Below are 56,494 nucleotides of genomic sequence, written 5' to 3' on the forward strand. Positions count from 1 at the left end.
CTAAACTTAAAGTTGTATTTTTAGTGAATTGAGGTTTTTACAGGTGCCACCTTCTGTCATGGCGAAGAAAAGATCTTTTGCTGCAATGGTTTGCTGTTGCCGGCCGTGCGGCTTTGTTGATTTCTCGCAACAGTGACGGGCGGTGCACGCAAGAATGATTGTAGGTTGCTTTCTGGCGTCAGAAATGAGCGAGGGGAGACCGGAGATCATCTACGATCTTCATCAGATCTTTCTGCCGGGAGGCGCCCGTCTTGGCGAAAATATTCTGCAGATGCGTCTTCACGGTGTTGACGGAGAGTGACAGCGCCGCCGCCGCCTCCGTAACTGAGCACCCTTTCGCGAAGTGTTCGAGCGCCCGCGCCTCGGCCTTGGTCAGACCGTAGCATTGCGTAACGACTGGCAGGGCGCTATTGCTCTGCGCGGGGTAAGTGGCTATGTGGATCGCCACCATAGGCCGACCATCGAGTTGTGCGTCGAGTGGACGGATCATGGCAATGGCGATGGCGCCTCGATTGAGAGGCGACGAGAGGGACAACTCTCGATCGAACGGCTTTTCGCTCGCCCGTGATGCCGCCTGCGCCGCTTCGAAAATCGCCCTCAACAGCAGCGCGGTGCGCGCGGCGTCCTCCGCGCGCAAGCGACCGTTTTCGATCCGAATAGGCCAGCCCGCGTCGGCCATGGAACGCGCAGCCGCGTTCGCATGGACGACTTCGCCATTGGCGAGCGAAGCGGCGAACCCTGCGTTAAACTGGTCGAGGGCGGACCCCAAAAGGGAATCGAGAGAGACATCAATCAAAGGATCAAACACCGTTAGTGCTGAAGCATGCAACCTAGGCACTTAGGTTGAAACTGCCGGGAAACAAGTTACAAAAATGGCGCGAGACAATTGATCACGGCCATCAATGATAAAAAAAGAAAACACTCTCAAGCGCAAGCTTCAAAAAACCGAGCAGCGTTGCGAATAAGGGCAGGTTTCGCAAAACCGCCCGGTCGCGAAACTTTTCACCAAAATTTAGCATCTCGCATAAAACCGAACTGCCTCGCATGCGCGGGCATGCGAGGCAGCGAAGATATCGAGAGTGACTGCGATTGCGCGAGCGCGGACCGCTGGCGATCAGTGCCGGAAGTGTCGCACGCCCGTAAACACCATGGCGAGGCCGCGTTCATCGGCGGCGCGGATCACTTCCTCGTCGCGCATGGAGCCGCCCGGCTGAATGATCGACGTCGCGCCCGCGTCGGCAGCGGCGAGCAGACCGTCGGCGAAGGGGAAGAAAGCGTCCGAAGCGACGGCGGTGTCTTTCAACGCCTCGTCGGGATTTTTTCCGGCGTGCTCGGCCGCTTCGCGCGCCTTCCACACGGCGAGGCGAACGCTGTCCACCCGGCTCATCTGGCCTGCGCCGATGCCGATCGTCGCGCCGTCCTTCGCAAACACGATGGCGTTCGACTTCACATGCTTCGTGACGCGCATGGCGAAAACCATGTTGGCGCGCTCGACTTCGGACGGTTCACGTTTCGTGACGGTCCGCAGCGTCTTGCCCTCGAAGCCGCCGACATCCGCATCCTGCACGAGGAAACCGCCGGCGACCGAGCGGAAATAGGGCTGACGCGCCACCGGTAACAAGCCGCCCGTCACCAGAAGCCGCACGTTCGGCTTTGCGGCGAATGCCGCGCGCGCCGCGTCGGACGCCTCCGGCACGATCACGACTTCGGTGAAGATCTTGAGGATTTCGCGGGCAGCATCTTCTTCGAGACGTCCGTTCAACGCGACGATGCCACCGAATGCGCTGACCGGATCGCAGGCCAGCGCCTTCCTGTACGCTTCGACGAGTGACGAGCCCAGCGCCACGCCGCACGGATTGGCATGCTTGACGATGGCCACCGCAGGCTCGCCGCTCGGAAACTCCGAAATCAGTTCGAAGGCCGCGTCGGCGTCGGTGAGATTGTTGTAGGAGAGTTCCTTGCCCTGCACCTGCTCGGCGCCGACGATGCCCGGCCCGTTCCGCTCGGTCGATTCGTAAAGAGCGGCCTTCTGGTGCGGGTTCTCGCCATAACGCAGGCTCTGCTTCAGCGTGCCCGTGATGGTGTGGGACGATGCCGCGGAGCCGGTCTGCCCGGCGAACCAGGTCGCAATTGCGGTGTCGTAGGCGGCGGTGCGCGCGAAAGCCTTGGCCGCGAGGCGGCGGCGCGTTGCGTCGCTCGTGCCGCGCGTTTCGCCGGAAAGTTCGGCTGCGACCGCCTCGTAATCGGCCGGGTCCGTGACGACCGTCACGCAATTATGGTTCTTCGCCGCCGCGCGCAGCATGGCCGGACCGCCGACGTCGATGTTCTCGATCATCGTGTCGAAGTCGGCCGCGTGTTTCTTGAGCGTCTCCTCGAAAGGATAGAGGTTGATGACCACGAGACCGATTGGAGCGATGTTATGCTGTGCCAGCGCCTCGCGCGCGCTCGACTGTTCGAGATTGGCGAGGATGCCGCCGTGGATGGCGGGGTGCAGCGTCTTCACGCGGCCTTCGAGGATCTCGGGAAATTTCGTGACATCGGACACCGACACGACGGCGATGCCATTATCGCGCAGGAAGGCGGCAGTGCCACCCGTGGAGACGATCTCGATGCCGAGTGCATCGAGCTTCCTGGCGAATTCCGCAAGGTTCGACTTGTCGGAAACGGAAATGAGTGCGCGGCGCACCGGAAAAACTTGCGGTTTCGTGGATTGTGCGGACATGGCTCGTAAGTGTGATGCTGCGAGAGAAGATCAAGATCAGACGAGACGGCGGGGATGGGCGCCCTGAATGACGGGCTTCTGCTGCTGCGCCACCTTCTCGAATTTCCAATGGACGGACGTTGCCGCCGAGCACGGTCCCTTGAGGACGATCTGAAGAGAGCGTCTAAGGCAGATCGGATCTGCGAAGAAAATGCTCTCCTCGATGTCGAGGTCGGCGCCTTCCGCCACCATGCGCCACGTCGCGCCCGAGGGCAAGGTGAGCGTGACGGCATTCGTATTGCGCGAAAGCTGCGCCGCGACACGCGGATGCAGATGGAAGCGGATCGCGAAGCGGGCATCCGCCTCGATGGCGGTCTGGTTGGCGGGCACAAGCTGGTCGTGGCCGGCAAATTCATGGCCCGATTTGTGGAGCGCGAGCTGCCTGCGGTGGTTCATGCCGAAGCGCTCGCGGTAGCCGTCATGGCCGATGCGCACCCCGATGGAGGCCGCGTTTTCGATGATCTCGTGCTGGACGCTGCGCGGACCCGACAGCCAGAACAGTTCGCGCCCCGCGAAACTTTCCTGCGCCTTGATGAGCCGCGAAGACGACAGATCGTCGATGCTGAGCGTCGAATGCGCTGCCGTGGATCGCGAAACGACATACCAGTCGCCCGTTTCGTCCTGCGGTGCTCCGCAATTGGCGATCAGCGGCTCTGTTCCGACGCTCATTTCGAATGCGCCGCAACCGGCATGCGCCCGCGCCGAGAGATGCAGGGGCGGCGGCGCGCCCGCATCCGCGATCACGACGACGTCGCCCGCCGCAAGCCGGGCGTAACCCGAATTCGGCGCGTGGAGGTCGGGAAAGGTGGCACCCATATCGTCATAGGCGAGAACGGCGGAAACCTGATCGAGGAAGGTCGGTCCCATGCCGTTGAACCGCGCGAGGCTGCCGTCGCCGAGGCGCAGGAAGCGCACCATGGCCTGCATGCGTTTCAGGGCGGAGTAGAGCTTTTCCGGCGGCTCGAGCTGGCGCGCGACGAAGCACTGCTTCAGCGGCAAAAGTTCGAGCAGGATCTCGATGAGTTCGCCCGGGTCGCGGGAGACGTGGCCGCCGTCTTCGAGGATCTGCCGGTCGAGTTCCGCCGAGAACGCGGGCAGATAGGACGTGAGGTAGGTTTCGTGTTCCGCGATGCAAAGCCCGGCGAGGAGGATCGCGGTCAGCGCCCTGAGCTTCGGCACGCCTGAGCCATCGCCATAAACGACGGTCAGATCGTGCAGGTCGCGCGACAGCATGCGCATCACGGCGTCGTAGAAGTCCGGCTCGGCGCCGTCGAGCAGGAAGGCCGCGTGCGAGAGGAGCGCGATCACACGCCGCGCCGTGATGTCCCGGTCGCGGCCGAGCGGTGGCGCGCTGTTTGCGAAGGCGATCCAGTCGAGCGTGAGCTTGCGGGCTTTTTCACGGGCGATCTGGTCCTCGGCGGCGTGCAGGTGGCGAAGCCAGCCGAAGCCGTAAAGTTCTTTCTGCCATGGAACCGACGGCGGCATGACGCGGAACGGCGATTCGGACCCGATGGGCGCGGTCGCTCCGGCCAGCCCGAAATAGCCGTCGTAAAGCTCGACCGCGAAGCTTGGGTCGCCCGTGCGCAAATCGTGCGGCAGGATGAGAAGGTGATAGGCGGCGGGAACACCGGACATCCAGCGCGAGAAAGGCGATTTCAACGCGAGCCGGATCGCGGACCGACCCGCCCTGTTCACGGCGAGCGCGGCAAGTCGCGCCTGATCTGACATCTGAGGTGGCATCATTAACTTTTTAGGCGATCCGCCCTCGCGTAAGCAAGGCTTGATTATACCAAGCCTGCAAACAACCAGCGCGTTTTTCAAGCATCAGCTAAACGGATGCACGATTCGTCTGTCGAAGCGGACGACATTCTCCCGTTGTCCACCTGATTTGAATCTTCACCCGCACTTTCATTGCAGATCGGAGCCGCTTCAACGCGGGCTGATCTAACGTCTTGGGAAGGCTATCAGGAGCGTATTCATCGCGGAAGGCTCCGTATCGCCGAAGCGATGGCCCGCCAGGCCGTATGCGAACTGCGCGAAGAGCGCCAGCCCGAAGATGACCAGAACCACGCCCGACGCCTGATTGATGCGCTTCAGGCGGCTTTCGGTCAGCTTGTGGCGCACGCGGCTGATAAGGCGTGAAAGCCCCATCCACCACAACAGGCTTCCCGTCATGATGGATGTGACCGCCGTTACGGCCTGCACCCAGGTGTCGATGCCGCCCATGATCGAGGTGGCGCCGCCGAACAGCGCGAACAGACCGAGGATCGCACCGGGGTTGGTGATGGTGAGGAAGAATGTCTGCGGCACGATGTTGAGATGCGGAACGATCCGCCAGATGCGAAAGCGAAGCGCAGGCCGGAAAAAGGGCGGGATCGTATTCGAAAGCCGTCTCAGGCGCGCGATATTGGTTGTCGCTGTGGCCACGATCGTCGGTTGCGCGCGATAAATGCTGAGGCCGAAGGCGATGAGGATGACCCCGCCGACCAACTCGATCTTGAGTTGGTGCTCGCGCATGAAGCCGGAAATCGCGGTTGCACCATAGGCTGCCACCGACGCAATGAGCCCGTCGGCAAGCACCGCCCCGAGGCCCGCGGCGAAACCGCCCCAGAAACCTCGCTCCAGCGTCCGCTGGATGCACACGATATTCACCGGCCCGACGGGAGCCGCGATCAGCACGCCGATGACAAGGCCGATGATGGCAAATCGTGTCGGATCGATGATCGACTCTGCCCACATAGGCCCGCTTCTAGCTCTAGATAAGACCCGTGTCACGAGAAGGAGCGTTTCCGCCATTCTCGCGCCCAAAAACGCCCGCGAGGTCACACCGGATTCGCCGCGCCCGCAAGCACACATGCATGCCGTGAAACGGGGACGTCATGCAACAGGAGACGAACGTGAAAGCATCGCCGAAAACAATTTTCTTTAGGATGAGAGGGCGCTTATGTCCGCTGCCGGGGACGTTCGCGGTGGCGCTCGCGGTTTTGCTGATGCCATTTGCCGCTCTGCCCGCGCTTTCGCAGACTGCCGGCGCGGCCTCTGCGGCTCAACCAGCCGCCGAGGTGCAATTCGGCCGTGACGCGACAAGGCTGCCTCAGCCGGTGCAGCGCATGCGGCAGGCGATCATGCAGGCAGCGACCAGCGGCGACATCGAGGCGTTGCGCCTGCCGATCGACATGAACGAACTGCCCCCGGTGTTCGCGAAGGAGCGCACGCCGGACCGGATCGCCTATCTGAAAGGGGCTTCGGCTGATGGCAATGGCCGCGAAATGCTCGCGATCCTATACAGCCTTCTGACGACAGGCTACGCGATCAAGAACCCGGGCACGAAGGACGAGATGATCGTGTGGCCCTATCACGCCGCGCTTTCGCTCGACAAGCTGACGCCGAGCCAGGAGGTGGAGATCTACCGCTTCCTCTCGCCCGCCCGCGTGAAGGAGATGGCGGCGGCCGGAAAATATGCCTGGTATCGGGTCGAGATCAGCCCGGATGGCGTCTGGCATACGTTCTCGAAGGAGGATTGAAGGTTGAACGCGAGCGGGTTTCCGCATCCGCTCGCTTCGTCTGGCTCGAAATGCCTACCGCACGCGCTCTACGGGTCGACGTTCGTCGCGGCGCTCATCCCGCCGCTTGGCGGTATCGCTGCGCATCTCGCCAGCATCGGCGCGAGCCGTTGCCGTCGCCTCAAGGAACTTGAACGGCGCTGTGTCCTTGAATTCGCCCGCCGTCTCGCCCGCATAGACTTCGCCGTTCGCCAGCGCGAGCTTCTTGACGGGCGCGCCGCGCTTCAGGTCGAGCTTGTCGAGCGAGACCCAGAACGTGTTCGGCCGCGTGGCGGAGTCGAAGAAGTAAACGCGGTCCTTCTGGTCCGACACCGTGCGCCAGATCGTGGAGGCGATGTTCGGCTCATCCTTGCTCGCGGCAAGGCCGAGCGGCACGCTGACGCTGCGCACCGTGCTCAGCACGCTGGCCGCGGCCTGATTTTCGAAGCTCTGATCCGGCACGCTCTTGATGTAGTTCGGGTCGATCTTCTTCGGCAGGCGGTTCAGGAAGAACGAGGCGCGCGCGAAACGATCGGAAGCGCGGCTGGTGCCTGGCAGAAAGGCATAGCCGCCGACATCCTCCCAATATTCGTTGATTGCAAGCTGCTTGTCGTAGGTCGGCGAGTTCGTCATCACCGTGTACTGCTTGCCGTGATGAATGAGGAGCTTGCCGCCGACATACTCGAAGATCGCGGAATCGCCCGAGGCGTCGGACAGCGAGAGATGCAAGGTCGACGCCGAGCCGTTCGGGAAGGTCGGCGCGAGAAGGGTGAACGGCTCCTTGCGGAATGCCTCGACGGCTTCCGAGACCGTCGCGAAATTGTCGAGCGCATATTGCGCCCAGGCGACGTTGGAAAGAAGCGGCTTCTGGCCGTCCGCCGATCCGTAATCCGCCTCAGCGAGATAGAGCAGGTTCGCGACGAGACCCTTTTCGTTCAAGCCGTCGCCGCTGCCCGCATTGTAGCTCGCGGTGACGACACTGCCATATTTCGAGGTCCATTTCAGCGAGCGCGGTCCGGCGGCGCCGTCGCGTTCGAGCCCTGCCGGGAAAGCCCAAAGGTCGGACGCCATGTCCTCCATCCAGTCGAGCGTGCGGCCCGTAAGAACGGTCTTGTCTTCGCCGGTGAACAGGATGCGTGTGCAGGGAGACGCCGTTCCCGCCGAAGTCAGCGCGAACGCGGCGGCGAGCAGGGCAAGGGCGCGAGGTTTCATGAGACACACTCCGATTTCTGCGGAACGACGGAGCGTAGTGCCGATGACTTAATGCTCCCGCCTGTGCCGGAGCGTCGCTTTTAATAAGATTCGACGAGCTATTTGCCGAGCGCCATCAGGCTTGCATTGCCGCCCGCCGCCGCCGTGTTGGTCGAAACGGTCTTCTCACGAACCAGCATTGTGAGAGGGTAGGGCGGACCAGGCAGCACGGGCACGATTGCCCCTTCGCGCTCGGAAGCCGCGCGCGCCGCTTCTGCCCCCCTTTCATCGATGGCGAGAACCGCCGCAATATCAAACCCCCGGATCGAGGGCGCCATTGAACACCGCGAAGTAAGCGCTGCCGGTAGCTTATCGCAGAGCGCGTGAGCCGCCTTGATGTCGAGGGATGCGAAATCGTTGCCGGTGACGAGTGCGGCGCCGAACTGGTGAAGCAACTCGACAACCGTCTCGGCCACGCCAAGCACGCGCCCGCGCGGCTGGAAGAGCAGCCGGTTTTCCTCGCCGACAGGGCCGGGGAGGGTCACTTCACGCGCGAACGGCGTCGCATCGCGATAGACGCTGAACACTCTGGAGAGAAGCGCGCGGTCCGACGTGCCGAGGAGGCCGCCCGCGCCGGACCGGACCCATGTGGCGAGGGCATCGAATGCCGCAAGCTTCTCCTCGTCGCGTGCGCCTTCAAGCCGGGGCGGTGCCGCGTCCCTCGCGAGCCTGCGCAGATAAAGCGGCCCGCCCGCTTTCGGCCCGGTGCCGGACAGCCCCTCGCCGCCGAAGGGTTGCGAACCCACCACCGCGCCGATCATGTTCCGGTTCACATAGATGTTGCCCGCTTGGGCGCGCGCCGCAACGAAGCCTTGCGTCTCGTCGATGCGCGAATGGACCCCGAACGTGAGGCCGTAGCCGGTCGCATTCACCGCGTCGAGCGTCGCGGCCATGTCCTCGCGGCGGAAGCGCAACACGTGCAGCACCGGACCGAACACCTCGCGTTTCAGCTCCGCGATGCGGTCGAGGCGAATGAGCGTCGGCGCGATGAAGGTGCCCTTTGCTTCGGCGGGAACCGGCGTCTGGCAGAGCACGCGGTCGCGCTTCTTTTCGATGTAGTTCGCCAGAGCATCGCGCGCCTCCGCGTCGATCACCGGGCCGATGTCCGTTTCGATTTTCGCCGGGTCGCCCACGCGAAGCTCGGCCATGGCGCCTTGCAGCATGGCGAGAATGTCGTCGGCGATTTCGTCCTGAAGGCACAGCACGCGAAGCGCGGAGCAGCGCTGCCCGGCGGAGTCGAAGGCGGAAGCGAGCACGTCCGCCACCACCTGCTCGGGCAGTGCCGACGAGTCGACGATCATGGCGTTCTGCCCGCCCGTCTCGGCGATGAGCGGCACTGGCCCGCGCTTGGCGAGCGTGCGTTCGATGGACTTCGCCACCGATGTCGAGCCGGTGAAGACGACGCCCCTCACGCGCGCGTCCGAAACGAGCGCCGCGCCGACATCGCCAACGCCGGGCAAGAGGTGCAGCACATCCTGCGGAATGCCCGCTTCGTGGAGAATGCGCAACGTTTCGGCGGCGACGAGCGGGGTTTGCTCTGCGGGCTTGGCGAGCACGGTGTTGCCCGCCGCGAGCGCCGCCGCGATCTGGCCGGTGAAGATGGCGAGCGGGAAATTCCAGGGGCTGATGCATGCAATCGGGCCGAGCGGTGCCGCTGCGAGGTTCCTCGCGTCGGCGGCGTAGTAACGGCAGAAATCGGCTGCCTCGCGTATTTCCGGGACGGCGTTGGGCATGGTGCGGCCCGCCTCGCGAACGATGAGCGCGCCGAGCCGGAGGCGAGCGTTTTCGATCAGGTCGGCGGCGCGCTCCAGCATGGAAGCGCGGTCTGCTGCGGGCGTCGCGGCCCAGCGTGGGGCCGCATCGGCGGCTTGCGCGAGTGCGGCCTCGATGTCGGCGGCGGTCGCGTCGGCGGCATGACCCACGATGTCGGCGGGGTCGGCCGGATTGACGATGGCGCGCGGCGGGCCCGCGTCTTTCGCCGCGTCGGCCGAAATGGGGGCGGCGCGGAATGTCGTGGGCGCGGCGCGGAGCGTCATGGCCCGGCTTGCCTCGATAGCGCGCGCGAAGGCTTCCCGCTCCCCGGCGTCCGCAAGATCGAGCCCTCGTGAGTTCCGGCGTGGCGCGAACAGATCGGCGGGCGCGGCGATTTCGGGATGAGGAGCGCCGCCAAGCCGGGCGGCTTCCTCCACGGGGTCGGCAATGAGGTCGTCGACGCTCACGCGCTCGTCGACGAGTTGATGGACGAAAGAGGAGTTCGCGCCATTTTCGAGAAGCCGCCGCACGAGATAGGCGAGCAGCGTTTCATGCGTGCCGACCGGCGCGTAGATGCGGCACGGGCGATCAAGTCCCCCCGCGCCGACGACGCGGCTGTAAAGCGCCTCGCCCATCCCGTGCAGGCACTGAAATTCATAGTCGCCGACGCGGAAATCGGGCGCCGCGAGGTGGTAGATCGCCGACAGCGTATGCGCGTTGTGTGTGGCGAATTGCGGGAAGACACGTTCGCCTGCCGCAAGCAGCCGCTTGGCGCAGGCGAGATAGCTCACGTCGGTATAGGCTTTGCGCGTGAAGACCGGAAAGCCCCCCAGCCCGTCCGCCTGCGCGCGCTTGATCTCGCTATCCCAATATGCGCCCTTCACCAGCCGCACCATGATGCGGCGGCGTGAACGCTCCGCGAGGTCTATCGCCCAGTCGATCACCGGCGCGGCGCGTTTCTGGTAAGCCTGCACCACGAAGCCGAGGCCCTGCCATTCGCGAAGCGCCGGCTCGAACGCGAGCCGTTCCAGAAGATCCAGCGACGGTTCCAGCCGGTCGGTTTCCTCCGCGTCGATGTTGAAGCCGATGTGGCGCTCCGCCGCCATCGTCGCCAGACGCAGAAGGCGGGGGTAAAGTTCAGCCCCGACGCGGTCCATCTGCGCGCAGGTGTAGCGCGGATGCAGCGCCGACAGCTTCACCGATATGCCCGGCGCCGCATAAATGCTCCGCCCGCGCCGCCGCTCGCCGATGATGCGGATGGCGTGTTCGTAAGATGCGAGATAGGCGAGCGCGTCCGCGTCGGTCATCGCCGCTTCGCCCAGCATGTCGAAGGAATAGCTGAAGCCTTTCGCCTCGAAAGGCGCGGCATGATCGAGCGCTTCCTCGATCGTCTGCCCGGTGACGAACTGGCGGCCGACGAGGCGCATCGCGAGATCCAGCGCCTTGCGGATCACGGGTTCGCCGCCCTTCGCCATCGCACGCGTGAGCGCGGCGCCGAAGCCCTCCGCTTCACGCGCGGAGACGAGCCGCCCGGTGACGAGCAGCCCCCACGCCGACGCATTCACGAAGAACGACGAGCTTTTGCCCGCATGCGCTCCCCAGTCGCCCTTTGCGAGCTTGTCGCGGATGATGTGATCGCGCGTCCGGGCGTCGGGGATGCGAAGCAGCGACTCGGCAAGGCACATCAGCGCCACGCCCTCGCGGGTCGACAGCGCGAATTGCTGCATCAGCGCCTCGACGCCGAAGCCGTCCTTCTTCTCCGCGCGAAGCTCGGCAACGAGGCGGCGCGCCAGAGCGGCAACCCTCTCCGCCGTGGGGGAATCAAGCCGTGCCCGGCTGACGAGTGGCGGAACAATTTCCGGCTCCGGCAAGCGGGTGACCTTGCGGATTTCCTCACGAAGAGCGGCCCCAGACCCGGAATCGAAAACCTGGTTCATGATGTTCATGCCGACCTCCGCGCTCGCGATCTTCGCCCGCGAAGCTGCACAAGGCGCGCTGCGGCAAAGCACCGCTTCGGATATTTGATGTTTTGTCGCAGGCAACAAGACCGGCGAGGCGAGAAAGCCATTTGCTTGCACCCTGAATGACGATAATATGACTGAACAGTCAGTCACATTGAGCGTTGCCATGGCACAGGACGAACCCCCCGAAGACACGGCCTCCCCGTCAGAAGGGGACAAGTCCGCGCCGGAGCGAAAAAGGCCATCGGCCGACGCGCGCCGCGCGGCCATTCTCGCCGCCGCCTTCGAGATCTTCTCCGATAAAGGTTTCGCCGCAGCCCGCCTCGACGATGTGGCCCGCAAGGCGGGTGTGGCGAAGGGCACGCTCTACCTCTATTTCCCCGACAAGGAAGCGCTGTTCGAGCAGCTTCTGCTGAGCTTCGCCGGTCCCTTGCTTTCGCGGATCAACGCCATCGCGATGCTGCCCGATGTGCCCGCGCCGATCATTCTGGAGCGCATCCTTTTACTGTTTCAGAGCGAAATTCTCGGGACGGAACGCGAGAAGATGCTGCAACTCCTCATCTCGGAAGGCCCGCGCTTTCCGCGCATCGCCGAGTTCCATCATCGCGAGGTGGTTTCGCACGGGCTCGCGGCAATTCGCGCCGTAGCCGCGCGCGGCTTCGAGCGCGGGGAACTTGGTAGCGACGCGCTGGCAAAATGCCCCCAGCTGTTTTTCTGGCCACTGCTGGGCGTTGTCATCTGGCGGTCGCTATTCGGACGTTTCGATCCGATCGACGTCTCGACGGCGATCGACGCTCACCGCGATCTGCTCGGTCTGGTGGAGCGAAACAAACCGCTTGTCGTGAAGGAGAAGCCGGAATGAAACGCATCCTTCTCATCGTCCTTGCCGTCGTCGCGGCGGGCGCCGGTTACTGGTGGTACACGGAGAGCCATCGCGACACCGGCGAATTGCGCCTCCACGGCAATGTCGAGGTCCGGCAGGTCAACCTCGGCTTCAAGGTTGCCGGACGCATCGAAACGCTCGCGGTCGATGAGGGCGACAGGGTCCGCACCGGACAGACGCTCGCGTCGCTCGAAAAGATCTACTTCCGCGAAACGCTGGCGCAGATGCGCGCCCAGGCCGATCAGGCGGCGGCGAACTACGCGAAGCTCAAGGCGGGCTACCGGGTCGAGGAAATCGCGCAGGCGCGCGCGGCGGTGGCCGAGCGCGAGGCGACGCTTGAGAATGCCACCATCACGCGCAAGCGCGCCGAGTCGCTGCTCAAGACGCCCGCAGGGTCTCAGAAAGTGTTCGACGACACGCAGGCGGCGGAGCGTCAGGCCGAGGCGCTGCTCAATTCCGCGCGCGAGGCGCTCCGGCTTCAGGAAGCGGGCTACCGCAAGGAGGACATCGTCTATGCGAAGGCGCAGCTCGACGAGCGCAACGCCGTCATCGCCACCATCGAGCGGCAGCTCGCCGACGCGGACCTGATCGCGCCCGGCGATGGCACAGTGCTTTCGCGCGTTCGCGAGGTCGGCGCGATCGTGCAGGCGGGCGAGACCGTCTTCGTGGTGAGCCTGACCAATCCCGTCTGGGTTCGCACCTATGTAACCGAGCCGGACCTCGGCCGCATCAGGCCGGGCATGCCGGTCACGGTTCACACCGACACGCCGGGTGGAAAGGTCTATCGGGGAAAGATCGGCTTCATATCGACGGCGGCCGAGTTCACGCCGAAAACGGTCCAGACCGACGAGCTTCGCACTTCGCTCGTCTATCGTCTGCGCGTCGTGGTTGACGGCAACGATGAAGAACTGCGCCAGGGCATGCCGGTCACGGTGGAGCTTGCGCCCGCCTCCGAGGCGACGCCTCTTGCGAGCACCACGCCATGACGACCGGGCGCGTCATCACTGAAGCGGAAGGGCCTGATATCCCGCCGATGGCGATTGCGCGCGACCTCGTCAAACGCTTCATGCCCGACGGACCGCCCGCGCTCGACACACTTTCATTCGCCATCAAGCCCGGGCAGGTGACGGGCGTCGCCGGGCCGGATGGCGCGGGCAAGACCACACTGATGCGGCTCATGGCAGGGCTTTTGACGCCCACGTCGGGCTCGCTCACAGTTTGCGGGTTCGACACGATCCGCGACTCGATCGCGCTGCACCAGTCCATCGGCTACATGCCGCAGCGCTTCGGCCTCTATGAAGATCTGACAGTCCTCGAAAATCTCACGCTTTATGCAGACCTTCGCGGCGTGGTCGGCATGGAGCGCGAGGACACGTTCAAGCGCCTTCTCGCCTTCACCGATCTTGCGCGCTTTACCGACCGGCTCGCGGGCGCGCTTTCGGGCGGCATGAAGCAGAAGCTCGGGCTTGCCTGCGCCATGCTGAAGGCGCCGCGCATCCTGCTTCTCGACGAGCCGGGCGTGGGCGTCGACCCGATTTCGCGGCGCGAGCTTTGGCAGATGGTTCACGAACTGACGGGCGAGGGCGTCGCGGTCGTCTGGACGACGGCCTATCTCGACGAGGCGGAGAACTGCGCAGAGGTCATCGTGCTGAACGAGGGCAAGCTGCTCTATCAGGGCGAGCCGAAGGCGATGACCGCGCGCATCGGCGACCGCGTGTTCCTGCTCGAAGGGGCGGGCGCGGAGCGGCGCGTCGTGCTCGAACGCGCGCTGGCGCGGCCCGACATCATCGACGGCGTGTTACAGGGCGCCGCCGTGCGCCTTGTTACCAAGGAAGGCGCGCCGCCGCCTGAGCCCGAGGAGATCGAGACGGCGGCGCCGATCACCATCGCGCCCGCGAAACCGCGCTTCGAGGATGCGTTCGTCGTCATGCTCGGCGGCCAGCCGAAACGCACGCGCGACATGAAGTCCGCCGGACGGATCGGCCACCGCGAGGGGCCTGCCGTCGAAGCGCTGGACCTGACACGCAAGTTTGGCAGCTTCACCGCCGCGGACAACATTTCCTTCTCTATCCGGCGCGGCGAGATTTTCGGGCTGCTCGGTCCCAATGGGGCGGGCAAGTCCACCACCTTCAAGATGATGTGCGGGCTTCTGCGCCCAACGTCCGGCACCGCCCGCGTCGATGGCTATGACCTCTACCGCGCCCCGGCGGCTGCGCGCTCCCGCCTCGGCTACATGGCGCAGAAATTCTCGCTCTATGGCGATCTGACCGTGCGACAGAACCTCGACTTCTTCGGCGGCGCCTACGGGCTTACGGGACAGGGAAAGCGAGAGGCCATCGAGCGCGCGATCGCCGCGTTCGACCTCGGCCCGCATCTTGCCGCCAATGCGGGACAACTGCCGCTCGGCTTCAAGCAGCGCCTCGCGCTCGCGGCGGCGATCCTGCACAACCCGCCTGTTCTCTTCCTCGACGAGCCTACCTCCGGCGTGGACCCGATCACGCGCCGCGAGTTCTGGGGCACGATCAACGCCATGGTTTCGGGCGGCGTGACCGTGATGGTGACGACGCATTTCATGGACGAGGCCGAATATTGCGACCGCGTGGCGCTGATCTATCGCGGCCGCTGCATCGCGCTAGACACGCCGGACGCGTTGCAGGCGCGGGTCAGGACGGCCGAGCTTCCCAACCCGACGCTTGAGGACGCGTTCATCGCGCTCGTCGAAGAGCAGGATAGGCAGCGCCAGCGGGCGGAAGGCACGAATTCGCGCCTCGGGACGGCGGCATGACAACGCTCGAACACAGACCCGGCGAAGTGGCCCCCGTGGTCGCACCGAAGCAAGCGGATGCCGCGCTCCGCGATCGCAGCGGCCGCTTCCGGCGCATGAAGGCGCTGATCCGCAAGGAGACGCTGCAAATCGTGCGCGATCCGAGCAGCCTCGTGATCGCCGTGGTTCTGCCGATCCTCCTCCTGTTCCTGTTCGGCTTCGGCGTATCCTTCGACGTGACGAAGATGCGCATCGGCCTTGTCATCGAGGAGCCGACCCCGGAGACGGCGCGGTTCGAGGCTTCGCTCACCAACACGCCATGGTTTCGGGTGAAGGTCGCGCATGACCGGCGCGAATTTCTCGACGATCTCACCGCCTCGCGCCTCGAAGGCGTGATCGTGCTTTCGGGCGACTTTTCGGAGCGGATCGGCCGGGGCGACTCCGCCGCGGTTCAGATCATCACCGATGGCACGGACCCGAATACCGCCTCGCTCGTCAACGGTTACGCGCAGGGCGCCTGGCAAAGCTGGCTGGCACAGTTGGCGGTATCAGGCGGCACGGAAGGCGCCGCGCCCATCTCCACCGACCCGCGTTTCTGGTTCAACCCCGAGCTTGAGAGCCGCCGTTTCCTCGTGCCCGGCTCCATCGCGCTGATCCTCATGATGATCGGGTCGCTTCTGACAGCGCTTGTGGTTGCGCGCGAATGGGAGCGCGGCACCATCGAGGCGCTGCTGGCCACGCCCGCGAGCGTGACGGAATTTCTCGTGGGCAAGGTGGTGCCGAACTTCGTGCTTGGGCTCTGCGCGATGACGGTCTCGGTGCTGTTCGCCATCTTCGTGTTCGACGTGCCGATGCGCGGTTCCGTGCTGGCGCTGCTTGGAGCTTCCACCGCCTTCCTGCTCGTGGCGCTCAGTTCCGGGCTTCTCATATCCTCGCTAGCGCGGTCGCAGTTCCTCGCGAGCCAGATCGCCATGATCACGGCTTTCCTTCCTGCGCTCTTCTTCTCGGGCTTCATCTTCGAGATTTCGAGCATGCCGGGGCCATTGCGGGCCTTTTCGGCGATCATCCCCGCCAAATACTATGTGCGGAGTCTTCAGACGATCTTCCTGGCGGGCGATGTGGCCGCGGTCCTCGTGCCTTCGATCCTGATCCTTGCATTCATGAGCCTCGTCCTGATGCTGCTCACGGCGCGATACTCGAAAATGAGGCTCGACTGACATGCTTCCTCCGAGACTGTTCGCGCTCATCGTCAAGGAACTGCTCGCCGCTTTCCGCGATCCCAAGGCACGCATCGCGTTCATCATACCGCCGCTGATGCAGGTGTTTCTCTATGCCTACGCGGCGACGCTGGAGGTCAAGCATGCCTCCATCGCGGTTCTCAACGAAGACTGGGGCGAAACCTCGCGTCAGCTTGTGAACCGCTTCGAGCGTTCGTCCGCTTTCGCGCCGATCCTGTGGCTCAAGAGCGATCGCGAAATCGTGCCCGTCATCGACAGCCAGCGCGTCGTCGCCGTCGTCCGCATCGGGCAGGATTTTTCGCGGCAGGTGGCTGCGCGCGAACCGGCGACCGTGCAGGTGATCCTCGACGGGCGGAAATCGAATACCGCGCAGATCCTGAACGGCTATATCGGCACCATCGTGAGCCAGTTCGCCATCGATCAGGCGATGGGCGGAACCGCCCCGCCGGATATCAGCACCGTTGTCGAGCGTTCCTGGTACAATCCGAACCGCGACTATGCCACAACCATGGTGCCGAGCCTCGTTGCGACGCTCACAATGACGACCGTGCTCATGATCATGGTGATGTCGGTGGCGCGCGAGCGCGAACTCGGCACTTTCGAGCAGCTTCTCGTGTCGCCGCTTCAGCCGCATGAAATCCTCATCGGCAAGGCGGTGCCGGGGCTCATCGTCGGCTTCGTGCTCGCAACCGCGATCATGCTCATCGTGACGCAGTTCTTCCATATCCCCATGCTGGGCTCGCCGCTGGTGCTCTATGCGGGGCTGCTGGTCTTTCTGCTCGCCATCATCGGCGTAGGCCTTTTCATTTCCTCGCTCGTGTCGACGCAGCAGCAGGCGATGCTGGGCGCGATGGTCTACATGATGCCCGCGATGATGCTGTCGGGCTTCACGAGCCCCGTACAGAACATGCCGGATTGGCTCCAGCCCGTCGCGCTCATGAACCCGCTCACGCATTTTCTGGTGATCGTGCGCGGCGTTTTCCTGCGCGACATGCCGATGGCGCTTGTGGCCGAACGGATCTGGCCGATGCTGTTCATCGCGGTCTTCACCTTGACGGCGGCGGGGTGGCTGTTCCGGCGGAAAATTTCGTAGACCGGTCCCGCGCGCCGAACGTGGTTTTCGCCAGACCCGCATCCATGTTGTGAACCTCAGACGCGAACGAGATCTACGCGCTTGCGGAGGCGGCGGCCGAACAGGGCCTTTTTGATGCCCAGGAGATTTATCTGGAAAATGAGGTGCCCGGCGCGCCTTTTTCCAGACCTTAGCCCTTTCCGAACGGCGTCGCGCAGCACGCGCGCGGGCGAGCGGCGCGGCTTTGGCGCCTTCGGCGGCCTTGGGGCGCGTCCCATCTCGCTTTCTCCTTCCTGGACAGCGGGGAGCGGAAACAGATGGAATATCGCGAGGTCGGCGGCCGGTGGGTCGAAAGCCTGACGGTCGTAAGCGGCGATCATCACCGGCATGCGGGCCAGGAGAGATTTCGCTCCGCGCTGCGTCACGATGTAAGCGGCGGCTCCCGGCCATCCATCCGACGGCAGAAAGACAAGGTCGCGGTCCGCGAATGCAGAAACCCGGATAAAGGGGATTTTCGCGCGGGGCATCGCGATTTCCAGTTTCAGCACGTCGACCTGCGGGGGAAGATTCCGCGCGGCGTTGAGGATGGCCGCGAAATCGGGCGAAAGGCGCACATCGTCCTCAAGAATGCAGGCGAGGGGCAGGTTTCGCGCGACGACGGTTTCGAGGAGCGCGCGGTGGCTCAGAAAACAGCCAATCTCGCCCGGAGTGCGCCGGGGCCGTCCTTCCCAGAGGCGCGGCGGTGCGACAGCCTCAAGCTCTTCCACGCTCAGCAACTTGCCGGCCACGCCGGGAAAGCGCTCAAACGCAAGGCCGAGCGCATCGAGCTGCTCTTTCATCGCGGCGAGGCGATGGGGCGCGCTGTCGAGGTTAAGCAGGAAAATCGCCACACTCGAAAACTGCGGGAGCACGCGAGCAGCGTTGTGCTTTCCAAGTCGAGTTTCACGCAATAAAACGGCGTGATCCGATTTTTCCAAAGTCCGTTGCAATCGACACCCTATCGAAATTGTCTCTGTTGCCTGAAACGAAGACTTCATGGGGGGATTGTTGGATGCGGAGATTTTGGGAAGCTTGCGGGGGCCCCGATGAGGCCGATCAGGAGCGTCTTAAGTGTGCATAATCGATTTCCTGCATCCGGCTCGCATCTACACGGGCGAGACGCTGAGAACGGGTGCCATGGGGGGGACCGAAAGCTCGGTTGTCCATCTGGCGGAAGCTCTGGCGCAGCGCGGGCATGATGTGCGTGTTTTCAACGGCGTCGCGGAGCCGAGGCACGCCTTCGGCGTCGAATATCTGCCGATGGAGGCCGCTGGCGCGCAAACCCGGGGGGACATCGGTATTTCCGTTGCAGCGCCCAAGGCTTTCTCGACTGCGTCGTTCCGCGTGCCCATCCTCTGGCTGCACAATCCGCTGAAGGGCTTCCGACAGCTCCGCCAGGGTTCGGTGCTGCCGATGTTGAAGTCGCGCCCCCATATCGTCCTTCTGGGCGAATATCACGCCCGCCACGTCCCGCGCTGGCTCCCATCCAGCGGTCGAAGCATCATTCATCATGGTATCGCGGGCGCTTTTCACCGTGAGCAAAGTGCTGCCGTGGCGCCGCAGCCCCGTGCCATATTCACCTCGCAGCCTTATCGCGGTCTCGACTGGCTTCTCGGTCTGTGGCCGGACGTGCGCGCCAGGGTGCCCGACGCCAGGTTCGACGTGTTTGCGCCGAAGGCGCACCAGGCCAACGCGAATGCCGCCAAGGCCGCGCCGGATGGAGTCCTGTTTCGCGGAAGCATCGCGCGCGATGCGCTTGTGCGGGAGTTGGAGAACGCGAGAATTCAGTTCATCCCTGGGCACAGGGATGAGACCTATTGCCTTGCCGCTGCGGAGGCGATTGCATCGGGGGTGCCCGTGGTGACGCTCGGGGCCGGATCGCTCAGCGAGCGTGTCCGCGACGGCGAGACCGGCTTCATCGTGAAGGACAGGGACGAGTTCATTGCGCGCAGCGCCGCGCTTCTCTCCGACGATGCGCTGTGGGCAAGGATGCACCGCGCATGCCTGGCGGACAGCGCCGTCGCGACATGGGATGCGCGCGCAATCGAATGGGAAGCGCTGTTCGAGCGGCTCTCCACACGACGCCCGTGAAAATGCCCGACCCGGCCCCGCGGAGAGCGTTTCACTCGTCGGGAACTGGCAAGATCCCGACCGGAACTTGTCTCTAAGCCGCTCTCGCGTCGCGAAGGTCTGCGCGTGAGGCAGGCTCTCCGCCAAGGCTGTTATCGTCTTCGGGCGCGGGTAGCAGAAGCGGCTTCTCCGGTCCGTTGAGCCCGCGTTGTTTGAAGATCCGCACGGTATGCAGGCGGCGCGGCCCGGCTTCGACGATCTCGAACGTCACCCCCGAGGGATGGTGAATGAGCTGCCCGCGTTTCGGGAAGCTTCCAACCATTGCGAGGATCAGGCCGCCAAGCGTATCCACGTCGTCGGTCACGCCCGGCGTGGCGAGCGACAGGCCGAGCACCTGCTCGACATCCTCGATCGGGGCACGGGCGCTGGCGATGAAGGTTTCATCCTTGATCGCGATCGAGAATTGCTGCGCATCGTCGTGCTCGTCGGCGATGTCGCCCACGATGGAATCCACGAGATCCTGCAAGGTTACGAGGCCATCGGTGCCGCCGAACTCGTCCACCACGATGGCGAGATGCGTGGTCTTCGCCTTCATCTTCGCGAGCAGAGCCAGCGCCGACATGGAAGCAGGCACGAACAGCACCTCGCGGACCAGTTTTGAATCCGCGATGGTCGTCTTCAGCACGTCCTGGCTCAGGTCGACCTGGCCCTGTTTCGCGCCGTGCTTCATCACCCACACCATCGCGTCCTTGATGTGGACCATGCCGATGGCGTCGTCGAGGCTCTCGCGGTAGACGGGGATGCGCGCATGGCCCTCCTGCGCGAAAAGCGCGAGCAGGTCTCCGACCGTTTGCTGTTCCTCCGCCGCCACCACGTCCGCGCGCGGGAGCATGATTTCGGAAACCTTCGATTCGCCGAAGCCCAGAACGTTGAGGAGCATCATGCGCTCCTGCTGCGACATCGATTTGTCGTCTTCGGCGACGCTTTCGGCGATGGCGCTTTCAAGCGTCTCGCGCAACGTCTCGTTGCTGGCGAAGCCGAGATTGGCCGCCATCCGCTGCAACCAACCAGCGGAAGGTTTCGATTTCCCCGTTTCGAGCAATATTTGTGGAGGCATGGCTTTGCGGTGAGTGGGCCCTGTTGAAGAGGTCAGAGTGTCTGAGCGGACGTGTTCGTATCGTCCCGATAAGGGTCGGGAATGCCGAAACGGCCAAGGATGACGCGCTCGGCGGCTTCCATTGCGTCGGCATCGGCGTCACCCTCGTGATCGAACCCGACCAGATGAAGAACGCCGTGGGCTACGAGATGAGCGGAATGCTGAAGAGGCGTTTTCGCCTGTGCTTGCGCCTCGCCCGCGACGGCGTCGTAGGACAGGGCGACATCGCCAAGGAACGCGGGCTCGTCGTCAAGAACGGCGGCGCGCGCGGCTTCGGGCGATGGGAACGAAAGCACGTTGGTGTCGGAGTCCTTGCCCCGGAACACCCTGTTGAGAGAACGAACCTGCTCGCCGGACATGAGGGCGATGCTCACGCATGCATTCTCCGGCGTCAGGCCGGCCTCGCGCAGCGTCTCGGCCACGAGCTTGGGGATGAGGTCTTCCAACCCATCAACGGATACCCAGCGATCGTCTTCGATCGAGATATCCGTGCCTATTCGGTAAGGTTCGGCTGCCGCACCCGGATCGGGGTCCGGGGAGGTATTCGAGTCGGAAACTGTCAATGGCGGTGTCATGGCCTTCTTAATTTAGCGCTTTGTTTCGTAAGCTTCAATAATTCTCCCGACCAGCGGGTGGCGAATCACGTCTGCACGCGTGAAAGCCACGTGCGCAATTCCTTCCACGCCATCGAGCACGCCGAGCGCATCGGCAAGCCCCGAATGCTGGCCGGGAGGCAAATCGATCTGCGAAGGGTCGCCGGTAATGATCATGCGGCTGCCCTCGCCGAGACGGGTGAGGAACATCTTCATCTGCATGACGGTGCAGTTCTGCGCCTCGTCGAGGATGACGATGGAATGCGCGAGGGTGCGGCCGCGCATGAAGGCGAGCGGCGCGATTTCGATCATCTTCGTCTCAAGCCCGCGTTCCACTTTCTCCGGCGGAAGCACGTCATAAAGGGCGTCGTAGAGCGGGCGAAGATACGGGTCGACCTTTTCTTTCATGTCGCCGGGCAGGAAACCGAGGCGTTCCCCTGCTTCCACGGCCGGACGCGAAAGCACCAGCCGGTCGACCTCGCCGCGTTCGAGGCAACCCGCCGCGTAGGCGACCGCGAGGTACGTCTTGCCGGTGCCCGCCGGGCCCGTGCCGAACACCAATTCGCGGGATTGAAGAGCCTTGATATAGTTCGACTGCGCGGGCGTACGCGCGACGATGGTGCGCTTGCGTGTCTTGAGTTCGCCGACGTTCGGCACGGGTTGCGGCACCGCAAGCCCGGCGCCCGAACCCGGGGCACCTGTTAGGTGGCGGATCGCGCCTTCGACATCGCCCTGCGTCAGGGTTCCATCGCCCTTGGCGCGGCCATATAACGTTTCCAGCACCGTCTTGCCGTGAAGGCACGTTTCCTTGTCGCCATCGAGCACGACCACATTGCCGTGCACCACCGCGCGAAGGCCGAGCCTGTTTTCGATGAGGGCGAGATTCGCGTCGAACTCGCCCAACACATCGGCAAGCTTTCGGTTATCGTCGAACGTGATTTCAATCCGGTAAAGGGATTGGGACGATTGCGACGGTTTCGAGCCGGCGCGCCATGCCTGACGCGAGCTTGCGGTCATCGATCGCCGTGGCGGTATGTCGACACCGGGCAAAAAATATTTCTCCGCATTTCGCCTGCCGAGCGCTCTCTGGAGTATTGTCTCTTCATGTAGCGTCTTCGTCCAGATTTTTTATGACAGCACGAAGACTATTTTGGCTTGCGGCCATGATTTCCACATCGGTGATGCGTCCGATCAGCGCCGTATCGCCCTCCGCATACACCGGTTGAAGATAAGGAGAGCGGCCTACGACCTGTCCGTCATTGCGCCCGCGCGATTCCCATAGAACCGCAAGCGTTCGCCCCACCATGGCGGAATTGAAGGCGGTCTGCTGCGCGAAAAGAAGCGCCTGCAGGCTGGCGAGACGCTGCGACTTCATATCTTCGGGGACGTGTCCGGGGCGGTCGGCGGCGGGCGTGCCGGGGCGCGCGCTGTATTTGAAGGAGTAAGCCTGCGCAAAGTGGACGCGTTCCACGATGCGCATGGTGTCCTCGAAATCGGCGTCCGTCTCGCCGGGAAAGCCGACGATGATGTCGGTCGACAGGGCGAGATCGGGGCGCGCATCGCGCAAGCGATCCACGAGGCGGAGATAATCCTCCATGCGGTGCTTGCGGTTCATCGCCTTGAGAATGCGATCCGAGCCGGACTGGAAAGGCAGATGCAGATAGGGCATCAGCTTCGGCAGGTCGCGATGCGCGGCGATGAGCGCGTCGCTCATGTCGTTCGGGTGGCTCGTCGTGAAACGAAGGCGCGCGATCCCGTCGACTTCGGAGAGCGCCCGAAGCAGGTCCGCCAGCGTCCAGGTCTTCCCGGATGGCCCTTGACCGGCCCACGCATTGACATTCTGCCCGATGAGCGTGATTTCGCGCACGCCGCGCTCGGCGAGGCGCTTCGCTTCTTCGATGATCTGTGCGACAGGCCGCGAATATTCCGCGCCGCGCGTATACGGCACCACGCAGAACGTGCAAAACTTGTCGCAGCCTTCCTGCACGGTGAGGAACGCGGCAGGTGCGGCGCGAAGCTTTGGCGCGGGCAGGCTCGCGAATTTTTCGGCAGCGGGAAATTCGGTCTCGATGACGGGACCGCGGTTGCCGGCGCGTCGCTCGATCAGTTCGGGTAGGCGATGATAACTTTGCGGGCCGACGATGATGTCGACTGCCGCCCGTCGGGCTATTTCCTCGCCCTCGGCCTGCGCGACGCAGCCGGCAACCGCGATCATCATGTCACCGCCCTGCTCGCGCCGCGTTTCGCGAAGCACGCGCATGCGGCCAAGCTCTGAAAACACCTTCTCGGCGGCCTTTTCGCGGATATGGCAGGTGTTCAGAATGACGAGATCCGCGTTTTCGGGCGAGCCCGTCTCGGCGAAACCGGCCGCCCCCAGCGTGTCGGCCATCCGCTCGCTGTCATAGACGTTCATCTGACAGCCGAACGTCTTTATGAACACGCGCTTTTCGGGCGCCTCGGCTATGGGCCGCGTGTCTTTCTCAGTCTTGGGGGCGCAAGCGTCGTGCATTCTCATGCCGCGCGCGGACGCGCCGTCACCTGCTCGACATAAGACTGACGGACCTGCGCTTCCGAGAACGCGGCAAGCGCTTTCCGGTCGCGCAGCGACGCCAGACGCACCGGCTCCCCTAGGCGAACGGTCACATCGATCGGACCGCTCTTCAGCACGTTCCAGGCATGGCTCATCATGTCCATGTCGCCATACCAGGCGATGAGCGGGCGCTCATGGCGAAGGATCGGCAGGCCGTGAAGATGCGTGTAGGCAATGGAAACGGTCTGAACCACAGCGTCCGGGCCGTTGTCGTTGGCGGCATTCGGCGCAAGCGAGGCGGCGGAGAAAAGCGAGCTTCTGAACGGCAGGATGCGGTTGCCGTCGCTGCTGGTGCCTTCCGCGAACAGCACGATGGTGTCGCCCTTGGCAAGACGCTCGGCGATTTCGCCCGCCTTGTCCTTGACCAGCGTGCGCCGCGTACGGTCCACGAACACCGTGCGTTGCAGCTTGGCGAGGAGGCTGACGAACGGCCAGACGCCCACCTCGGCCTTGGCCACGAAACTCAAGGGTGCGACGGTCGACAAGGCCGGAATGTCGAGCCACGAAATATGGTTCGAGACGAGCAGCACGGGGCGATCGGCGGCGAGCTTGCCTTCCACATGCACCCGGATGCCCAAAATGCGGCAGACGAGCTTGTGATACCCGTTCGGCAGCGTCTTGGCCTGCTTGAGGCCGAGCTTCAGGAACACCCATTGCACGAGCATCAGCGGCAGCGTCACCGCGAGGAAGGCGGCAAGGAGCACCGACGCCCGAATTGAGCCGAGCAGCCGCATCATGAAACCGTGAAAAACGAGAGTATCCATGCCGCCTTCATATCCGAGCGCGTTCAATGATCGCTTCATTACGGACTGCTTATCTCCGGGTCAACGGCCGAACGCGCTATATCCAGCCTCATGACGAGAGCCGTTTCGGACGCAGAGCTTTCGTGCCGGTAATAATTATCTCGCCGCGCGACGACGCGGAAACCGAGTTTTTCATAAAGGCCGCGCGCTTCGCGATTAGTTTCCGCCACTTCCAGATAAATGCAAGCAGTGAATCGCTCGCGGCAAAGTTCGAACGCGGCCCGCATCAGCCGCGTTGCATGACCGCGACCGCGTGCCTCCGGTGCCACGGCGATGGCCAGCACCTCCGCTTCGTCAGCGGCGAACTGGAACAACGCAAAGCCGCAGATGCGGCGGTGATTCGTCGCTTTGAGAAGGGCGCGATTTGCGTCGACCGCCGCGGCGGCAAAGTCGGACTCCGGCCAGCCGGGCGGCAGGGCTCCCGCGTGCAGCGCCGCGATGGCGGCCGCGTCCGCTGCTGAGGCAAGGTCGATCGGGACGTCGGCGCCGTTACTCATCTTTGCGGGCGATGAGATTGCGCGTCTGCGGCTTGGCGTCGGGCGGACGAACATAAAAAGGTGTCGGCAGATCGTGCGCCGGGTTCAGGGTCGAGGCAAGCTCCACCAGCGAAAGCGCGTCCGGGAAAAGATCCGGGTCCGCCAAGGGGAGGGCGACAAACCCGCCATCGATCAGCGCGGTAGCGGCAGGCCCCGCTAGGACCTCGGCTTTGCCGTCGAAGAAAGCGGCGCATTCGGCATGAGGCAGGGTCACGATTTCCGTGACGGCCTCACAACCGGGTTTCAAAATCTGGCAAAAGACCGCATTCACGCCAGCAGGCGCAGCCAGACCGTACGGGCCCTTCGCATGTCCGGCTTTCTCGAACGCTGCCGCCATGATCGAGAAGCTCGTGGCGCCCACCACGGGGACTTTCGCGGCGAGCCCAAAAGCCCGCGCCGCCGCAACGCCGGTCCTGATGCCGGAGAAGCCGCCGGGGCCGACGGACACCGCGATTCGGTCGAGGCCGGCAAAAGCCAGCCCGGCTTCGGCCATGAGCGATCCGATGAGCGGGATGAGTTGCTCGGCTTGACCTCGCACGCTTTCAAGTCTCTTGACGCGTACCGCCTCACCTTGACGCGCAGTTGTAACTGCGACCGAGGTGCGGCCCATGCTTGTTTCAATTGCTAAAACTCTCACGACTGAAGGACACAATCTTGTTTCTGGCGGGGAAGGGCTTAAGGAGGAAGGGCAGAATACACTATAAGGTTGCAGAAATCTCATCGAAGGCAAAGCGAGGTAAACGCGAGCGTAGCGCTGCCGGATCGCCGTAGCCGAGATTGCAAAGAAAGTTCGACTTGATCGCCGTCCCGCCGAAGAACTCGCGATCGACGGCGGTCTGATCGAAGCCCGACATCGGGCCGGTATCGAGGCCGAGGGCGCGCGCGGCGATGATGAAATAGGCGCCCTGAAGCGTGCCGTTGCGAAGCGCTGTCGCTTCGAGCATGGCGGCGTCGTTGCCCTCGAACCAGGCCTTCGCGTTCTCGTGCGGAAAAAGTCTCGGAAGGTGTTCGTAGAACTTCAGGTCGTAACCGATGATCGCGCAGACGGGTGCGGCGAGCGTCTTCGCGCGGTTACCCTCGGAGAGAAGCGGGATGAGGCGGAGCTTGGCTTCGGGGGACTTCACGAAGACGAATCGCGCGGGCGATTGATTGGCGCTCGTCGGCCCAAGGACGGTCAGATCGACGATCCGCCGCAGAATGTCATCAGCGACGGGTCTGTCCTGCCATTTTGTATGCGTACGGGCCTTCAGAAAAATCTGATCAAGGCATTCCGCAGCGATAGGGCGCCCCATGCATTCCCTCTTATTGTGTGCTTGGATCCAAGGCAACACAACATATAGAGGATCGCGAATCGAAGTACTAGACGGGCTGGACCTCTTGAACTTCGGGGACGAAGTGTTTCAACAGGTTTTCTATGCCGTGCCGCAGCGTTGCCGTCGCGGACGGGCAGCCGGAACACGCGCCCTGCATCTTGAGGTAGACGATACCGTCGCGGAACCCCTTGAAGGTAATGTCGCCTCCATCGTTCGCCACGGCGGGGCGCACGCGTGTTTCGATCAACTCCTTGATCGTCGAGACGACTTCCTCGTCGGCGGCATCGAAATCCTCGTCTTCCGCCACGCGCCTCTCGTCAGAGAGCACCGCCTGGCCCGACATGAAATGTTCCATGATGGCACCGAGGACCGGCGGCTTGAGACTATCCCAGTCGCCGCGATCCTTTGTCACAGAAACGAAATCCGAGCCGAGGAACACGGCGGTGACGCCTTCGATATCGAACAGCCGCGCCGCCAGTGGCGAAACCCCTTCCGCGTCGTCGCTCGTGAGAAATTCGCGCGTACCCTCTTCGAGCACCGTGCGGCCCGGCAGAAATTTGAGTGTCGCCGGATTTGGCGTCATCTCTGTCTGAATGAACATGTCTTTCCTCTTTTGCGCCCGTCCCCCGGCGCCTTCAACCATGAGCCAGATTAGGCAGGGTTGCGCCCGCCTTTCAAGAGAAAATCCGACTGCTCAAGTCGGAAACCCGGCTTCGCCTCAGGCGAGACCGTTCACTTCTTCGAGGGTGAGATGGCCGGGCACGATGGTGATGGGAATCGGAAAGGTGCCTGCCTTCGCGCCGGCGAGCGACGACACGAGCGGCCCCGGTCCGTTTGGGTCCGTCGAGGCGCCGAGCACGAGAATGCCGATCTCGCGATCCTCGTCTATGAGCTTCACGATTTCATCCGCGAGATGACCTTCGCGAATGATGTCCTCAGGCAAGATTTCCTCGAAGCCCCAGGTTTTCAGTTTCCGCGCGCGCAGCCGGAAAACGGCACGTGCCTTGTGATATTGCTCCTCGCGAAACGTCTCTTCGACGCCGAGCCAATGCGTCATTTCCATCGGTTCGATCACGAACAGGAGCGAAAGGCCGCCGCCCGTGCGATGCACCCGGCGCGCGGCGTAATAAAGCGCTGTCTCACCCTCCGGCGACTCGTCCACGACGACGAGGAATTTTCGCTTGTGACCGCCGGTGAAAAGATCGCGTGGCTCACGGTTCGCCATGTTTGCGTCCTCTGCTGGAACGGCGTCGCCCTTGCATGTTCCAACTTGCGGAAATCGGTTCTCGTTTCCGGGCTTTTTCGCGTCGCCCGGAGCAAAGCTTATCACGGACCGCTCTCAGGCAAACCGTGATTCGCCGTGTCCCCGACCGGGGCGTCGATGCGACGACGAGCGATTTTTATCGTGGCGCCCTCGAAACGAAGCCGACGATGTTGCGCACGTGGCGCAGCGTTTCGGAGGCGATGGCGTCCGCTCGCTCCGAGCCGTCCGCCAGCACCGCGTCGATATAGGCGGCGTCAGCCGAAATGCGCTTCATCTCGTCGCCGATGGGACCGAGTTTCGCCACGGCAAGGTCGGCAAGCGCGTTCTTGAACACCGAAAATTGCGAACCGCCGAACTCACCGAGGATGTTTTCCACGCTGTCGCCCGACAGCGCGGAATAGATGCCGACGAGGTTCTCCGCTTCGGGACGTCCCTCGAAGCCTTTCGGATCGGTCGGCAGGGGCTCGGGATCGGTCTTCGCCTTGCGGATCTTCTTCGCGATGGTGTCGGCGTCGTCGGCCACGTTGATCCGCGACAGGTCGGACGGGTCCGACTTCGACATCTTTTTCGTGCCGTCGCGCAGCGACATGACGCGCGTTGCGGGGCCGGAGATGATCGGCTCCGGCTGCGGGAAGAAGCCGTCGCTGAAGCCTTCGGCCGCGATCGTCTCCGCGAAATCGTTGTTGAACTTCTGCGCGATGTCGCGGGAAAGCTCCAGATGCTGCTTCTGGTCCTCGCCGACGGGCACGTGCGTCGCGCGATAGGCGAGAATGTCCGCCGCCATCAGCACGGGATATACGTAAAGCCCGACGCTCGCATTTTCGCGATCCTTGCCCGCCTTGTCCTTGAATTGCGTCATGCGGTTCAGCCAGCCGATGCGCGCCACGCAGTTCAGAACCCAGGCGAGTTCCGCATGCGCGCTCACCTGCGACTGATTGAAGATGATGTGCTGCTTGGGGTCCACGCCCGCCGCGATGAACGCAGCCGTCACTTCGCGGGTGGAGCGCTTCAGGTCGGCGGGATTTTGCGCGACCGTGATCGCGTGCAGATCCACGACGCAATAGATGCAGTCGGTCCGATCCTGCAACGCGACGAAATTCTTGATCGCGCCGAGATAGTTGCCGAGATGCAGGTTGCCGGTCGGTTGAACGCCGGAAAAGACAAGCTCTTTCATTGTGGTGCTGGCCTTGATGATCGAGGCGTTGTTATGAGCCGCACCGGAGGCAAAATGCAAGCCCGAGCTGTGTCGCGCCGGCGCCCTGTCGCCACGGCGAAGCGTGTTCTGCCGTCGATCGCCAGCGTGCCGCCTGTCGAGCGAAGCCGTCACCGGCTCAGCTCGACCGTGTCAGCGGATCAGGATTTCCCGAGAACGAGCTTCTCATTCGCCGCGACGGCGGATGAAATATCCTGCTTTTCTTTTTCGTTGCAATTGACGGTGTTCGCGGGTGGCATCGGAATGGTGTTAGGATCGCGCTTTGCCGCCTCTTCCTGATCGACGACTTCCACCTTGCCGACGAGAAGCTGCACCGTGAACAGGTGAAGCGTGTTGATGTACTGAAGTTGGCTCGAAGACCACTTGCCGGTCTTCTTTTCGCGCAGAAGCAAGGCATCGCGGTTTGCGATGACCAGTTCCTGAAGGTCGCATTTCTGGGCTCTGGCGCTGAGATAGGCGGCGCGGATGACTTCGCGCGCATCGGCGTCGGGGATGACGATCTTCGACGGATCGGATTTGTCGATCACGGTCACCGACTTGTCCGGCTGCATGATCTTGTTCGGCAGCGACTGCCAGGCGAGCGCCTTCAGCGTCTTGAGTGTCTTGTCGCTGATCTCGCCCTTTGCCGTCTGCGTCTGCGCGACCGCAATCGGCGTGGCAAGCAATGTGGCAGCGAAGATGATCGATCGCAAAATCATGCTGGCCCCGAATCCCCTGATTGACTGAACACCTGCGCCTTGCCACCGGCATTCGGCGCGTCAAACCCCGCTTCATGGCAACGGGAGAAACGCGGCAACACTATGGCCTCATTGCAGGCGGGTCACGCCTTGTTGGAGCCCTGCCACGGTCCGCGGCGGAGGATCGCGACGATGCCGCGGAGCGTCCGCACCTCCTGCTCCGTCGGCGCCATTCTGGCGAACATCGTGCGAATGTTGTTGACCATGGTTTCGCGCTTTTCGGGCGGGAAGAGAAAGCCGCAATGGTCGAGTTCGCCTTCGAGGTGTTCGTAGAAGCCGATGAGTTCACCGCGCTCGGCCGGGCGGCTTGCCTTGAAGCGGTGGCCGGCGCCGAGCGGTGCGTCCGGCAGCGTCCGGCCGAGCGAGTGCGGGTTCACAAGTTTGCGCCACTCATAGGCGAAGAGGAGCACAGACTGCGCGAGGTTGAGCGAGGCGAAAGCCGGATCGACCGGCGCTGTCATGATCGCGTCGGCGATGGCGACGTCCGAGTTTTCGAGCCCTGTCCGCTCCTTGCCGAAGAGAACACCGCAACGGAGGTCGGCGGCCTGCCGCTCCGCGATTTCGCTGACGGCGGTGTCGGGGGCCAGCACCGGCTTGGCGAGGAAGCGGCTTCGTGCCGTTGTGGCCACGATATAGTGCAGATCCGCCACAGCGGCGGCGAGATCTGGATAAAGCTGCGCCCCATCGACGATTTCCACCGCCAGCGCCGCCGAGGCGCGCGCCGCTTCGTTCGGCCATCCGTCGCGCGGCGCCACAAGGCGAAGCTCCCGCAGTCCGAAATTCGCCATCGCGCGGGCAGCCGCACCGATGTTTTCGCCGAGCTGCGGCTCAACAAGGATGATCGCGGGAGCGTATGACGCTGGGGCCGATGTCATGGAAGTGTTCCTGTTCGCGGGACTCCGAACAGGTTTACAGCGTTTTCAAGCGAAAAGGATACCGCCAGCGCGAAGAAACGCCATCGGCGGGAGGCTATGAGGCGTCCTCGCCGGAAGAGGCGCTAGCTACGAAGCGCGTGGGACGCGTCGGCCTTCGAGCCGAAGGGGGCGTTCAGCTGCACGATCTTCCAGTTCAGGAAGGCGGCGAAGGCAACCCAAAGCAGGTAAGGCACGAGGAGCCATGACGCCGTGGGAGAGATGTCGCGCAGGCCGATGACGAGCGCCAGGATGGAGAGCCAGAGGAAAGGAACTTCGGCCAAGGCCCAATCGGGCCGTTTGGCAGCGAAGAACAGCGGACTCCAGATCACGTAAAAGAAGATGTTGATCGCGAACAGCACCGCGACGCGTGTTTGTTCGGCGCTATCGGCAGCCGCCGTCCATGCAAAGACACCCGCCGCGCCTGCCAACGACAATATGATGGTCCACGCCGGGGCGAACGCCCAGTTCGGCGGATTCCACGACGGCTTCTTGAGGTTGCGATACCACTCGCCGGGGCGGCTCGCGATGCCGCCCAGAATGAAGACCACCAGAACGATGGCCACGGTTACGATGATCGTTAAAGTCATGTCGATCCTGCCTGTTTCCCCGTAAGCGCGCGCACCGTGTTCAGCGCCTGGGCTTCACCGCGCGAGCGGTCTTTCTTGCCGAACCGGAAGCGGCGGCGGCTGCCGCGAGAGCGGCGAGAACGAGAAGCGACGACGAGACGATAATGACGTGAGACATCTTCCGGCACCCTTCATGACTTCGGCCCAAGGCATAACATCCCGGACGATGACCTGTTCCGGCACCTTGCCGGGGCGCGTCAAAACGGTCGTCCGAAAGCCATTGAAGATATGGGGCTGTATCTGCTAAACGCCAAGGATGCGCCTGCAAAACGGGCGGTGTTGCCTGTTGCGGAAGAGGGATTCGCATGAGCCTTGACACTCTCGATCTGAAATCGCTGGTTCGTACGATCCCCGACTATCCGAAGCCCGGCATCATGTTCCGGGACATCACGACCCTCATCGGTCATGCTGACGGCTTTCGGGCAGCGATCAGGCGGATTGCCGCTCCTTTCGAGGGCGAAAAGATCGACGCGGTGGCGGGCATCGAAGCGCGCGGCTTCATCGTCGGCGGCGCCGTCGCGGACCGTCTTGGCTGCGGCTTCATACCGATCCGCAAGAAGGGCAAGCTGCCTTGGCGCGCGGTCGGGCAGGATTATCAGCTCGAATACGGCACCGACATCATCGAGATGCATGAGGATGCCGTGAAGCCGGGCGAGCGCGTTCTGATCGTCGATGACCTGATCGCCACGGGCGGCACGGCGGAAGCGGCGGTGAAGCTCATCAGGCGCGTGGGCGGTGAGGTCGCGGGAGCGGCTTTCGTTATCGATCTGCCGGAACTCGGCGGCGTTGCGAAGCTTGCGGCGCACGCCGTTCGCTCACACGCGTTGATCGCGTTCGACGGGCATTGATCGGCCTGCGTGAAGCAACGCGATTTGACGCAGTAAGCTGATCGACACCTGACATGGATAGCGCCGCGTCCCGTGGGGCAGACGGCTTTGGCCGATACCGGCGTGCGCTATTCCCCGCGCGCATCGCGGTGAAGCGCGCGCAGCCTCGCGACATCGAGAATCCGCAAGTCAGCCCCTTCGCGGCGCGCGATGCCCATATCCTGAATGCGGCTCAGCACGCGGGAAACCGCCTCGCGATGCGTGCTGATGTGCGCCGCAAAATCGGCGAGCAATGGCGCGGGAGAAATGAGCGCCTGACCGTTCTTTTCGCCCGCGAGCAGCGCGAGGCGGAGCAGTTCCGCATGAACGCGCGCCTGAACGCTCAGCGTGCTGAACTCGAAGATCCTGTCCGAAAGCGAGCGGACTTTTCTCGCGAGTTTCTTCATGATGAGAAGAGAAAACTGCGGGTGCGTCTCAACCAACCTCTGGAACTGATCCTTGGAGAGGATCGCGAGCGTGCAGTCGCTGCAAGCCTCGATGGTAACTGAACGCGGCTCGCCGTCGAGCGCCGACAACTCGCCGAACATTTCGTCCACGCCGATACTAGCGAACAGAACCGGCTTTCCCTCCGCCGCCGAGTAGAGAAGGGCGCGGAGTTTTCCCTTGGTTACGAAGTAGACGTCTCGTGAGCGTTCGTTCGCCATCACGATCTGCTTGCCAGCCGCAACGGAATGCCAGGTGCAGCTGTGCGCGACGTCGCGAATGACCGTATCGGGGAGGTCGCGCAGGATTTCGCATCGCCTGAGACTGGTCATTCTATGGGGCAAGCGACGCGCTCCTTTGCCTGAAATGGTTCGCCGAACGAGCACCCTCAGCTTTCAGAGGCATGCCCGCTTCGCTAATCGATCTTCTCCCGGCTGCGATCATGAGCATCACACCCCGCAAGCCTCAGCCCTTCTATAAGGAACGCATTCCAGCTTCTATCTTTAAAGGGAAGCCTTTCAACCTCGCGCTGAAAGAACGCGGGTGGCCACTTCTCCATTTCGGCGCCGGCTTTCGTCGTATCGCCGCTTCGCGCAAGAGTTGCGATCTGGACGATCCTAGCGAGCCGGTATCGCTTCCGAAGATGGAGGGCGCGCTCGGCATGGTCGGCTGCCGCCGCCCATTCTCCAATCAGATGATAGGCGAGTGCCGTTTCACCGAGAAAGTGGAAGGTCAGCGGGTCGCACGGACTAAGACGCATCGCTCGCTGCAAATGAGCGATCGCCATCGCCGGCGCCCCCGCCATAGTGCAACAGCTTCCAAGGCCGCAATGGGCCGCGGCGAAGCTCGGATTGAGTTCGATTGCGCGCTGGAAATAGATGCGCGCATGCTGCGGCGCATCCGTTGCCAGTTTCACGAGGGCAATGACGAAGTAGACGCGCGCATCCTGCGGATCGATAAGGCACGCCTTGCGCGCGAGGTCCTCGGTCTCTCGCAGGAGCCCCGGTTCCCTCCGATCCATCCAGATCTGCGCGAAATGGCAGGTGGCGAGCTGGATCAGCGCCTCGCTCGAACCGGGATCGCGGTCGAGGGCCGCCTTGAAGTATTCGGCCGCGATGTCCAGGTGGCTCTTGTTCAGCTTCTTGAGATGCCATGTGCCTCTGCGAACGAGTTCCCATGCGTCCAGCTGTTCCTTTTTCTTGACGCTGAGGCGGGCGAACTCCGCGCGTTCGAGTTCCACCTCAAGGGCGCTTACGGCGGCTGTCGTAAAGTCGTCCTGCGCGGCGGCGAGCGACGTGGCGTCGAAAGAGAATGTCCGTCCCCAGAGATTGTGACAGTTGCTTGCATCGATCAGATTGACCGTCACGCGAAGTTCGGTTCCGCAATGCTTGAGGCGACCTGCCACGAGATAGCGTGAACCGAGCGCCTGCCCGATTTCGCAGGGGCTCCGCTTGGCATTGTGGAACCGCAAGCTTGACCATTGGGAGAGGATGGGAAGCCAGCGTAGCCGCGACAGACCGTTGACGAGAGAGTCTGACAAGGCCTCACTGCCGGTTTCACCAGCCGCCATATACCCTTGGACCTCGAAAGGCAGAACGACGAGCGCGGGCTTCAAATCTCGGTCTTGCGTCGGCTGGATCGCCGTGCCGGGCGAAACTTCGCCCTGCGTCGGGCCGAGATTGGCGGAGAATGCAAAAACCGGCCCGAGGATGTTCTTCAGATGGCACGGCCCGAGCGGTTTGAATGCGACATTGATCTTCTCTTCCACGGCGCGGACTACGGCTTCCGAGAGCATAAGATGCCCCGGCGCGCAGATTTGCTGCAACCGCGCAGCAATGTTCACTTCGTCGCCGAAGAGGCCTGAGGAATCGACGATGACATCGCCCATGTGAAGGCCGATCCGAAAGCGGATCCGATTTTCCTCGGGCAACGGGAGATTACGCCGTGCGATGGCATGCTGCGTCTCGATCGCGGCTCGCACCGCATCGAGGGGGGTCGAAAATTCGGCCATCCAGGAGTCGCCGGCAACGCCGAACATGCGCCCCCTGTTCGAGCGGATGACATGTTCGGTTATCTCGCGATAGGTCAGGAAACGCGACAGCGTAATTTCGTCGTCTGCTCCCATGTGACGGCAATAGTCGGCCACGTCCGTAGCCATGATCGTGACGATGCGCCGTTCAAATTGCCAAGCACGCTTGTTCACCACTTTCATTTTAGGTACCGGGGCGAAGCGCTTATGCCATTTTCTTAAGAGTGACAGCCTATGTCAACATTGTGCGGCATAAAAGAAAACTTTATAAGAAGTTTAGCCATTGCCTTACATCGGGGGCGACGCACCGCCTTTAGATTGCAACTCAATTATGGTAATTGGCAACATTAGCGTCAATGCCATCGATAAGCTAACAGCATGCAAACGCAAGCGTGCGACCCTAGGTAGCGCCATCGTTCCCCCCGGCCGAAGCGGTTTGCAGTCGCTGGACGGCCGCAGTTTCGACGGCGTGTTTCAGCCTCGCTTCAAGGCAGCCATCGGCGTCGTCCTCTATGGCAACGGATTCAAGGTCGACCGATGCGGACCGAGCCGCTAGCCTGAGGTGAAAATACGCGCGCACTCCCGCGTGCCGGAACCTCATGGGCAGCAGGATTTCCGGTGGCGCTGACCATGATAGCAGCGCTTGTCCGAGTTCACAAAGCTCGATCGTTCCAGGTTTGAAATAAAGCTCGGCTGAGGAGTGAATGAGGCTCCTCAGGTTGGCAATCTGACCGATGCGGATGAAAGCAGCGAAGTCGAGCACGTCGACAAGACGGAGTTCCGAGGCGAAGCCGCCGAGCGCGGCTCCCAGAACCCGCTCCAGTGTTGCGAAGTCCACTTCCAGTTCCGGGGCGCTTTCCACAAAGAACGCACCCTCCGCTGTCATTGGACTCTGCTCCCGGAAAAAAAACGCGAGGCGAGCAGGGTCTTCGCGCGCGAGAAACGGCGGCGCTCCACCTCTTCGAGAAGGACAGTCTTGACTTCCGCCGCATCGTGGCGTTCGCCGACGCCCGCCGGAACTTCGTCGGCGACGGTAATCCAGATCCTGCGGAATTCCGACAAGGCCTCGTGGCGGTGGTGCGAAGGCAACTCCGTGCCATTTGTAGCGTCGAACAAGTCGACTGCGTCTGCCAGTTTGCGCGCGGTGGGAACATCCTGCGAGGTCGGTTCCTCGCAGATGAAAGAATAGGCAAACTGGTACATCACATCCTCTTGGTGGCAGAACTGCAAGCGCGTCGCTTATCGCACGCGATGCTTATGCCAAGCGTGAGGCGTGAGTTGCCCTCGCACGGCGTTTGCGGCGTCAAGTGCTCCGTGACACCGGATCTCCATGACGCCTTGTTCGCGAGACAGACGGGCTCGCCTCGAAGCGTCAAACCCCCGCGGGCTCAAGCGCAGCCGCCGAAGATTTTCCTATGACCGAGGCGCCCGGCAGGGCGATGGTTACGCGAAGCCCCCCCTCCGGCCGGTTCTTCAGGATGACGTCGCCGCCGTGAAAACGCACGATGCCGCGCGCGATCGCAAGGCCGAGCCCCATTCCTCCGGTGTCGGCATTTCTCGAATTTTCGAGGCGGACGAAAGGCGAGAAGACCTTTTCCATGTCGCCCTCGGGGATGCCGGGCCCATCGTCCTCGACCACGATCAAAGCTTCGTTGCCCGCGAGTTGCGTTGTGACGCGCGCATGGGTGCCATACGCCACCGCGTTCACCACGATGTTGCGAAGCGCGCGTTTCAGGGCGAAGGCGCGACAATGCAGGCTGAAGCTCGGCGTGTCGCTGCATTCGACCGGCGCGCCCATGTCCGCGAGGTCGGCGCATACCGACGAAACGAGCGCGCCGACATCGACGAGCCGCGATTCTTCCAGTTCTTCCAGTTCGCCGCCCTTGGCGTAGGCGAGCGCGGCTTCCGTCATCTGGAACATCTCGGCCAGCGTCTGGAGGATCTTACGGCGCATTTCGTCGTCTTCGATGAACTCCGCGCGAAGCCGCAAGCTCGTGATCGGCGTCCGAAGATCGTGGCTGAGCGCCGCCAGCATCTTCGTCCGGTCCTGCATGAAGGTGCAAAGCCTGTCCTGCATGTCGTTGAAGGCGCGGATCGTCTCCACAACCTCCATGGGGCCTTTTTCTTCGAGCTTTGCTGTGTATTCGCGTCTGCCGAGCGCCGTGGCCGCGTCAGCCAGTTCCTTCAGCGGGCGCACGACGCGGATCATGATGAACATGATACCGAAGGCGCCGATCGCCGCCATGATGACGAACTGAACGAAGAGGGTCGGCGCGTGCGTCGGCGCGCCGCGAGGCCGGACAGCGACATTCAGCCACGCGCCGTTTTGGAGCGGCACCGAAATGTGCGCATAAACAGGATAGTCGGATGCGCTCTTCGGGTCGGATGCCCCGCGCAGCCGTTCATAGGCCCTATGAAAACCGCGAGCGAGCGTTTCCAGGCGAAACTCCGCGCGGAAGGGATCGTAATAGGCAACGATGACATTGTTTGCCCGGCTGCCGAATACCTCGCGTGCGCCCTCGGGCTCGTCCGTCGCATTGTCGGCTGTTTTTCTGGCAATGGCCTCATCGTCGATGGAGAACTGAAGGACGGGCGAACTTGCTGCCGCGAAGATGGTGTCGTGATATTGCGACGGCGTCGTATCGACGATATTCGCCACGGTTTCGACGCGCGTAAAAATGCCGTTGAGCCAATCCCTCATCATGCGGGACTGCTGATCGCGGATGATGACGATATAGCCGACGGCCTGCGCAAGGATAAGCCCGGCGATGGTGAGAACGACGAGCTGGCCCTTCAGGCTTTTGGGGAAAATCTGCATTACACGCGCTCGACCGTGCCGACGAATTTGTATCCGCCGCCCCAGATGGTCTGGATGATCTTCGGATCTTTCGGATCCTCCTCGATCTTGCGGCGAAGGCGGCTCACCTGATTGTCTATGCTGCGGTCGAACAGATTGGCCGCGCGGCCGCGCGTGATGTCGAGAAGCTGGTCGCGCGTCAGCACCACGTTGGGACGATGCAGGAACGCCGCGAGAAGCAGATGTTCGCCGTAGGATAGCGGCGTCACCATCTGGTTGCCGTCGATGAGTTCGCGCCGGTCGGCGTCGAAGACGAATTGCCCGAACTTGATCCTTTCGCCGGGCGGCGTGTCGCGGCTCGGCGGCATGCTTTGCGCGCGGCGGATCACGGCCCGGATGCGCGCCAGGAGTTCGCGCGGATTGAAGGGCTTCGTCACGTAATCGTCGGCACCGAGTTCGAGACCGATGATGCGATCGGTATCTTCGGCCACGGCGGTCAGGAAGATGATCGGAGCGCTGTTGCTGTCGCGAATATCGCGGCACAGCGAAAGCCCATCTTCGCCCGGCATCATGATGTCGAGCACGAGCAGGTCGAATGCACCCGCTTTCAAATGGCGCCGCGCTTCCGCCGCATCGGCCGCCACCGTCACACGCATGCCATGCTTGACGAGGAATTTCGCGAGGAGGTCGCGGATGTCCTTGTGATCGTCGACGACGAGAATATGAGTGGATGTGTCCATTGGCTTCTCCCTCTGGCGTGGATCAAAGCGCCCGCGAGCGAAGTCGCTGTCACGCGCCGGGCCGGTGTCGCGCGCTGTGGCTGAGCCCCTTGTCGGACCTGATTTTGTCAAAGTTGCGCAAAAGACACGATTTGGCTAACCCTAGCCGTAAAAAAGCGCGCCAATGGACAATTCCGGCAAATCGCGACACAATTTTCAGAGAGCCCGCAGGCCATTTTGCAGGGTGGGCCATTTGGCGCGCGCGGTGAGACGGTCTGGAAGGAAAAGCGGCTTTTCCCTTTTTGTCATAAAACCGCAGCCTGATTTCCTTAGCATGCCAGGCAGAAACGATTCGCGGAACAAGTGACGAGCACGCAGCGTTAGTCCGAGCGCTCCCCCTCCCCCTGTCGAAAGACGGTGCAGCGGCAGGCGCAAGTCGTTGATATAACCTACGACAGCAACCGATTCTGAAACCGGAGAAGGTTCGATGGAGCCGTTCGTTTTAGGCTGGCGCGAATGGGTTGCGCTTCCCGAGCTGGGGCTGCCTGCGGTAAAGGCCAAGATCGACACGGGCGCGCGCACTTCGGCGCTGCACGCCTTTTCGATTGAAACCTTCGGTCCGATCGATGCGCCCCGCGTCCGCTTCGGCGTCCATCCCGCCGACTACAGCGACGACATCGAAGTCTGGTGCACGGCGAAAATCGTCGACCGGCGCATGGTGCGAAGCTCCAACGGTCAGGCCGAAAACCGTTTCATCATCGAAACGCCGATCAGGATCGGCGACCGCGAATGGCCCATCGAGATTTCGCTCTCGAACCGCTACACCATGGCGCATCGCATGCTTCTCGGCCGCACGGCCCTCGAAGGCGCATCCGCCACCATCCTGCCATGGTCGGAATTTCGTCAGGCGCAGCTCTCCTATGACGTCTATGGCGAGCAGGCGGGCAAGCCGAAGAAGCGCTCGCTTCGCATCGCGCTCCTCACCATGGAGCCCGGCAATTTCTCGAACCGCCGCCTCATCGAGGAAACCGAGAAGCGCGATCATGTGATCGAGCCGATCAACACGCTGCGCTGCTACATGAACATCAAGTCCATCGCGAGCGCGGTGCATTACGAAGGCAAGACGCTCCCCGATTACGACTTCGTCATCCCGCGCATCGGTGCGTCGATCACCGCCTACGGCACCGCCGTCGTGCGCCAGTTCGAGATGACGGGCGCCTGCGTGCTGAATTCCGCGCAATCCATCGTGCAGAGCCGCGACAAGCTTTTCGCCCATCAGCTTCTCGCGATGCACAAGCTGCCGATGCCCGACACGGCGTTCGCCAGCTCGCATCACGACACCGACGACCTCATCAAGATGGTGGGCGGCGCGCCGCTCGTGATCAAGCTCCTGCAATCGACGCAGGGCAAGGGCGTGGTGCTCGCCGAGAACCGCAAATCCGCCGTGTCGCTGATCGACGCGCTGCGCAGCGCCGAGACGAGCTTCCTCGTGCAGCAATTCGTCTCCGAGGCGGCGGGACAGGATCTGCGCTGCATCGTGCTCGACGGCAAGGTGATCGCGGCGATGGTGCGGCGCGCGGCGGGCGACGAATTCCGCGCGAACCTGCACAAGGGCGGGCTCGCCTTCGAGGCGAAACTCACGGCGGAGGAGCGCAAGCTTGCGATCAAGGCCGCGCATCGGCTGGGGCTGAAATTCGCGGGCGTGGACATCCTGCGCTCGTCGAAGGGGCCGCTGCTGCTGGAGGTGAATTCCTCGCCCGGCCTCGAAGGCATCGAACGCACCACCGGCGTGGACGTGGCCGGCCTCGTGCTCGACTATATCGAGCAGCGCAGTTTCGGCACGCGACCTAGGATGAGGAAGGCGGCTTAGGTGCGGCTGTTGGGTGAGCGTTCCTGAAAATTAATTCAAGAGTATGCCGGTAGTGAGAACTTCCGCTCAACATCAAGGAGGTAGGTGTATGGAGAGGATGCGCGCGTCTTCGCTCTCGCCAAATATGACTTAATCCCGACATCTGCTAACGTTATGAAGGCACCAGCTCCGAGGAGCATCGCTCCCGAAAAACCTGTCGCATAAGCAAGCACTCCGCTTGCGGGCACGGATACGGTGACACCCCTTTGGACGCCCTCCCACACACTATGGATTGTTTGCGTCTTTAGTTCTTTTTTGAGCTTTGTAAGACCGGGTCGGATTTTATTCTCAAACAGGCCCTTGGCACCTTCTTCGAGTTCCTTCGCTGAAGATGATTTCTCGATCTTCAACTTCAGATCGTCGAAGAGCCCCGAAAGCTCGGCAAGTTGATCGGTACGATTTTTGCGAAAAGCCAATAGTTTTGTCATGGGGGTCTCAGGGTCGACCTTAAGCCCTTCCATAACGACTGAAACAAGTGCACCTCGTGCGGCCGCTGGTCCGCTCGCCGAAACATCATCAATAAGACAACGAAGATTTACGCCCGAGGAGGGCTCTTCGTTCGTTAATGGGGATACCTGAACTTCCTTCGCGAGCAGTGCAGCGAGCGCCGACATGTAGACCTCGGCAAACCGACCGCTCACAACAATCCAATCCCCCTCTTCGTAACGGCGGAGCTGGTGCCTGAGTATGTGCTGCAATTCGTGCGATAGTTTCTCTGGGTGCATCCTGTACATGTCAAAATGACGAAATATTTGACGAAGCTCTGGCGATAATTTTTCCGCAGAAAGCATTTCGAGGCCACCGGATTGGATTGCAAGTGTCCGCAAAGCGGGTGGCATCTTGTCCGGGTGTATGCCTACTATTTCTTCTAGCCTCGATTTAATTCGGCGACCGATCTTATCGGCATGCACAAGAGATCCTTTAACGGAATCTTGATGGCCGCTGCCAGTCAGGCGCAGATTCCATTCTGGATCGTCCAGAAGTTTAAAAACGCGTCTACCAAGCTCTTCGAGTAATTCCTGATGCATGTCACAACGCAACGGGTGAAGGTATCCTTCCTCTTCACAGATTTTAGTATCTGCTGAATTATAAGGATGCGGGATAGACGTGGGAACGATTGTTTGAACTTTGTCCCAAAAAAGGACTGCTGATCTGAGCCACCCCCCGTCGCGAATATCGATATAAGGGTAATAAAGTGCCGTTCCGAGCATGGCGCACGACTCCAATCAAGATTTAATAGATATATAATTTCACATGTAAAATCGGAAAGTGTATTTTTCAATTATTTTTCTCGCCCATGGCCATAAATTTCGGCGGGCGCAATTTCAGTCATTCCCCGCTCGCAAAAGCGGCCCCCTTTCCCCCATCTCGTTAACCCTTTTTGCGTCGGATTCTGCTAAATTCCCACCTGTTCCGGTATCCGTTGCAGTGGTGAGTCATGCGTTCTTGTGTTGTATCCGGCGGGGCGGCGCCCCTTGCCGCGGAAGGTATTCTTCAGGGCGATTGCCTCGACATCTTGCGGCGCATGCCGTCCGCGTCGGTCGACCTCGTCTTCGCCGATCCCCCCTATAATCTCCAGCTCGGCGGCGAATTGCTCCGCCCAAACAACACGCGCGTCGACGGCGTGGACCACGCGTGGGACCGCTTCGCCGATTTCGCCACCTATGACCGTTTCAGCCGCGCCTGGCTCGCGGAGTGCCGCCGCGTGCTCAAGCCGAACGGCGCGCTCTGGGTCATCGGCACCTATCACAACATCTTCCGGCTCGGCACGGCGCTGCAGGATCTCGGCTTCTGGATGATGAACGATGTCATCTGGCTGAAGACGAACCCGATGCCGAACTTCAAGGGCACGCGCTTCACCAACGCGCATGAGACGCTGATCTGGGCGGCGCGCGACGAGAAGGCGCGGCCGACGTTCAACTACGACTCGATGAAGGCGTTCAACGACGACCTGCAAATGCGCTCGGACTGGCTCATCCCGATCTGCTCCGGCCCGGAGCGGCTGCGCGACGACGGCGGACGCAAGGCGCATCCGACGCAGAAGCCCGAGGCGCTGCTCGCCCGCGTGCTGCTGGCGACGACGAAGCCCGGCGATCTCGTGCTCGACCCGTTCTTCGGCACGGGCACCACGGGCGCGGTGGCTAAGCTGTTGCGCCGCCGCTTCATCGGCATCGAGCGCGACCCGGATTATGTGGCGGCGGCGAGCGCCCGCATCGCGGCCATCGAGCCGTGCGACGAGAAGGCCGCCGCGCTGATCACCTCGAAGCGCGCCGAGCCGCGCGTGCCCTTCGGCATGGTGCTGGAACGCGGCATGCTGCGGCCGGGCGATGTGCTGTTCGATGCGAAGGCGGAAATCCGCGCGCAGGTGATGGCGGACGCGTCGCTGATGTGGAACGGCACGCGCGGTTCCATTCATGCGGTCGGCGCGAAGGCGCAGGGCCGCGGCGCGTGCAACGGCTGGACCTTCTGGCATTTCGAGAAGCCGAGGGACGGGCTCGCGCCCATCGATCTCTTGCGCCTCGAAGTCCGCAAGACCATGGGCATGCGCGCGGCGGCGTGAGCGGCGGACTTGAACTTCAGATCATAAGCCGCTCCAGAACGCCAATTCTGCCGAGCAGCATATGGACTCGATTGTGACCTAGGCCGTCGCCCATCCTTGGGGCGAACTTTGTCGGCTGCGTGAAATCGGCCCCGATTGGACAGGACGATTGTCGCACGGAACCCGGACCATCGGGCCCGCGTCATGCGAACAAAAAAGGCCGGGTCGCGCGCCCGGCCAGTCCGCACGGATGGAAGCGCTATTCCGCCGCGCGAAGTGCCTGCTTCTCGACCTCGCCCGCATGGCGCACGGCGACGCCCGTAAACGCGCCGCAATGGCCGCAGGAGATGTAGCGCTGCACGCCGCGATCGTGGCCGAAGCCGTATTCGACATCGCGCACGCTGAGCGAGGTCGAGCCGCAGCACGGGCAGGCGACGCTGGAGGCGGACTGTCGGCCGAGGCTGTTCGCGGTCTCGACCCATTGATCGAAGGGGGCTTTCGTGCTCTGCGCCATGGCGCTCACTCCCGGTTCTTCCGTTTCTTGGCGGCGGCTTTTTCCGAAAATGCTTCGCCTGCACCCGCGAATTTCTAAAGCTGCGGGCAACGGGCGAGCTTGTGTTCTTTGATATATGACAAGTGTTGCAGCGGGATTTCGGAGGCGCAAGCGTTTCTTTGTCGCTTTCCCGCACTTTGGTAACGCGCTCGAAATACTTGGTTTTTTTGCCGCGATCGGGGGCGGTTTTCGAGCCGTGAACGGATGATTGCGCACAATCCTGCCGCGATTGCACGAAAAAGTCCCGCGCGCTGCGGGACTTTTCTCGAAAACGTGATCCGACTCGGTCAGGCCGCCGCAAGCCTGCGCAGGACGTAGGGCAGGATGCCGCCCGCGCGGAAGTAGGCAAGTTCGTCGACCGTATCGATGCGGCACAGGAGCGGGACGTTCTTCAGCGAGCCGTCGGCGAAGGCGATTTCCGCCAACATGCGCTTTCGCGGTGAAAGATCGCCCAGTCCGTGGATCGTCACCGTTTCCGAGCCGGTCAGCCCGAGCGCCTGCCACGACATGCCATCCTCGAACACGAGCGGCAGCACGCCCATGCCGACGAGGTTCGAGCGATGGATGCGTTCGAAACTTTGCGCGATGACGGCGCGAACGCCGAGAAGCCGCGTGCCCTTCGCCGCCCAGTCGCGGCTGGAGCCTGTGCCGTATTCGCGACCCGCGAAGACCACGAGCGGCACGCCGTCCGCCTTGTACGCCATCGCCGCGTCGTAGATCGACATACGCCCGCCGTCCGGCTGGTGCAGCGCCACGCCGCCTTCGACGCCCGGCACCATCTGGTTCTTGATGCGGATGTTGGCGAAGGTGCCGCGCATCATCACCTCGTGATTGCCGCGCCTGGAGCCGTAGGAATTGAAGTCGCGGGGTTCGACGCCGCGCTCGATGAGGTAGCGGCCAGCGGGGCTCGTGCGCGCGATGGACCCGGCCGGGCTGATGTGGTCGGTGGTGATCGAGTCGAGGAACAGCGCCAGAACGCGCGCGTTTTCGATGTCGGCGACGGGGGGCGGCGCGTCGCCGGTCAGGTGCTCGAAATAGGGCGGGTTGCGCACATAGGTCGAGGCGTCGTCCCAGTCGTAAGTCTTGCCGGTCTGGTTGCCGCCGACGGCCTGCCAGCGCTCGTCCCCCTTGAAGACGTGAGCGTAGCGCGTCTTGAACAACTCGGGCGTGATGGACGTGCGCACTATCTCCGCGATTTCCGCCGATGTCGGCCAGATGTCCGCGAGGAACACCGGCTTGCCACCTGTGTCGGTGCCGAGGGGATCGGCGGTGAGGTCGATCTTCATCGAGCCGGCAAGCGCATAGGCGACGACGAGCGGCGGCGATGCGAGGTAGTTCGCGCGCACGTCCGGGTTCACGCGACCCTCGAAATTGCGGTTGCCGGAGAGAACGGCGGCGGCAATGAGGTCCTTTTCCGCGATGGCCTTCGAGATCGGCTCCGGCAGCGGCCCGGAATTGCCGATGCAGGTGGTACAGCCATAGCCGACAAGGCCGAAGCCGAGGGCGTCGAGATCGGCCTGCAGGCCGGATATGGTGAGATAATCCGTTACGACCTGACTGCCCGGCGCGAGCGACGTCTTCACCCACGGCTTCGGCTTGAGGCCCTTTTCGCGCGCCTTCCTTGCGAGAAGGCCCGCCGCGACGAGAACGCTCGGGTTCGAGGTGTTGGTGCAGGAGGTGATGGCGGCGATCACCACGTGGCCGTCCGCCATCGAGAAGTCCGCTCCTTCTACCGCGACGGCTCGCTCGACGGGGCCGCCGTTCGGCGCGCCTTCCGAGACCATCTCCGCCGCCTCGCTGCCGGGTTTCGGCGCGCGCATCTCGGCGACCGTATCGAAGAAGCCCGCCGCAGCCTGGCCTAGCGCGACGCGATCCTGCGGGCGGCGCGGCCCGGCAAGGCTCGGCTCCACGGTTGCAAGATCGAGTTCGAGCACATCGGTGAAGACGGGATCGGGCGTCGACGTCTCACGCCACAGTCCCTGCTCTTTGGCGTAAGCCTCGACGAGCGCCACGCGGTGCGGATCGCGGCCCGTCGCGTGAAGATAGGCGAGCGTGTCCTTGTCGGTCGGGAAGAAGCCGCAGGTCGCACCATATTCGGGCGCCATGTTCGCCATGGTCGCGCGGTCCTCGACCGAGAGCGTATCGAGGCCGTGGCCGAAATATTCGACGAACTTGCCGACGACGCCCTTCTTGCGCAGGATCTGCGTCACGGTCAGCACGAGGTCGGTCGCGGTCACGCCCTCGTTGAGCTTGCCGGTGAAGCGGAAGCCGATCACCTCCGGGATCAGCATCGAAATCGGCTGGCCGAGCATGGCCGCTTCCGCCTCGATCCCGCCGACACCCCAGCCGAGCACGGAAAGCGCGTTGATCATGGTCGTGTGGCTGTCGGTGCCGACGAGCGTGTCGGGGAAGGCTTGGGCAACGCCGTCAACGTCCTTCGTCCACACGGTTTGCCCCAGATATTCGAGGTTCACCTGATGGCAGATGCCGGTGCCGGGGGGAACAACGCGGAAATTGTCGAACGCCAGCGCACCCCAGCGCAGGAACTCGTAGCGCTCGCGGTTGCGCTCATATTCGAGGTCGACATTGACCTCGAAGGCGCGGGCATTGCCGAAGCTGTCCACCATCACCGAATGGTCGATGACAAGATCGACGGGCACGAGCGGGTTGATTCTGGCGGTATTGCCGGAAAGCTTCGCCATCGCGTCGCGCATGGCCGCGAGGTCGACGACGGCGGGCACGCCGGTGAAATCCTGCATAAGCACGCGCGCCGGACGAAACGCGATTTCGCGCGTCGAACGGCGTTCGGCGAGCCATTGGGCTACCGCGCGGATGTCGTCGGCCGTCACCGTCCGCCCATCCTCGAAGCGAAGCAGGTTTTCTAGCAGCACCTTCAGCGAGAACGGAAGCTTCGAGGCGCCGGAAAGGCCGTTCGCCTCCGCGTCCTGAAGCGAGAAAATTTCATACGGCTTTCCATCGACAGTGAGCGTTTTCCGGCTGCGAAAGCTGTCGAGGGAGCGCGGAGTTAAGGAAGCCACAGCGATTCTCCATCTGTGCGAAAATGCTTCTTGTGGGCATGCGGCAGAGTACCATAAAGAGAGGTTCGGCCTCCCTTCGACACGAGATTTTCATTTGTGAGTATTACCCCGCTCACCCGTTCTGGTTCCGCTTCTGCTCGCGCGACGCCGGTTTCGAGCCTCGCAGCGGAGAAGCTTGCCTGTCAGCGCGGCGGGCGGATCGTGGTGCCAGCGCTGTCGTTCAAGGTTGAGGCCGGGCACGCGCTGATCCTTCGCGGACCGAACGGAGCAGGCAAGACGACGCTCCTTCGCACCATCGCGGGCTATCTCCCGGCTGATTGCGGCCGCATCGTCGTGACCGACGACAAGGGCGAGGGGACCGGCGAAGGGCACTTCCATTACATCGGCCACACGAACGGCATCAAGCCGCGCCTCACGGTCATCGAAAATGTGAGCTTCTGGCAGCGCTTCTATTCGGGCGCGGACGACACGGAGGCTGCCGAGAATGCACTCGACGCGTTCGGCCTTCTCGACCTCGCGGAGTATCGCGCGGGCCATCTCAGCCAAGGGCAGGCGCGGCGCCTCGGCCTCGCGCGGCTGCTTGCGGCGAAGCGCTCGGTCTGGCTTCTCGACGAACCTTCCGTCTCGCTCGACGCGGCCTCCACGCGGCGCCTTGAAACGGCCATTCGCGACCATCTCGCGCAAGGCGGCATCGCGCTCGTCTCGACACATCTCGATCTTGCGCTGGGCGATGCGGCGACCGTTCTCGAACTGAAGCCCGGGCGGGCATTCGCGGCATGAAAGCCTTCCTCGCGCTCCTTACCCGCGATCTGACACTTGCGCTGCGCCAAGGCTCCGCCATCGGGACCGCTCTCGGCTTCTATCTCATCGCGGTGTCGATCATTCCGCTGGGCCTCGGCCCGGACCTCGCGCTGTTGTCTCGCATCGCGCCGGGCATCCTCTGGATCTCATTTCTGCTTTCGGCCGTGCTGTCGGTCGACGCGCTGTTTCAGGAAGACCGCGATGACGGCTCGCTCGACGCGCTCGCCATCGGCCCGCTGCCGTCAGAACTCATCGCCGCCTCGAAAAGCCTTGCGCACTGGCTGACCACCTGCGTGCCGCTCATCGTGGTGACGCCGCTCGCGGGGCTGCTTCTCAACATGGAACTCGACGCGGTGCCGAAGCTGCTTGCCACGCTGGCGGTCGGCACGCTCGGCATCAGCTTCGTCGCGGGCGCGGGGGCTGCCCTGACGCTTGGGCTACGGCGCGGCGCATTGCTGCTGCCGCTCTTGATCCTGCCGCTTTTCGCTCCTTTCCTCATCTTCGGCGTCGGTGCGTTGTCCGGCGCGCCGGGGGCTTTCTCGCAAAGCATCCTGCTGCTCGGGGCGCTTTCGCTGTTTTCGGTGGCGGCGATGCCATTTGCCGCTGCCCTTGCCCTTCGCCTGAGTTTGGAGTGAGTTATATAAGATACAAAGTGGGGACGAGACGCTTATGGCAGACCTGACGAACACCGAAACGATACGGCCGGGGTGGTTTTCCACGCTCGCCAATCCGACAACCTTCATGCGGCTGTCGGGAAAGGTGCTGCCATGGCTCACGGTCGCGACGCTTTTGCTGTTCGCCGTGGGCCTTACCGGCGCGTTCCTCGCTCCGCCCGACTACCAGCAGGGCGAGACGGTTCGCATCATGTTCATCCATGTGCCGTCCGCGTGGCTCGCCATGATGTGTTACACCATCATCGCCATCTCGTCGGCAGGCTACCTCATCTGGCGGCACCCGCTGGCTGACGTGTCGGCCAAGGCGGCGGCGCCCATCGGCGCGACGTTCACGCTGCTCGCGCTCGTCACCGGTTCGCTCTGGGGCAAGCCGATGTGGGGCGCCTACTGGGTGTGGGACGCGCGGCTGACGAGCGTGCTGATCCTGTTTTTCCTCTATCTCGGCCTTATCGCGCTTCGCCAGGCCATCGACGAGCCGGGAAGGGCGGGGCGCGCCGCCGCGATCCTCGCGCTGATCGGCGCGGTCAACATCCCGATCATCAAATATTCGGTGAACTGGTGGAATACGCTGCACCAGCCCGCGAGCGTGATCCGCGCCGACGGACCGACGATCCACTCGTCGCTTCTTTGGCCGCTCCTCGTGATGGCGATAGCGTTCACGCTCCTGTTCGTGGTGCTGCATCTCAAGGCGATGCGCGCCGAAATCCTGCGGCGGCGCTGCGACGCGCTGATCGCGCGGCATGTACGCGGCGATGCGGCGCGCGCCGGGACTGAGGAGGCGGCCAATGCTTGATCTCGGACCTCACGCGGCTTTCATCTGGATATCCTACGGCGCGGCGGCGTTCTGCGTCATCGCGCTTGCATTGTGGGCGTGGGGCGACGAGCGCGGACAGACGAAGCGCCTCGCCGATCTCGAACGGCGCGGGCTCAAGCGGCGCTCGGGCCAGGGACAGGGCAATTCATGACCGACACACCTGAAAACCCGACAAAGCCGCGCCGCCTCGTGCTGCCTGTTGTCATCGTCGTAGCGGTTCTTTCGCTGCTTTATTACCAGCTCCGCACCGGCGACCCGCAAAGCCTGCCATCCGTGCTGATAGGCAAGCCGGTGCCGGATTTCCAGCTCGCGGCGCTTCCCGGGGCGCCGAGCCCCACCGGATCGCCCGTGCCCGGCTTCTCGTCCGAAGATCTCAAGAAGGGGCGCGTTTCGCTGATCAATGTGTGGGCGTCGTGGTGCGCACCGTGTCAGGTCGAGCATCCGTTGATCACGGACCTCGCGAGGCAGGGCATACCGGTGTACGGCATCAACTACAAGGGCGACACGCCCGCGGGGGCGAAACGTTTTCTGGCGCGTCTCGGCAACCCGTATAAGGCTATCGGCGTGGATGACACCGGACGGGTGTCCATCGATTTCGGCGTGTATGGCGTGCCCGAAACGTTCGTGATCGACGGCGCCGGCCGCATCGCGTACCGCCACGCCGGGCCGCTCACTGAAGAAGTCATCGCGCAGAAACTCAAGCCCGCGATGGAGAAAGCCGCGAAGGCTGCGCCGCCGCAGTCATAAGGGCTGGCGCCGGGGTTGAGGCGAGTATATCTCGCCCTTCCATCCCTATATCGGCGGTTCATTTGCTCGAAAGCGAATCAACCTGGAGGGGCGCGCTTCTTTCGCGGAGATGGAGGCGTTCCAGAAGTCTCCTTCTGTAACGCTTCGATGCCCGTTTGAGCGCGATGCGTTGCCAGCCTAGCTTGAAAAGGAACGAGCCTAGAGGGTCGTGGCGAAGAATGAACTCGGACGGGATTCCCGATACGGTGCGGTGCAGATCAAAGAGCTGGCGATGCCGGCAGACCATGATGGTCATGATGTTTTCTTCGGTGCCCATCAGCCCTTCGGCAAGAGTAGCGCGCAAAATCTCATCGTAGAGCGGGACCGTTCTTTCGATACTCGCCGCATCGCCGCCGAAAACGGCCGCGCGCACAGCATGGTCCAGAGGTTCGCCAGCCCATTCGTCGAATTTGCCTTTCTCGAAACCGTGAAGTTCTTCAGCATCGCGGCGGATAGGAAAAAGGACGAAGAACATCCTGTTCTGCATATAGGCGGGAAGGCTGTTCCTGAAATTTCCCTCGAAATATCTCGTCGAGAAGCGCTTGAAATGCCCGGCAATGCCGCCGTCGACCCACATGAAATGATCTGAACCGAAGGGGTTCAGTCTCGCGACATCGCGCAGCCAGTAAATTTTCTGGGACACGAGCGGCATATAGAGATCGAGCGTTGCCTGCGGCGCCTTTATCACGCCTGGCCGCATGGAGAACTTCTCACGAAGTCTTTCGCGGGCCGCGACAATTGCCGGATAAGTCTCCGTTTCGCGCAGGCGATTCAGATCGGTGGATATGAAATAGGTAGGCGCGTGCTTACGCGCCTCAACAATGTGTCGAAGTTCCTCGTCTCCGAAAACCACCATCGGATAATCGATTGAAAGAAGCTTTTTGAAATTCTCGACGTAATAGGAAAACGGCCTTCGAAAACTTTTATTGAGAGAGTCCCGGCCTATGTCGAATAGGCCGGTAACGATGGTGACTTGGCTCATAAAGTCCTTCAGAGCGGGATGTTGTCGTGCTTCTTCCACGGCAGTTCCTGCTGCTTGTGACGCAGCATGTTGAGCGCGCGCGCCAGACGGTAGCGCGTGTTGAACGGCATGATGACATCGTCGATATAGCCGCGCTCGGCCGCGATGAACGGGTTCTCGAAGCGCTCCTTGTACTCGGCGATGCGGGCCGCGATCTTGTCCTTGTCGCCGAGTTCCGCGCGATAGAGGATTTCGGCCGCGCCCTTCGAGCCCATCACCGCGATCTCGGCGGTAGGCCACGCATAGTTCACGTCGCCGCCGATATGCTTCGAGCTCATCACGTCGTAAGCGCCGCCATAGGCCTTGCGCGTGATGACGGTGATCTTCGGCACGGTCGCCTCCGCATAGGCGAAGAGCAGCTTCGCGCCGTGTTTGATGAGCCCGCCATATTCCTGCGCGGTGCCAGGCAGGAAGCCCGGCACGTCGACGAATGTGATGAGCGGGATGTTGAAGCAGTCGCAGAAGCGCACGAAGCGCGCGGCCTTGCGGCTGGCGTCACTGTCGAGCACGCCCGCGAGCACGATCGGCTGGTTGGCCACGATGCCGACGGGGTAGCCGCCGAGACGCGCGAAGCCCGTGATGATATTGCGCGCGAAGGTTTCCTGAATCTCGAAGAAGTCGCCCTCGTCGGCGATCTTCGTGATGAGTTCCTTCATGTCGTAGGGCTTCGTCGCGTCCGGGGGGACGAGCGTCGCCAGCGAAGGCTCCTGACGGCGGATGTCGTCATGCGTCGGCAGATGCGGAACGGCGGCCTTGTTGTTCTGCGGCAGGAAGTCCATGAGCCGCCGCATCTGGAGCAGGCATTCCACGTCGTTGTCGAAGGCGCGGTCGGCGATGGAAGAGCGCGTCGTGTGCACGCTGGCGCCGCCAAGTTCCTCGGCCGTGACTTCCTCGTTCGTGACGGTCTTCACCACGTCCGGGCCGGTCACGAAGAGATACGACGTATCGCGGACCATGAAGATGAAGTCGGTCATGGCGGGCGAATACACGTCGCCGCCGGCGCAGGGGCCCATGATGACGGAAATCTGCGGGATCACGCCCGAAGCCTGCACGTTCCGCTGGAACACTTCGCCGTAGCCGCCTAGCGCCGCCACGCCTTCCTGAATGCGCGCGCCGCCCGCGTCGAAAAGACCGATGATGGGCGCGCGGTTCTTGAGCGCCATGTCCTGGACCTTGATGATCTTCTGCGCGTGCGCTTCCGAAAGCGATCCGCCGAACACCGTGAAGTCCTTCGCGAACACATAGGTGACGCGGCCGTTGATCGTGCCCCAGCCGGTGACGACGCCGTCGCCGGGGATTTTCGTGGAGTCCATGCCGAAGTCGGTGCAACGGTGCTCCATGAACATGTCGTATTCTTCGAAAGAGCCATCGTCGAGGAGCAACTCGATGCGCTCGCGGGCGGTCAGTTTGCCGCGCTTGTGTTGGGCTTCGATGCGTCGTGCACCACCGCCCTGGCGTGCTACGGCGCGGCGGCGTTCGAGTTCGGCGATGATTTCTTTCATGGTTTTTCCGGTATGCGGGCTGAAAGCATGCTTGAGAATGGCGCACACTAGCGCTGAAGGCGGATCGCCGCAAATTCGTAATTGGAATGTCATGTCGCGGCTTGTGCGGGCGAGAATCTTTTGTTAGACAAGCGGCTCCCCGGCGATTACATGACGGGGTGCTGCGGTCGTGGCGGAACGGTAGACGCGCTAGCTTGAGGTGCTAGTGGGGCAACCCGTGGAAGTTCGAGTCTTCTCGACCGCACCATTTTTCGTTTCCCCCGCCGGGAAGCGGCAAGAAACCCCCATAATAACAATTCGATCAGCATTCGCCGCTCACCCGATACGGGATGTGCGCGCCTTGAGCGTGCCGATGGGATCGCTATCTCGGAGCGCGCGATTGAGCGCGCCGGTCGGGTCGCCGTGTTCGCTTGCCCGAGCGAAGCCCCGAAGCCTTGGCAAACGAAACGCTTGGCAGACGGTCATCTCTGCGGTTAAGTCATAGCAGCCATGTTGCACCGCAACGTGAATGCCCCTGGCACGTGGTTTGCGTTAAATCAAATCCGACAGTTAAATAACCGGAAGGGAAACTCGCTATGTTGGGAATTGGCGACAAGCTGCCGTCTTTCGAGGTTACAGGTGTGAAGCCGGGCTTCAATTTTCACGAAGAGAACGGCGCGAGCGCGTTCGAGGCGCTGACCGAAAGCAGCTTCCCGGGCAAGTGGAAAATCATCTTCTTCTACCCGAAGGACTTCACGTTCGTCTGCCCGACGGAGATCGCCGAATTCGCGCGCCTCTCCAGCGAGTTCGCGGACCGCGACGCCATCGTGCTCGGCGGATCGAGCGATAACGAGTTCTGCAAGCTGGCATGGCGCCGCGATCACAAGGATCTGCACAACCTCAATATCTGGCAGTTCGCCGACACGAAGGGGTCGCTGATCGACGGCCTCGGCGTGCGCTCGGATGCGGGCGTCGCCTATCGCTATACGTTCATTGTCGATCCCGACAATGTCATCCAGCACGTTTACGCCAACAACCTCAATGTCGGCCGCAATCCGTCCGACACGCTGCGCGTGCTCGATGCGCTGCAGACCGACGAACTCTGCCCCTGCAATCGCGCCGTCGGCGGGGACACGCTCAAGGCCGCGTAACAGCGACCGTCTTCCGAAATGCAAGGCTCGGGCGTCGCAAACGCGACGGTCCGGGCTTTTGCATGTCAACTTTCCGACAGTTCCAACTTTCCGACAGGACCGCACGATGTCGATCGACGCCATCAAAGACCGCCTCGGCAACTTCGCCAAGGACGTGAAGCTCAATCTCTCGTCCACGCTCAACGACCAGACTCTTTCCGAACAGACGAAATACGGCCTTCTGCTCGCCTCCGCGATCTCCACGCGCAACCGCGAGGTTGCAGCCGCGTTCGAGGCCGAGGCCGCGAAGCACCTTTCGCCCGCCGCTCTCGAAGCCGCCAAGGCTGCCGCGTCCATCATGGCGATGAATAACGTCTATTACCGCTTCGTGCACCTTGCCTCGAACAAGGAATACGGCACGAAGCCCGCGCGCCTTCGCATGAACGTCATCGCCAATCCGGGCGTGGACAAGAACGACTTCGAACTGTGGTCGCTCGCCGTTTCCGCGATCAACGGCTGCGGCATGTGCATCGACGCCCATGAGAAGGTTTTGCGCGAGGGCGGCGTGTCTTCGGAGACGATCCAGACGGCGGTGCGCTTTGCGGCAATCGTGCAGTCCGTGGCCGTGGCGCTCGAAGCGAGCACGCCTGCGCAGGCCTGATGCGAAATGCCGGACGCGCGCGCCTCTGCCTTGGGGCGCGCGCTCTTCTCACGAGATGCGAGCGACGAGCCTCAGCCCCACCTTCCGAAGGCTGGATTGGTTCCCGCGTTTGATGCGGGGTCGCTGCGAGGCGTCGGCTTGGGCGTGCGGTTGCGCGACACGAAGCTTCCGATGATTCCGATCAAGAACCGCATCGCGATCGAGATGCCGACCAGCACGATCTGGTTGGGCTGAAGGAAGATATCGACCCACACCATGAAGTTATCCGGGAGATAAAGGGACTGCATCTGGTCGCGCACGTGCTGCGCGCCGGAGAGAAGCTCGCGCATCGTCGTGGGGAAGTGGATCGCCGTATACGTAAACGCGATCAGCGACGCGATCATCGTGAACGTGAAAAGCAAAAGCGATTGCAGCAGCTTCATGATCTGGCCTTTGTTGGCACGCGCGCGCTTGACCGGCGACAAGAGATGCATCGCCTTTTTATTAAAATCAGTTTTATGCGGAGCGGAACGATTTTGTGAAGCGTGTCGTTCGTGGGCGAAGGATTTTCGGCCCATCCGCTGCGGGCGCAGGTTCGGCTCTCAGCTCGCCAACTTGCGTTCTTCCTCAATCGTGTCCGGCGGCGGCAATGCTCGCAAGCCCGCGCGCCACGAAATCCTGTGCGCGCGTTCGCCTTGCATTTTGACGCCGGGCGCACGCTGACGACCAATCCAACCGTCTCTTCCACCATCACCGCGGCGACCGTCGCCGTTCTGCGGATCGTTCTTCTCCGGCGGGTCTGCCGAGAGCGGCGTCCGCCCGCGCGCTGCCTGTCGGTCGAGTCGGAAGGTAACCGGCGACGGGAGCGGGTCTGCGAGCGCGCGGGCATCTTGTTCGCGTGCGTGCATTGAAGAGAATGACAATCATAGGTAGTATTAGTTCCGCGGCGTCTAATATCATATTTCATGACGGAAAGTATTTACCGTAATTTGTGACAAAACGGTCACGAACGTTCAAGGCAACGGTCGATACAAGTCAGTTGCTCTGGCAAAAAAATACGTTGCGGCTATTCAATACTATGTGGACGCGGATTCGATCGGCGCATTGATTTTTGAAATGGGCTTCGGAACCGCTGGTTGAGTAGATCGGGTGAGAACAATGTCAGCTATTTTTAGATCTGCACGCACTGCGTGTAGTGTTGTTTTCTGTGGAATTCTGGTTTCAGGAAATTCGGTACTTGCCGCCGACCTTTATCGCGGCTTGAAGGATGGACCGGTCTACGAAGCGCCGGCGCTTTGGCAGGGCTTTTACATCGGCGGCCATGCCGGCGCAGGTTGGAGCAAGGCCGACGTCGACGACACCTTCATTTATGTGGGCGATCCGCAATACAAGGGCGGCCTGAACACCACTAGCTTCACGGGCGGCGGGCAACTCGGATACAACTTCCAGAGCGGAAACCTCGTGTTCGGCGTTGAGGGCGATATTGGCTACCTCAAGGTGGACGCGAGCGAGAACAAGAGTTTCAAGACGGAGAACAAGCCAAGAGCTTGCGTGGGCCAGTACGACGGCGGGAAGACCGAAGTCGTCTATGATCACCGAATGTGCGATGTCGACGCGAGCTATTCCGCTTCCGGCGATCTGTACGGCGACATCACGGGGCGCGTAGGGTACGCTTTTGATCGCACGCTGTTCTATGCCAAAGGCGGCGTTGCGTTCCTGAATGGGAATTTCAAGGCCAACTATGCCGGTCAGAACTGCAATACAGTTGGGAATGATAGCAACTGTGCTCGAAACGGGGCTCCCTCCAAATTCGATTATGACCACAGCGAGACGCTCGTCGGCTGGACCATTGGGGCGGGAGTTGAATATAAGCTGACTTCGGCATGGTCGCTCAAAGCGGAATATCAACGCTTCGACTTCGGCAGCATTTCCTACAACTACAGCGATGCATATAAAATTCCGCTGGCGCCGGGAAAATCGGCGGATCTTTACAATGGCGGCCACTATACCTCCACCCTCACCGGCAGGACAAAGGTCGACTTCACAGCCGATGCGGTCACTGTCGGCCTGAATTACCATATCGGCGGCGGCGAGTATGTCGGCCTGAAATAGCCGCGCCATCTTCTGAAACGGGGCGCGCGTTCGCCAGCCCGACGCGCTCCGGGAGCCTGATCGGCGAATCCGCCTCTGAACTTCAGGGCCCCCGCCCCCCATCGGCGGGGGCCTTTCTTGATGCTGTTAGCCCGCGCCCCGCGCCCCGTTACACATGAATCCCCGGGAAGAGCGTCGAGAAGGCCACCTGCTCGGCGGTGAGGTGCGGTTCCGGCGCGCGATCCGCCGCGGCGCCGTTGCCTTTCGCTGCGGTGTCCGGGAAGAGCTGGAACAGCACGCTGTTGACGAGCAGGCCCAGCCGGGGCGCGGTCGCGCCGACGAGGCCGCCGAACACGCCGAGGCCCGTGGCGACGCGCGCCGGGCGGTGCAGGATCGCTTCGGCCAGCATCTCTGCGGCCTGATCGGGTGTCAGCACGGCGGCATGGTCGTAGATCTTCGTCGGCGAGATCATCGGCGTGCGCACGAGCGGGAAATTCACCACGGTGAAATGCACGCCCTTTTCGAGATATTCCGCGGCCGCCGCGCGCGTCCACGCTTCGAGCGCCGCCTTCGACGCGATATAGGCCGAGAAGCGCGGCGCGCTCGTCAGCACGCCGATGGACGAGATGTTGATGACATGCGCATCGCCCGTCTCCACCATCGACGGCAGGAGGCCGAGCGTGAGGCGCACCGCGCCGAAATAATTCACCTGCATCGTGCGCTCGAAATCGTGCATGCGGTCGTAGGAGTCGGCGACGGCGCGGCGGATCGACCGGCCCGCGTTGTTGATGAGCACGTCGACGCGCGCATGCTCGCCGAGCACCTGCTTCACCAGCGCTTCGCACTCTTCGGCGTGCGTCACATCGGCGGCGTAGGTGCGAAGCGTGAGCCCCTTCGCGGCCGCTTCCTCGCGCGCGGCTTCGAGCTTCGCCGGATCGCGCGCCACGATCAGCACGGTTGCGCCCGCGCCCGCGAGCTTCATTGCCGTGGCCTTGCCGATGCCTGACGAGCCGCCGGTAATGAGCACGACCTTGTCCGCCAGCTTCTTGCGCAGCGTCTTCGCCGTCATGAGATCCGGGTCGAG

Annotated in this window: 52 protein-coding genes, 1 tRNA gene and 1 pseudogene (1 of these 54 running past the window's edge); 20 read left to right on the plus strand and 34 right to left on the minus strand. The window is 62.6% G+C overall.

The genetic code is table 11. The annotated features are described in order from the left end of the window. Positions 1-178 precede the first annotated feature (178 nt). From QM659_RS00505 to QM659_RS00520, 4 genes are all read right to left on the minus strand, one after another. Entirely contained in the window at positions 179-829 is a 651-nt protein-coding gene (locus QM659_RS00505) for a helix-turn-helix transcriptional regulator (protein ID WP_415186975.1), read from the minus strand. Between the two features lie 285 nt (positions 830-1,114). After that, complete coding sequence (gene purH, locus QM659_RS00510; protein ID WP_127077610.1) at positions 1,115-2,722, minus strand: bifunctional phosphoribosylaminoimidazolecarboxamide formyltransferase/IMP cyclohydrolase; 1,608 nt, start codon at positions 2,720-2,722, stop codon at positions 1,115-1,117. A gap of 36 nt (positions 2,723-2,758) precedes the next feature. Further along, complete coding sequence (locus QM659_RS00515) at positions 2,759-4,489, minus strand: heparinase II/III family protein (RefSeq protein ID WP_415186976.1); 1,731 nt, start codon at positions 4,487-4,489, stop codon at positions 2,759-2,761. 216 nt (positions 4,490-4,705) lie between these two features. Then, positions 4,706-5,500 (minus strand): LysE family translocator, encoded by a 795-nt coding sequence (locus QM659_RS00520; protein ID WP_303485037.1) that lies wholly within the window; start codon positions 5,498-5,500, stop codon positions 4,706-4,708. A 251-nt stretch (positions 5,501-5,751) separates the two neighbouring features. Here QM659_RS00520 and QM659_RS00525 point away from each other — a divergent pair, with 251 nt between their 5' ends. Continuing rightward, positions 5,752-6,285: a hypothetical protein gene (locus QM659_RS00525; RefSeq protein WP_415186977.1), complete on the plus strand. Its 534-nt coding sequence runs from the start codon at positions 5,752-5,754 to the stop codon at positions 6,283-6,285. A gap of 54 nt (positions 6,286-6,339) precedes the next feature. Here the strand turns inward: QM659_RS00525 and QM659_RS00530 are convergent, their stop codons facing one another. Both QM659_RS00530 and putA read right to left on the minus strand, forming a co-directional pair. Next, positions 6,340-7,515, minus strand: a complete 1,176-nt coding sequence (locus QM659_RS00530; RefSeq protein ID WP_415186978.1) for a linear amide C-N hydrolase — start codon at positions 7,513-7,515, stop codon at positions 6,340-6,342. Positions 7,516-7,613: 98 nt separating this feature from the next. After that, positions 7,614-11,252: a bifunctional proline dehydrogenase/L-glutamate gamma-semialdehyde dehydrogenase PutA gene (gene putA / locus QM659_RS00535; protein ID WP_415186979.1), complete on the minus strand. Its 3,639-nt coding sequence runs from the start codon at positions 11,250-11,252 to the stop codon at positions 7,614-7,616. A gap of 181 nt (positions 11,253-11,433) precedes the next feature. Between putA and QM659_RS00540 the strand changes: the two genes are divergently transcribed. The 5 genes from QM659_RS00540 to QM659_RS00560 are packed head-to-tail and all read left to right on the plus strand — an operon-like array spanning position 11,434 to position 17,245. Continuing rightward, positions 11,434-12,129: a TetR/AcrR family transcriptional regulator gene (locus QM659_RS00540; protein WP_303485048.1), complete on the plus strand. Its 696-nt coding sequence runs from the start codon at positions 11,434-11,436 to the stop codon at positions 12,127-12,129. Beyond that, the gene (gene hlyD / locus QM659_RS00545) at positions 12,126-13,136 is read left to right on the plus strand and encodes a secretion protein HlyD (RefSeq protein WP_415186980.1); all 1,011 of its coding nucleotides are present in this window, start codon (positions 12,126-12,128) and stop codon (positions 13,134-13,136) included. The genes QM659_RS00540 and hlyD overlap by 4 nt, the downstream gene beginning before the upstream one ends. A 14-nt stretch (positions 13,137-13,150) precedes the next feature. Further along, the gene (locus QM659_RS00550) at positions 13,151-14,935 is read left to right on the plus strand and encodes an ATP-binding cassette domain-containing protein (protein WP_415187031.1); all 1,785 of its coding nucleotides are present in this window, start codon (positions 13,151-13,153) and stop codon (positions 14,933-14,935) included. After that, positions 14,932-16,131: an ABC transporter permease gene (locus tag QM659_RS00555; RefSeq protein ID WP_415186981.1), complete on the plus strand. Its 1,200-nt coding sequence runs from the start codon at positions 14,932-14,934 to the stop codon at positions 16,129-16,131. The genes QM659_RS00550 and QM659_RS00555 overlap by 4 nt, the downstream gene beginning before the upstream one ends. A gap of 1 nt (position 16,132) precedes the next feature. After that, entirely contained in the window at positions 16,133-17,245 is a 1,113-nt protein-coding gene (locus QM659_RS00560) for an ABC transporter permease (protein ID WP_210210996.1), read from the plus strand. A 56-nt stretch (positions 17,246-17,301) separates the two neighbouring features. Here the strand turns inward: QM659_RS00560 and QM659_RS00565 are convergent, their stop codons facing one another. Next, positions 17,302-18,114 (minus strand): glycosyltransferase family 25 protein, encoded by an 813-nt coding sequence (locus QM659_RS00565; protein WP_415186982.1) that lies wholly within the window; start codon positions 18,112-18,114, stop codon positions 17,302-17,304. Between the two features lie 220 nt (positions 18,115-18,334). Here QM659_RS00565 and QM659_RS00570 point away from each other — a divergent pair, with 220 nt between their 5' ends. Beyond that, positions 18,335-19,354 (plus strand): glycosyltransferase family 4 protein, encoded by a 1,020-nt coding sequence (locus QM659_RS00570; RefSeq protein WP_415186983.1) that lies wholly within the window; start codon positions 18,335-18,337, stop codon positions 19,352-19,354. A 73-nt stretch (positions 19,355-19,427) separates the two neighbouring features. Here the strand turns inward: QM659_RS00570 and QM659_RS00575 are convergent, their stop codons facing one another. The 14 genes from QM659_RS00575 to QM659_RS00640 all read right to left on the minus strand — a co-directional run bounded on the left by QM659_RS00575 (position 19,428) and on the right by QM659_RS00640 (position 31,039). Then, a complete protein-coding gene (locus QM659_RS00575; RefSeq protein WP_415186984.1) occupies positions 19,428-20,387 on the minus strand; it encodes a hemolysin family protein in 960 nt (319 codons plus the stop codon). Positions 20,388-20,482: 95 nt separating this feature from the next. Further along, positions 20,483-21,064 (minus strand): rRNA maturation RNase YbeY, encoded by a 582-nt coding sequence (ybeY, locus tag QM659_RS00580; RefSeq protein ID WP_415186985.1) that lies wholly within the window; start codon positions 21,062-21,064, stop codon positions 20,483-20,485. Positions 21,065-21,076: 12 nt separating this feature from the next. Beyond that, positions 21,077-22,099: a PhoH family protein gene (locus QM659_RS00585; protein ID WP_303485062.1), complete on the minus strand. Its 1,023-nt coding sequence runs from the start codon at positions 22,097-22,099 to the stop codon at positions 21,077-21,079. 85 nt (positions 22,100-22,184) lie between these two features. Next, positions 22,185-23,591: a tRNA (N6-isopentenyl adenosine(37)-C2)-methylthiotransferase MiaB gene (miaB, locus tag QM659_RS00590; protein ID WP_415187032.1), complete on the minus strand. Its 1,407-nt coding sequence runs from the start codon at positions 23,589-23,591 to the stop codon at positions 22,185-22,187. A 2-nt stretch (positions 23,592-23,593) separates the two neighbouring features. After that, positions 23,594-24,436 carry a lysophospholipid acyltransferase family protein gene (locus tag QM659_RS00595; protein WP_245434030.1) on the minus strand — a complete coding sequence of 281 codons (843 nt, stop codon included), beginning with the start codon at positions 24,434-24,436 and terminating at the stop codon, positions 23,594-23,596. A gap of 38 nt (positions 24,437-24,474) precedes the next feature. Beyond that, positions 24,475-24,972 (minus strand): ribosomal protein S18-alanine N-acetyltransferase, encoded by a 498-nt coding sequence (gene rimI, locus QM659_RS00600; RefSeq protein WP_415186986.1) that lies wholly within the window; start codon positions 24,970-24,972, stop codon positions 24,475-24,477. Next, entirely contained in the window at positions 24,965-25,732 is a 768-nt protein-coding gene (tsaB, locus tag QM659_RS00605; RefSeq protein ID WP_415186987.1) for a tRNA (adenosine(37)-N6)-threonylcarbamoyltransferase complex dimerization subunit type 1 TsaB, read from the minus strand. The genes rimI and tsaB overlap by 8 nt, the downstream gene beginning before the upstream one ends. Then, on the minus strand, positions 25,710-26,303 hold the full coding sequence (locus QM659_RS00610; RefSeq protein WP_415186988.1) for a malonic semialdehyde reductase: 594 nt from the start codon (positions 26,301-26,303) through the stop codon (positions 25,710-25,712). Before QM659_RS00610 ends, tsaB begins: the two co-directional genes overlap by 23 nt. Positions 26,304-26,370: 67 nt before the next feature. Next, entirely contained in the window at positions 26,371-26,925 is a 555-nt protein-coding gene (locus QM659_RS00615) for a NifU family protein (protein ID WP_127077591.1), read from the minus strand. Positions 26,926-27,042: 117 nt separating this feature from the next. Further along, positions 27,043-27,549, minus strand: coding sequence for a universal stress protein (locus tag QM659_RS00620; protein WP_127077590.1), 507 nt, complete (start codon positions 27,547-27,549; stop codon positions 27,043-27,045). A gap of 175 nt (positions 27,550-27,724) precedes the next feature. Then, complete coding sequence (gene trpS, locus QM659_RS00625; RefSeq protein WP_415186989.1) at positions 27,725-28,762, minus strand: tryptophan--tRNA ligase; 1,038 nt, start codon at positions 28,760-28,762, stop codon at positions 27,725-27,727. Positions 28,763-28,941: 179 nt separating this feature from the next. Then, entirely contained in the window at positions 28,942-29,499 is a 558-nt protein-coding gene (locus QM659_RS00630) for a hypothetical protein (protein WP_303485079.1), read from the minus strand. Positions 29,500-29,621: 122 nt separating this feature from the next. After that, positions 29,622-30,413 (minus strand): RNA methyltransferase, encoded by a 792-nt coding sequence (locus QM659_RS00635; protein ID WP_303485082.1) that lies wholly within the window; start codon positions 30,411-30,413, stop codon positions 29,622-29,624. A 122-nt stretch (positions 30,414-30,535) separates the two neighbouring features. Continuing rightward, positions 30,536-31,039 carry a TspO/MBR family protein gene (locus QM659_RS00640; protein WP_415186990.1) on the minus strand — a complete coding sequence of 168 codons (504 nt, stop codon included), beginning with the start codon at positions 31,037-31,039 and terminating at the stop codon, positions 30,536-30,538. Positions 31,040-31,383: 344 nt separating this feature from the next. Here QM659_RS00640 and QM659_RS00645 point away from each other — a divergent pair, with 344 nt between their 5' ends. Beyond that, positions 31,384-31,926: an adenine phosphoribosyltransferase gene (locus QM659_RS00645; RefSeq protein WP_127077586.1), complete on the plus strand. Its 543-nt coding sequence runs from the start codon at positions 31,384-31,386 to the stop codon at positions 31,924-31,926. 107 nt (positions 31,927-32,033) lie between these two features. Here QM659_RS00645 and QM659_RS00650 read toward each other — a convergent pair whose 3' ends face one another. The 6 genes from QM659_RS00650 to QM659_RS00675 form a co-directional block, all read right to left on the minus strand. Beyond that, entirely contained in the window at positions 32,034-32,732 is a 699-nt protein-coding gene (locus QM659_RS00650) for a Crp/Fnr family transcriptional regulator (protein WP_127077585.1), read from the minus strand. 71 nt (positions 32,733-32,803) lie between these two features. Further along, the gene (locus tag QM659_RS00655; protein WP_415186991.1) at positions 32,804-34,600 is read right to left on the minus strand and encodes a tetratricopeptide repeat protein; all 1,797 of its coding nucleotides are present in this window, start codon (positions 34,598-34,600) and stop codon (positions 32,804-32,806) included. A 217-nt stretch (positions 34,601-34,817) separates the two neighbouring features. Next, entirely contained in the window at positions 34,818-35,303 is a 486-nt protein-coding gene (locus tag QM659_RS00660) for a hypothetical protein (protein ID WP_303485096.1), read from the minus strand. Continuing rightward, entirely contained in the window at positions 35,300-35,620 is a 321-nt protein-coding gene (locus tag QM659_RS00665; protein WP_415186992.1) for a hypothetical protein, read from the minus strand. Before QM659_RS00665 ends, QM659_RS00660 begins: the two co-directional genes overlap by 4 nt. A gap of 169 nt (positions 35,621-35,789) precedes the next feature. After that, positions 35,790-37,235, minus strand: coding sequence for an ATP-binding protein (locus QM659_RS00670; protein WP_415186993.1), 1,446 nt, complete (start codon positions 37,233-37,235; stop codon positions 35,790-35,792). Then, a complete protein-coding gene (locus tag QM659_RS00675; RefSeq protein WP_127077580.1) occupies positions 37,235-37,954 on the minus strand; it encodes a response regulator in 720 nt (239 codons plus the stop codon). Before QM659_RS00675 ends, QM659_RS00670 begins: the two co-directional genes overlap by 1 nt. A 466-nt stretch (positions 37,955-38,420) precedes the next feature. On the opposite strand from QM659_RS00675, the pseudogene QM659_RS00680 reads away from it, so the two are divergent. After that, positions 38,421-38,798 (plus strand): annotated as a pseudogene (locus tag QM659_RS00680) (ATP-dependent zinc protease); the annotation flags it as partial. Positions 38,799-38,903: 105 nt separating this feature from the next. Next, entirely contained in the window at positions 38,904-39,803 is a 900-nt protein-coding gene (gene rimK, locus QM659_RS00685; RefSeq protein ID WP_415187033.1) for a 30S ribosomal protein S6--L-glutamate ligase, read from the plus strand. Positions 39,804-39,838: 35 nt separating this feature from the next. Here rimK and QM659_RS00690 read toward each other — a convergent pair whose 3' ends face one another. Next, on the minus strand, positions 39,839-41,053 hold the full coding sequence (locus QM659_RS00690; protein ID WP_415186994.1) for a DUF6236 family protein: 1,215 nt from the start codon (positions 41,051-41,053) through the stop codon (positions 39,839-39,841). Between the two features lie 227 nt (positions 41,054-41,280). Between QM659_RS00690 and QM659_RS00695 the strand changes: the two genes are divergently transcribed. Continuing rightward, positions 41,281-42,402, plus strand: coding sequence for a site-specific DNA-methyltransferase (locus QM659_RS00695; protein ID WP_415186995.1), 1,122 nt, complete (start codon positions 41,281-41,283; stop codon positions 42,400-42,402). A gap of 238 nt (positions 42,403-42,640) precedes the next feature. Here QM659_RS00695 and QM659_RS00700 read toward each other — a convergent pair whose 3' ends face one another. Both QM659_RS00700 and acnA read right to left on the minus strand, forming a co-directional pair. Then, complete coding sequence (locus QM659_RS00700) at positions 42,641-42,895, minus strand: hypothetical protein (RefSeq protein WP_127077576.1); 255 nt, start codon at positions 42,893-42,895, stop codon at positions 42,641-42,643. A 326-nt stretch (positions 42,896-43,221) separates the two neighbouring features. Next, entirely contained in the window at positions 43,222-45,972 is a 2,751-nt protein-coding gene (acnA, locus tag QM659_RS00705; protein WP_415186996.1) for an aconitate hydratase AcnA, read from the minus strand. Positions 45,973-46,068: 96 nt separating this feature from the next. On the opposite strand from acnA, the gene ccmA reads away from it, so the two are divergent. Genes ccmA through QM659_RS00730 form a run of 5 tightly spaced genes read left to right on the plus strand, consistent with a single transcriptional unit; the run spans position 46,069 to position 49,008 of the window. Further along, complete coding sequence (gene ccmA, locus QM659_RS00710) at positions 46,069-46,752, plus strand: heme ABC exporter ATP-binding protein CcmA (RefSeq protein ID WP_415186997.1); 684 nt, start codon at positions 46,069-46,071, stop codon at positions 46,750-46,752. Continuing rightward, positions 46,749-47,408 (plus strand): heme exporter protein CcmB, encoded by a 660-nt coding sequence (gene ccmB, locus QM659_RS00715; protein ID WP_127077574.1) that lies wholly within the window; start codon positions 46,749-46,751, stop codon positions 47,406-47,408. Before ccmA ends, ccmB begins: the two co-directional genes overlap by 4 nt. Before the next feature lie 34 nt (positions 47,409-47,442). Next, complete coding sequence (locus QM659_RS00720; RefSeq protein WP_415186998.1) at positions 47,443-48,240, plus strand: heme ABC transporter permease; 798 nt, start codon at positions 47,443-47,445, stop codon at positions 48,238-48,240. Next, on the plus strand, positions 48,233-48,412 hold the full coding sequence (gene ccmD / locus QM659_RS00725; RefSeq protein WP_127077572.1) for a heme exporter protein CcmD: 180 nt from the start codon (positions 48,233-48,235) through the stop codon (positions 48,410-48,412). Before QM659_RS00720 ends, ccmD begins: the two co-directional genes overlap by 8 nt. Then, positions 48,409-49,008, plus strand: coding sequence for a DsbE family thiol:disulfide interchange protein (locus QM659_RS00730; protein WP_415186999.1), 600 nt, complete (start codon positions 48,409-48,411; stop codon positions 49,006-49,008). The genes ccmD and QM659_RS00730 overlap by 4 nt, the downstream gene beginning before the upstream one ends. Before the next feature lie 58 nt (positions 49,009-49,066). Here QM659_RS00730 and QM659_RS00735 read toward each other — a convergent pair whose 3' ends face one another. Further along, positions 49,067-50,029: a WlaTC/HtrL family glycosyltransferase gene (locus QM659_RS00735; RefSeq protein ID WP_415187000.1), complete on the minus strand. Its 963-nt coding sequence runs from the start codon at positions 50,027-50,029 to the stop codon at positions 49,067-49,069. An 8-nt stretch (positions 50,030-50,037) separates the two neighbouring features. Next, positions 50,038-51,570 (minus strand): acyl-CoA carboxylase subunit beta, encoded by a 1,533-nt coding sequence (locus tag QM659_RS00740; RefSeq protein ID WP_127077569.1) that lies wholly within the window; start codon positions 51,568-51,570, stop codon positions 50,038-50,040. A gap of 163 nt (positions 51,571-51,733) precedes the next feature. Here QM659_RS00740 and QM659_RS00745 point away from each other — a divergent pair. The 3 genes from QM659_RS00745 to QM659_RS00755 all read left to right on the plus strand — a co-directional run bounded on the left by QM659_RS00745 (position 51,734) and on the right by QM659_RS00755 (position 53,340). Further along, positions 51,734-51,817 (plus strand) — tRNA-Leu (locus QM659_RS00745). Between the two features lie 328 nt (positions 51,818-52,145). Further along, a complete protein-coding gene (locus QM659_RS00750) occupies positions 52,146-52,700 on the plus strand; it encodes a peroxiredoxin (RefSeq protein WP_303485140.1) in 555 nt (184 codons plus the stop codon). 106 nt (positions 52,701-52,806) lie between these two features. Beyond that, positions 52,807-53,340 (plus strand): carboxymuconolactone decarboxylase family protein, encoded by a 534-nt coding sequence (locus QM659_RS00755; RefSeq protein ID WP_127077567.1) that lies wholly within the window; start codon positions 52,807-52,809, stop codon positions 53,338-53,340. Between the two features lie 71 nt (positions 53,341-53,411). Here QM659_RS00755 and QM659_RS00760 read toward each other — a convergent pair whose 3' ends face one another. Further along, complete coding sequence (locus QM659_RS00760) at positions 53,412-53,897, minus strand: hypothetical protein (RefSeq protein ID WP_415187001.1); 486 nt, start codon at positions 53,895-53,897, stop codon at positions 53,412-53,414. A 580-nt stretch (positions 53,898-54,477) separates the two neighbouring features. On the opposite strand from QM659_RS00760, the gene QM659_RS00765 reads away from it, so the two are divergent. Then, entirely contained in the window at positions 54,478-55,431 is a 954-nt protein-coding gene (locus tag QM659_RS00765; protein WP_415187002.1) for an outer membrane protein, read from the plus strand. Positions 55,432-55,579: 148 nt separating this feature from the next. Here QM659_RS00765 and QM659_RS00770 read toward each other — a convergent pair whose 3' ends face one another. Then, a protein-coding gene (locus QM659_RS00770; protein ID WP_415187003.1) for an SDR family oxidoreductase crosses the window boundary here: on the minus strand, positions 55,580-56,494 show its 3' portion. The gene runs 1,083 nt beyond the window's last position; 915 of the gene's 1,998 nt are visible here — the last part of the coding sequence; its start codon lies beyond the right edge, outside the window; its stop codon occupies positions 55,580-55,582.

The organism is Rhodomicrobium sp. (genome assembly GCF_047605405.1).
Taxonomy (GTDB): domain Bacteria; phylum Pseudomonadota; class Alphaproteobacteria; order Rhizobiales; family Rhodomicrobiaceae; genus Rhodomicrobium; species Rhodomicrobium lacus.

Excerpts from the sequence above, each read along its gene's own strand:
- purH (WP_127077610.1), bottom strand. The coding sequence starts at position 2,722 with ATGTCCGCACAATCCACGAAACCGCAAGTTTTTCCGGTGCGCCGCGCA.
- QM659_RS00595 (WP_245434030.1), bottom strand. The coding sequence starts at position 24,436 with ATGGATACTCTCGTTTTTCACGGTTTCATGATGCGGCTGCTCGGCTCA.
- QM659_RS00675 (WP_127077580.1), bottom strand. The coding sequence starts at position 37,954 with ATGGACACATCCACTCATATTCTCGTCGTCGACGATCACAAGGACATC.
- QM659_RS00585 (WP_303485062.1), bottom strand. The coding sequence starts at position 22,099 with ATGACCGCAAGCTCGCGTCAGGCATGGCGCGCCGGCTCGAAACCGTCG.
- QM659_RS00760 (WP_415187001.1), bottom strand. The coding sequence starts at position 53,897 with ATGGGCCGAAAATCCTTCGCCCACGAACGACACGCTTCACAAAATCGT.
- QM659_RS00655 (WP_415186991.1), bottom strand. The coding sequence starts at position 34,600 with ATGAAAGTGGTGAACAAGCGTGCTTGGCAATTTGAACGGCGCATCGTC.
- QM659_RS00540 (WP_303485048.1), top strand. The coding sequence starts at position 11,434 with ATGGCACAGGACGAACCCCCCGAAGACACGGCCTCCCCGTCAGAAGGG.
- QM659_RS00630 (WP_303485079.1), bottom strand. The coding sequence starts at position 29,499 with ATGATTTTGCGATCGATCATCTTCGCTGCCACATTGCTTGCCACGCCG.
- QM659_RS00735 (WP_415187000.1), bottom strand. The coding sequence starts at position 50,029 with ATGAGCCAAGTCACCATCGTTACCGGCCTATTCGACATAGGCCGGGAC.
- QM659_RS00755 (WP_127077567.1), top strand. The coding sequence starts at position 52,807 with ATGTCGATCGACGCCATCAAAGACCGCCTCGGCAACTTCGCCAAGGAC.
- rimI (WP_415186986.1), bottom strand. The coding sequence starts at position 24,972 with ATGAGTAACGGCGCCGACGTCCCGATCGACCTTGCCTCAGCAGCGGAC.
- QM659_RS00660 (WP_303485096.1), bottom strand. The coding sequence starts at position 35,303 with ATGACAGCGGAGGGTGCGTTCTTTGTGGAAAGCGCCCCGGAACTGGAA.
- putA (WP_415186979.1), bottom strand. The coding sequence starts at position 11,252 with ATGAACATCATGAACCAGGTTTTCGATTCCGGGTCTGGGGCCGCTCTT.
- QM659_RS00515 (WP_415186976.1), bottom strand. The coding sequence starts at position 4,489 with ATGTCAGATCAGGCGCGACTTGCCGCGCTCGCCGTGAACAGGGCGGGT.
- QM659_RS00575 (WP_415186984.1), bottom strand. The coding sequence starts at position 20,387 with ATGGCGGCCAATCTCGGCTTCGCCAGCAACGAGACGTTGCGCGAGACG.
- QM659_RS00530 (WP_415186978.1), bottom strand. The coding sequence starts at position 7,515 with ATGAAACCTCGCGCCCTTGCCCTGCTCGCCGCCGCGTTCGCGCTGACT.
- ccmD (WP_127077572.1), top strand. The coding sequence starts at position 48,233 with ATGCTTGATCTCGGACCTCACGCGGCTTTCATCTGGATATCCTACGGC.
- miaB (WP_415187032.1), bottom strand. The coding sequence starts at position 23,591 with ATGCACGACGCTTGCGCCCCCAAGACTGAGAAAGACACGCGGCCCATA.
- QM659_RS00615 (WP_127077591.1), bottom strand. The coding sequence starts at position 26,925 with ATGTTCATTCAGACAGAGATGACGCCAAATCCGGCGACACTCAAATTT.
- QM659_RS00740 (WP_127077569.1), bottom strand. The coding sequence starts at position 51,570 with ATGAAAGAAATCATCGCCGAACTCGAACGCCGCCGCGCCGTAGCACGC.
- ybeY (WP_415186985.1), bottom strand. The coding sequence starts at position 21,064 with ATGACACCGCCATTGACAGTTTCCGACTCGAATACCTCCCCGGACCCC.
- QM659_RS00645 (WP_127077586.1), top strand. The coding sequence starts at position 31,384 with ATGAGCCTTGACACTCTCGATCTGAAATCGCTGGTTCGTACGATCCCC.
- tsaB (WP_415186987.1), bottom strand. The coding sequence starts at position 25,732 with ATGAGATTTCTGCAACCTTATAGTGTATTCTGCCCTTCCTCCTTAAGC.
- QM659_RS00730 (WP_415186999.1), top strand. The coding sequence starts at position 48,409 with ATGACCGACACACCTGAAAACCCGACAAAGCCGCGCCGCCTCGTGCTG.
- QM659_RS00695 (WP_415186995.1), top strand. The coding sequence starts at position 41,281 with ATGCGTTCTTGTGTTGTATCCGGCGGGGCGGCGCCCCTTGCCGCGGAA.
- QM659_RS00620 (WP_127077590.1), bottom strand. The coding sequence starts at position 27,549 with ATGGCGAACCGTGAGCCACGCGATCTTTTCACCGGCGGTCACAAGCGA.
- QM659_RS00560 (WP_210210996.1), top strand. The coding sequence starts at position 16,133 with ATGCTTCCTCCGAGACTGTTCGCGCTCATCGTCAAGGAACTGCTCGCC.
- QM659_RS00555 (WP_415186981.1), top strand. The coding sequence starts at position 14,932 with ATGACAACGCTCGAACACAGACCCGGCGAAGTGGCCCCCGTGGTCGCA.
- QM659_RS00765 (WP_415187002.1), top strand. The coding sequence starts at position 54,478 with ATGTCAGCTATTTTTAGATCTGCACGCACTGCGTGTAGTGTTGTTTTC.
- QM659_RS00635 (WP_303485082.1), bottom strand. The coding sequence starts at position 30,413 with ATGACATCGGCCCCAGCGTCATACGCTCCCGCGATCATCCTTGTTGAG.
- hlyD (WP_415186980.1), top strand. The coding sequence starts at position 12,126 with ATGAAACGCATCCTTCTCATCGTCCTTGCCGTCGTCGCGGCGGGCGCC.
- QM659_RS00720 (WP_415186998.1), top strand. The coding sequence starts at position 47,443 with ATGGCAGACCTGACGAACACCGAAACGATACGGCCGGGGTGGTTTTCC.
- QM659_RS00640 (WP_415186990.1), bottom strand. The coding sequence starts at position 31,039 with ATGACTTTAACGATCATCGTAACCGTGGCCATCGTTCTGGTGGTCTTC.
- QM659_RS00750 (WP_303485140.1), top strand. The coding sequence starts at position 52,146 with ATGTTGGGAATTGGCGACAAGCTGCCGTCTTTCGAGGTTACAGGTGTG.
- ccmB (WP_127077574.1), top strand. The coding sequence starts at position 46,749 with ATGAAAGCCTTCCTCGCGCTCCTTACCCGCGATCTGACACTTGCGCTG.
- QM659_RS00670 (WP_415186993.1), bottom strand. The coding sequence starts at position 37,235 with ATGCAGATTTTCCCCAAAAGCCTGAAGGGCCAGCTCGTCGTTCTCACC.
- QM659_RS00610 (WP_415186988.1), bottom strand. The coding sequence starts at position 26,303 with ATGGGGCGCCCTATCGCTGCGGAATGCCTTGATCAGATTTTTCTGAAG.
- QM659_RS00520 (WP_303485037.1), bottom strand. The coding sequence starts at position 5,500 with ATGTGGGCAGAGTCGATCATCGATCCGACACGATTTGCCATCATCGGC.
- QM659_RS00690 (WP_415186994.1), bottom strand. The coding sequence starts at position 41,053 with ATGCTCGGAACGGCACTTTATTACCCTTATATCGATATTCGCGACGGG.
- trpS (WP_415186989.1), bottom strand. The coding sequence starts at position 28,762 with ATGAAAGAGCTTGTCTTTTCCGGCGTTCAACCGACCGGCAACCTGCAT.
- QM659_RS00700 (WP_127077576.1), bottom strand. The coding sequence starts at position 42,895 with ATGGCGCAGAGCACGAAAGCCCCCTTCGATCAATGGGTCGAGACCGCG.
- QM659_RS00665 (WP_415186992.1), bottom strand. The coding sequence starts at position 35,620 with ATGTACCAGTTTGCCTATTCTTTCATCTGCGAGGAACCGACCTCGCAG.
- QM659_RS00525 (WP_415186977.1), top strand. The coding sequence starts at position 5,752 with ATGCCATTTGCCGCTCTGCCCGCGCTTTCGCAGACTGCCGGCGCGGCC.